At 32.6% G+C, this 57,671-nt stretch carries 54 protein-coding genes (1 of these 54 cut by a window edge); 14 read left to right on the top strand and 40 right to left on the bottom strand.

The annotated features are described in order from the left end of the window. Positions 1-125 precede the first annotated feature (125 nt). Entirely contained in the window at positions 126-692 is a 567-nt protein-coding gene (locus Q0845_RS18160) for a hypothetical protein (RefSeq protein ID WP_298516250.1), read from the top strand. 144 nt (positions 693-836) lie between these two features. On the opposite strand, the gene Q0845_RS18155 is transcribed toward Q0845_RS18160, so the two are convergent. From Q0845_RS18155 to Q0845_RS18120, 8 genes are all read right to left on the bottom strand, one after another. Then, positions 837-2,714 (bottom strand): sensor histidine kinase, encoded by a 1,878-nt coding sequence (locus Q0845_RS18155; protein WP_298516248.1) that lies wholly within the window; start codon positions 2,712-2,714, stop codon positions 837-839. Between the two features lie 333 nt (positions 2,715-3,047). Further along, on the bottom strand, positions 3,048-4,697 hold the full coding sequence (locus Q0845_RS18150) for a tetratricopeptide repeat protein (RefSeq protein WP_298516246.1): 1,650 nt from the start codon (positions 4,695-4,697) through the stop codon (positions 3,048-3,050). A gap of 125 nt (positions 4,698-4,822) precedes the next feature. Next, on the bottom strand, positions 4,823-6,535 hold the full coding sequence (locus Q0845_RS18145; RefSeq protein ID WP_298516244.1) for a hypothetical protein: 1,713 nt from the start codon (positions 6,533-6,535) through the stop codon (positions 4,823-4,825). Further along, positions 6,535-6,777 carry a hypothetical protein gene (locus Q0845_RS18140; protein ID WP_298516242.1) on the bottom strand — a complete coding sequence of 81 codons (243 nt, stop codon included), beginning with the start codon at positions 6,775-6,777 and terminating at the stop codon, positions 6,535-6,537. The genes Q0845_RS18145 and Q0845_RS18140 overlap by 1 nt, the downstream gene beginning before the upstream one ends. Positions 6,778-6,783: 6 nt before the next feature. Then, positions 6,784-7,140, bottom strand: a complete 357-nt coding sequence (locus Q0845_RS18135; RefSeq protein ID WP_298516240.1) for a hypothetical protein — start codon at positions 7,138-7,140, stop codon at positions 6,784-6,786. 10 nt (positions 7,141-7,150) lie between these two features. Then, a complete protein-coding gene (locus Q0845_RS18130) occupies positions 7,151-7,405 on the bottom strand; it encodes a hypothetical protein (RefSeq protein ID WP_298516238.1) in 255 nt (84 codons plus the stop codon). Between the two features lie 271 nt (positions 7,406-7,676). Next, the gene (locus tag Q0845_RS18125) at positions 7,677-8,903 is read right to left on the bottom strand and encodes a serine hydrolase (protein WP_298516236.1); all 1,227 of its coding nucleotides are present in this window, start codon (positions 8,901-8,903) and stop codon (positions 7,677-7,679) included. 260 nt (positions 8,904-9,163) lie between these two features. Continuing rightward, positions 9,164-10,993: a serine hydrolase gene (locus Q0845_RS18120; RefSeq protein ID WP_298516234.1), complete on the bottom strand. Its 1,830-nt coding sequence runs from the start codon at positions 10,991-10,993 to the stop codon at positions 9,164-9,166. 184 nt (positions 10,994-11,177) lie between these two features. On the opposite strand from Q0845_RS18120, the gene Q0845_RS18115 reads away from it, so the two are divergent. After that, positions 11,178-12,860, top strand: coding sequence for a histidine kinase (locus Q0845_RS18115; RefSeq protein WP_298516232.1), 1,683 nt, complete (start codon positions 11,178-11,180; stop codon positions 12,858-12,860). Between the two features lie 4 nt (positions 12,861-12,864). After that, on the top strand, positions 12,865-13,563 hold the full coding sequence (locus tag Q0845_RS18110) for a LytTR family DNA-binding domain-containing protein (protein ID WP_298516230.1): 699 nt from the start codon (positions 12,865-12,867) through the stop codon (positions 13,561-13,563). A gap of 75 nt (positions 13,564-13,638) precedes the next feature. On the opposite strand, the gene Q0845_RS18105 is transcribed toward Q0845_RS18110, so the two are convergent. Genes Q0845_RS18105 through Q0845_RS18095 form a run of 3 tightly spaced genes read right to left on the bottom strand, consistent with a single transcriptional unit; the run spans position 13,639 to position 18,595 of the window. Further along, positions 13,639-15,024: a hypothetical protein gene (locus Q0845_RS18105; protein ID WP_298516228.1), complete on the bottom strand. Its 1,386-nt coding sequence runs from the start codon at positions 15,022-15,024 to the stop codon at positions 13,639-13,641. A gap of 3 nt (positions 15,025-15,027) precedes the next feature. After that, a complete protein-coding gene (locus Q0845_RS18100; RefSeq protein WP_298516226.1) occupies positions 15,028-17,376 on the bottom strand; it encodes an ATP-binding protein in 2,349 nt (782 codons plus the stop codon). Continuing rightward, complete coding sequence (locus Q0845_RS18095) at positions 17,366-18,595, bottom strand: DNA cytosine methyltransferase (protein ID WP_298516224.1); 1,230 nt, start codon at positions 18,593-18,595, stop codon at positions 17,366-17,368. Before Q0845_RS18095 ends, Q0845_RS18100 begins: the two co-directional genes overlap by 11 nt. 308 nt (positions 18,596-18,903) lie before the next feature. Here Q0845_RS18095 and Q0845_RS18090 point away from each other — a divergent pair, with 308 nt between their 5' ends. Continuing rightward, positions 18,904-19,464 carry a DUF4494 domain-containing protein gene (locus Q0845_RS18090; protein WP_298516222.1) on the top strand — a complete coding sequence of 187 codons (561 nt, stop codon included), beginning with the start codon at positions 18,904-18,906 and terminating at the stop codon, positions 19,462-19,464. Positions 19,465-19,526: 62 nt separating this feature from the next. On the opposite strand, the gene Q0845_RS18085 is transcribed toward Q0845_RS18090, so the two are convergent. The 3 genes from Q0845_RS18085 to Q0845_RS18075 are packed head-to-tail and all read right to left on the bottom strand — an operon-like array spanning position 19,527 to position 22,232. Continuing rightward, positions 19,527-20,420 carry a hypothetical protein gene (locus tag Q0845_RS18085; RefSeq protein WP_298516220.1) on the bottom strand — a complete coding sequence of 298 codons (894 nt, stop codon included), beginning with the start codon at positions 20,418-20,420 and terminating at the stop codon, positions 19,527-19,529. Between the two features lie 28 nt (positions 20,421-20,448). Beyond that, the gene (locus tag Q0845_RS18080) at positions 20,449-21,336 is read right to left on the bottom strand and encodes a hypothetical protein (protein ID WP_298516218.1); all 888 of its coding nucleotides are present in this window, start codon (positions 21,334-21,336) and stop codon (positions 20,449-20,451) included. After that, positions 21,333-22,232, bottom strand: a complete 900-nt coding sequence (locus Q0845_RS18075) for a DUF5050 domain-containing protein (protein WP_298516216.1) — start codon at positions 22,230-22,232, stop codon at positions 21,333-21,335. Before Q0845_RS18075 ends, Q0845_RS18080 begins: the two co-directional genes overlap by 4 nt. Before the next feature lie 209 nt (positions 22,233-22,441). Between Q0845_RS18075 and Q0845_RS18070 the strand changes: the two genes are divergently transcribed. Together Q0845_RS18070 and Q0845_RS18065 are read left to right on the top strand one after the other, a co-directional pair. Further along, positions 22,442-23,518, top strand: coding sequence for a sensor histidine kinase (locus tag Q0845_RS18070; protein WP_298516214.1), 1,077 nt, complete (start codon positions 22,442-22,444; stop codon positions 23,516-23,518). 1 nt (position 23,519) lies between these two features. Next, the gene (locus Q0845_RS18065; protein ID WP_298516212.1) at positions 23,520-24,230 is read left to right on the top strand and encodes a LytTR family DNA-binding domain-containing protein; all 711 of its coding nucleotides are present in this window, start codon (positions 23,520-23,522) and stop codon (positions 24,228-24,230) included. A gap of 18 nt (positions 24,231-24,248) precedes the next feature. On the opposite strand, the gene Q0845_RS18060 is transcribed toward Q0845_RS18065, so the two are convergent. The 4 genes from Q0845_RS18060 to Q0845_RS18045 form a co-directional block, all read right to left on the bottom strand. Next, positions 24,249-26,651, bottom strand: a complete 2,403-nt coding sequence (locus Q0845_RS18060) for a hypothetical protein (protein ID WP_298516210.1) — start codon at positions 26,649-26,651, stop codon at positions 24,249-24,251. Between the two features lie 4 nt (positions 26,652-26,655). Continuing rightward, complete coding sequence (locus tag Q0845_RS18055; protein ID WP_298516208.1) at positions 26,656-27,414, bottom strand: hypothetical protein; 759 nt, start codon at positions 27,412-27,414, stop codon at positions 26,656-26,658. 326 nt (positions 27,415-27,740) lie between these two features. Further along, complete coding sequence (locus Q0845_RS18050) at positions 27,741-28,118, bottom strand: aegerolysin family protein (RefSeq protein WP_298516206.1); 378 nt, start codon at positions 28,116-28,118, stop codon at positions 27,741-27,743. An 18-nt stretch (positions 28,119-28,136) separates the two neighbouring features. Then, complete coding sequence (locus Q0845_RS18045) at positions 28,137-29,249, bottom strand: MAC/perforin domain-containing protein (protein WP_298516204.1); 1,113 nt, start codon at positions 29,247-29,249, stop codon at positions 28,137-28,139. Positions 29,250-29,654: 405 nt separating this feature from the next. Between Q0845_RS18045 and Q0845_RS18040 the strand changes: the two genes are divergently transcribed. Beyond that, positions 29,655-29,942 carry a hypothetical protein gene (locus tag Q0845_RS18040; protein WP_298516202.1) on the top strand — a complete coding sequence of 96 codons (288 nt, stop codon included), beginning with the start codon at positions 29,655-29,657 and terminating at the stop codon, positions 29,940-29,942. A 22-nt stretch (positions 29,943-29,964) separates the two neighbouring features. Here Q0845_RS18040 and Q0845_RS18035 read toward each other — a convergent pair whose 3' ends face one another. The 6 genes from Q0845_RS18035 to Q0845_RS18010 all read right to left on the bottom strand — a co-directional run bounded on the left by Q0845_RS18035 (position 29,965) and on the right by Q0845_RS18010 (position 34,714). After that, positions 29,965-30,852, bottom strand: coding sequence for an EamA family transporter (locus Q0845_RS18035; RefSeq protein ID WP_298516200.1), 888 nt, complete (start codon positions 30,850-30,852; stop codon positions 29,965-29,967). 122 nt (positions 30,853-30,974) lie between these two features. After that, positions 30,975-31,991 (bottom strand): hypothetical protein, encoded by a 1,017-nt coding sequence (locus Q0845_RS18030; RefSeq protein WP_298516198.1) that lies wholly within the window; start codon positions 31,989-31,991, stop codon positions 30,975-30,977. A 74-nt stretch (positions 31,992-32,065) separates the two neighbouring features. Continuing rightward, positions 32,066-32,590 carry a hypothetical protein gene (locus Q0845_RS18025; RefSeq protein WP_298516197.1) on the bottom strand — a complete coding sequence of 175 codons (525 nt, stop codon included), beginning with the start codon at positions 32,588-32,590 and terminating at the stop codon, positions 32,066-32,068. A gap of 86 nt (positions 32,591-32,676) precedes the next feature. Next, positions 32,677-33,843, bottom strand: a complete 1,167-nt coding sequence (locus Q0845_RS18020) for a MalY/PatB family protein (protein WP_298516195.1) — start codon at positions 33,841-33,843, stop codon at positions 32,677-32,679. 46 nt (positions 33,844-33,889) lie between these two features. Next, positions 33,890-34,432: a sigma-70 family RNA polymerase sigma factor gene (locus tag Q0845_RS18015; protein ID WP_298516193.1), complete on the bottom strand. Its 543-nt coding sequence runs from the start codon at positions 34,430-34,432 to the stop codon at positions 33,890-33,892. A 132-nt stretch (positions 34,433-34,564) separates the two neighbouring features. After that, on the bottom strand, positions 34,565-34,714 hold the full coding sequence (locus Q0845_RS18010; RefSeq protein WP_298516190.1) for a hypothetical protein: 150 nt from the start codon (positions 34,712-34,714) through the stop codon (positions 34,565-34,567). 175 nt (positions 34,715-34,889) lie between these two features. Here Q0845_RS18010 and Q0845_RS18005 point away from each other — a divergent pair, with 175 nt between their 5' ends. Next, complete coding sequence (locus Q0845_RS18005; RefSeq protein ID WP_298516189.1) at positions 34,890-35,705, top strand: hypothetical protein; 816 nt, start codon at positions 34,890-34,892, stop codon at positions 35,703-35,705. A 14-nt stretch (positions 35,706-35,719) separates the two neighbouring features. On the opposite strand, the gene Q0845_RS18000 is transcribed toward Q0845_RS18005, so the two are convergent. The 11 genes from Q0845_RS18000 to Q0845_RS17950 form a co-directional block, all read right to left on the bottom strand. Then, the gene (locus Q0845_RS18000; protein WP_298516187.1) at positions 35,720-36,874 is read right to left on the bottom strand and encodes an endonuclease/exonuclease/phosphatase family protein; all 1,155 of its coding nucleotides are present in this window, start codon (positions 36,872-36,874) and stop codon (positions 35,720-35,722) included. 230 nt (positions 36,875-37,104) lie between these two features. Next, positions 37,105-38,283 carry a hypothetical protein gene (locus Q0845_RS17995; protein ID WP_298516185.1) on the bottom strand — a complete coding sequence of 393 codons (1,179 nt, stop codon included), beginning with the start codon at positions 38,281-38,283 and terminating at the stop codon, positions 37,105-37,107. A 126-nt stretch (positions 38,284-38,409) separates the two neighbouring features. Further along, positions 38,410-40,569 (bottom strand): DUF5916 domain-containing protein, encoded by a 2,160-nt coding sequence (locus tag Q0845_RS17990; RefSeq protein WP_298516183.1) that lies wholly within the window; start codon positions 40,567-40,569, stop codon positions 38,410-38,412. A 38-nt stretch (positions 40,570-40,607) separates the two neighbouring features. Continuing rightward, a complete protein-coding gene (locus Q0845_RS17985; protein WP_298516181.1) occupies positions 40,608-41,042 on the bottom strand; it encodes a nuclear transport factor 2 family protein in 435 nt (144 codons plus the stop codon). Between the two features lie 105 nt (positions 41,043-41,147). Beyond that, positions 41,148-42,191 (bottom strand): AraC family transcriptional regulator, encoded by a 1,044-nt coding sequence (locus Q0845_RS17980; RefSeq protein WP_298516179.1) that lies wholly within the window; start codon positions 42,189-42,191, stop codon positions 41,148-41,150. Positions 42,192-42,270: 79 nt separating this feature from the next. Beyond that, a complete protein-coding gene (locus Q0845_RS17975) occupies positions 42,271-43,551 on the bottom strand; it encodes a hypothetical protein (RefSeq protein ID WP_298516177.1) in 1,281 nt (426 codons plus the stop codon). A gap of 178 nt (positions 43,552-43,729) precedes the next feature. Continuing rightward, positions 43,730-44,533, bottom strand: a complete 804-nt coding sequence (locus Q0845_RS17970; RefSeq protein ID WP_298516175.1) for an SDR family NAD(P)-dependent oxidoreductase — start codon at positions 44,531-44,533, stop codon at positions 43,730-43,732. Next, entirely contained in the window at positions 44,530-45,513 is a 984-nt protein-coding gene (locus tag Q0845_RS17965; protein WP_298516173.1) for an LLM class oxidoreductase, read from the bottom strand. Before Q0845_RS17965 ends, Q0845_RS17970 begins: the two co-directional genes overlap by 4 nt. A gap of 42 nt (positions 45,514-45,555) precedes the next feature. Beyond that, the gene (locus tag Q0845_RS17960) at positions 45,556-46,566 is read right to left on the bottom strand and encodes a zinc-binding alcohol dehydrogenase family protein (RefSeq protein ID WP_298516171.1); all 1,011 of its coding nucleotides are present in this window, start codon (positions 46,564-46,566) and stop codon (positions 45,556-45,558) included. A 19-nt stretch (positions 46,567-46,585) separates the two neighbouring features. Then, positions 46,586-47,449 carry a DUF4437 domain-containing protein gene (locus Q0845_RS17955; protein WP_298516169.1) on the bottom strand — a complete coding sequence of 288 codons (864 nt, stop codon included), beginning with the start codon at positions 47,447-47,449 and terminating at the stop codon, positions 46,586-46,588. Between the two features lie 13 nt (positions 47,450-47,462). Then, positions 47,463-47,753, bottom strand: coding sequence for a putative quinol monooxygenase (locus Q0845_RS17950; RefSeq protein ID WP_298516167.1), 291 nt, complete (start codon positions 47,751-47,753; stop codon positions 47,463-47,465). Positions 47,754-47,919: 166 nt separating this feature from the next. Here Q0845_RS17950 and Q0845_RS17945 point away from each other — a divergent pair, with 166 nt between their 5' ends. After that, positions 47,920-48,804, top strand: coding sequence for an AraC family transcriptional regulator (locus tag Q0845_RS17945; protein WP_298516165.1), 885 nt, complete (start codon positions 47,920-47,922; stop codon positions 48,802-48,804). A gap of 6 nt (positions 48,805-48,810) precedes the next feature. On the opposite strand, the gene Q0845_RS17940 is transcribed toward Q0845_RS17945, so the two are convergent. Genes Q0845_RS17940 through Q0845_RS17930 form a run of 3 tightly spaced genes read right to left on the bottom strand, consistent with a single transcriptional unit; the run spans position 48,811 to position 50,919 of the window. After that, on the bottom strand, positions 48,811-49,326 hold the full coding sequence (locus tag Q0845_RS17940) for a hypothetical protein (protein ID WP_298516163.1): 516 nt from the start codon (positions 49,324-49,326) through the stop codon (positions 48,811-48,813). A 41-nt stretch (positions 49,327-49,367) separates the two neighbouring features. Then, positions 49,368-50,471 carry an alkene reductase gene (locus tag Q0845_RS17935; RefSeq protein ID WP_298516161.1) on the bottom strand — a complete coding sequence of 368 codons (1,104 nt, stop codon included), beginning with the start codon at positions 50,469-50,471 and terminating at the stop codon, positions 49,368-49,370. A gap of 52 nt (positions 50,472-50,523) precedes the next feature. Next, entirely contained in the window at positions 50,524-50,919 is a 396-nt protein-coding gene (locus tag Q0845_RS17930; protein WP_298516159.1) for a DUF3574 domain-containing protein, read from the bottom strand. A 105-nt stretch (positions 50,920-51,024) separates the two neighbouring features. On the opposite strand from Q0845_RS17930, the gene Q0845_RS17925 reads away from it, so the two are divergent. After that, on the top strand, positions 51,025-52,692 hold the full coding sequence (locus Q0845_RS17925; protein WP_298516157.1) for an FAD-dependent oxidoreductase: 1,668 nt from the start codon (positions 51,025-51,027) through the stop codon (positions 52,690-52,692). Between the two features lie 78 nt (positions 52,693-52,770). Here Q0845_RS17925 and Q0845_RS17920 read toward each other — a convergent pair whose 3' ends face one another. Together Q0845_RS17920 and Q0845_RS17915 are read right to left on the bottom strand one after the other, a co-directional pair. Further along, positions 52,771-53,343 (bottom strand): hypothetical protein, encoded by a 573-nt coding sequence (locus Q0845_RS17920; RefSeq protein ID WP_298516155.1) that lies wholly within the window; start codon positions 53,341-53,343, stop codon positions 52,771-52,773. Between the two features lie 53 nt (positions 53,344-53,396). After that, positions 53,397-53,846, bottom strand: a complete 450-nt coding sequence (locus Q0845_RS17915) for a nuclear transport factor 2 family protein (protein ID WP_298516152.1) — start codon at positions 53,844-53,846, stop codon at positions 53,397-53,399. A 134-nt stretch (positions 53,847-53,980) separates the two neighbouring features. Between Q0845_RS17915 and Q0845_RS17910 the strand changes: the two genes are divergently transcribed. The 4 genes from Q0845_RS17910 to Q0845_RS17895 form a co-directional block, all read left to right on the top strand. Continuing rightward, on the top strand, positions 53,981-55,183 hold the full coding sequence (locus Q0845_RS17910) for a tetratricopeptide repeat protein (RefSeq protein ID WP_298516150.1): 1,203 nt from the start codon (positions 53,981-53,983) through the stop codon (positions 55,181-55,183). 141 nt (positions 55,184-55,324) lie between these two features. Continuing rightward, a complete protein-coding gene (locus Q0845_RS17905; protein ID WP_298516148.1) occupies positions 55,325-55,708 on the top strand; it encodes a BlaI/MecI/CopY family transcriptional regulator in 384 nt (127 codons plus the stop codon). After that, the gene (locus Q0845_RS17900) at positions 55,701-57,032 is read left to right on the top strand and encodes a M23/M56 family metallopeptidase (protein WP_298516146.1); all 1,332 of its coding nucleotides are present in this window, start codon (positions 55,701-55,703) and stop codon (positions 57,030-57,032) included. Before Q0845_RS17905 ends, Q0845_RS17900 begins: the two co-directional genes overlap by 8 nt. A 96-nt stretch (positions 57,033-57,128) precedes the next feature. Next, positions 57,129-57,671, top strand: partial view of a M23 family metallopeptidase gene (locus Q0845_RS17895; RefSeq protein WP_298516144.1) — the 5' portion only. Its footprint extends 396 nt past the window's final position; only the first 543 of its 939 coding nucleotides appear in the window; the start codon lies at positions 57,129-57,131; its stop codon lies beyond the right edge, outside the window.

Below are 57,671 nucleotides of genomic sequence, written 5' to 3'. Positions count from 1 at the left end.
CGTATTTCTGGGTATTGTAGATATAAAACTGCCATCATAATTTTGGGTTAATCAAAGTATTCTTTTGAGTAATAAATTGATTTTCAACACAAAAGAATACACTTAACTTTTAAAACCAACATATTATGTCTACAAATTCTGAAACAACAGCAAGTCAAAATTTAAGCAGTTACGCTATGGAGTCCACAGGAGACAACAGAACTGATGCCCAAAGTATTCAAGGAATTATGAATACTCAACTTGATAATATTGTTATTGATGAACTACTGCATGTGGCTATTTGTGCAGATATTTCTGGAACGATTTGGAACGCAGCTGTAACCTATAAAGAAGGAAATGATAATTCAGACTCTTCATCTACTAAAACTGAATATGAAGTCGCTGTTGCTATTGATACAAACACCAGCGATGTTTGCAACACACTTAATAGTTTGATTCGTACTGAACAAGACGACGATAACTTAGTACCTGTATTGATTAATTGGAGTTATTCTTCAACAGGAGTTGTATTAGCCATGGTCGGACTTGCTCCTACGAGTGACGATTCTGGTACTTACGAAGTACTGGTTACTACAAATTTTGAGCAAAGTGTGCAACAGATTGAAAGCGATGGTGGTACAATTATCGATAGCTGTGTATATGCATATGGAATGCAGATAGATACGCTTATTTTATACAAAAGTGGTTCCTAAGGATGCGCAATATACATGAACAGATAGTTGCAAGTCGATAAACATATTTTGCAACTATCTGTGTTTGTAGTAAATTATTTATGTAATAAAAGCTTTATTGTTTTAATCGTTGCTTCGAATCCTAATTTGTGTACTCGTCTCTCTTTACTCCACTAACATTCGAGCTTCTGTATCTTTAAAACTAATTTTAAATGAACAACCGTTTTCGTTAGAATACATCGTTTTTCCATGCAATTGTTTTGATAATTGTCTTACGAGACGTAATCCTAAGCTTTTTGCCTTTTCGAAATTAAATCCTTCCGGTAAACCTACTCCATTATCTTTTACTTCCAACACATACTCTTCCTTATTTACTTTATTTATGGAAACATTTAATAACTGCTCGTTGCTTGCAAAACCATACTTATAAGCATTCGTTATCAATTCATTTATAATTAATCCTAAAGGAATAGCTGTATCTATATCAAACTTATAATTAGGTACGTTATACGTTACTTTGGTAGTTGCATCTTTGCCATAGGTTTTTGAGATATCTTCAACTAGCATTCGTATATAATCGTCTAATTCTATTAATAAGTCTTCATTTTGATACAAACGCTGGTGTATTAACGCCATAGATTTTACTCTGTTTTTCCCTTCTTTCGCCAATTCTAAGGCTTTTTCATCTTCAATACCTTTGCTCTGTAATTCTAATAAACTGGCAATTATTTGAAAATTATTTTTTACTCTATGATGTATTTCTTTTAATAGTAATTGCTTTTCATCAAGTTGCTGGTTGATAATTTTGTTTTTTTCTTCAAGTTTTTTGGCTTGTTTCTTTTTTCTTGCGTAAGAGAAGATCAAGAACCCTGAAATAGCTATGATTCCAAACAGCCCAAAAATCAACCAATTTCGCGCTTCTTTTTCTTCAGCTATATCTTTTTGATGTGCAAGTTCAGTTTCAAATTTTTCTTTTTCGTATTGATTATTTAATTCGATTTCCTTAAACTTTTCAATCTTATCTTTATCGTTGATACTGTCGTTAGCTTTGTGAAACTCTTTATAATAATACAAAGCTTCTTCTGGGTTATTCGCTTTCTCTAAAGAAGTTGATAAGATAAAAGAGATGTCTCTAATCTTTTGTAAATGGTTTGCTTTTTTATAAAAGTCGTATGTCTCTTTATAAAAAGCATTCGCCTTTTGATAGGCTCCTTTTTTAAAAGAAAGAGCGCCTCTTGTTTCGTTTACATTCGCTAAAAAACCGAGTTCATTTATTTCTGGTAATTCTTTATCAATAATGGCTAAATAGTAAGCGCTACTATCTAAGTCTTTAGATACCTCTATATGATAATCTGCTAGTTGTTTCAAAATATTCGCTTTCATGTATTTTTCATGTGGCACGTATTCTGAAAATTTTAAATTTTTATCGAGTTGTTGTTTTCGTTTAGACTGCAAATTCATCTGATCATATAAGTCAGATAAATTTCCCATCGATTGTAATGCAAATGAAGAATCTCGTTTTGTTTTTTGGAGCAGCTGAAAATCAATACTCTGCTTATAATGTATTGCTGATTTTTCATAGTTACCATTATAAGAATATACCGCAGCTAGTCGTTTTATTGCAGCGATAGAATCTGTTGGTCTTACAGCAAATTCTTGTGCATTAAAAATATTTTGTAGTGCACGATCGTAATTACCTAAAGCAATATTTGCACGAGATTTTGTAAAATAACCCTCAAATGTAGCATAGTCATACTTCACTTTTTTTGAAGCTATGACGGCAGAATCACTAAATACCAACGCTTTTGTATTTTCTTCCTGTATGGCTAAAAATGCCGCATATCGAGCATATAAAATACTTAACAACATATCTTCATTACTTTTTTTTGCAAACAGCAATGCTTTTTCATAACAAAGTTTGGTTGTATCAACCTCTATTTTTAATCGATACAGAAGAAAACCTTTAACGAAATAGGTATATGCACACAACTCATAATTGTTCGTTGCTCTACCTTCTTTGATTTTACGATTATAAAAGTCCATTTTTTCTGGTGTTGATAAGGTATCTACAACTTTATAGGCTTTTATCTTTGATACTAATTCTTTACTGCTTTGTTGCGCGTTTGACAAATTAAAAACAAAACAACTTATAAGAATAAGTATATATCTAGTAGATTTGGCAAGTATATTCATCTGCTAAAAATAAGTAAATAATCTAATTATTTATATGATATTGTTAGTTATGGATTTAAAAAAATAAAGAATGTCACTAGAAACAATTGATCCGCCCGAAACTAGGTTTATGAGTTTTAAATAAATTACATCAAACCAGTGAAGCTAACTTCGCTGGTTTTTTGTTATGGATAGAATTAGGTGTTATTTCTTAATATTTAAAAGCATTTCTTTAGCACTTCTCCCTATATCACCATCTGCATCCAATGTGATAGTCTTATGAAACAATTCTTTGGCTTTTTGAGAATCTCCTAGTTTCAAATATGCTTCTCCTAAATTTTTATAGGTCATTGCTGAATTCGGAAATAACTGTGAAATCATAGAAAATACTTGAACTGAAGCGTGAATTTGTTCTTTACGACCTGTTTGCAATAAAATGTTTCCTAGTTTGTTGAGTTCTGTTTCAAAATCGCAAAAAGCATAGCGTGGATCTTGTACCATTTTAGGAATTTCTGTTGCCATTTTTTGTGTCTGTCCAGTGGTATATAATTCAACAATATATTGTATCGGATTTGGCTTAAAACCTTCTGCATTGAACGCTAATGCCGCTTCTAACACAGTATCTTTATTATTTACATATTCATCAAAAGTCATTGTCACAGGAATGCTTGGCGCTGTCCAATCGGCATTTTCTAGAGCAGGCATGTCTTGCCACCATATATATGATAAGTATGCATTGATTTTGCTGTTTGGCAAGCTTACGGCTCGCGCATCTCCATAAAAATTGATGTTTTCAGAAGTCGGCTCACCTACCAAAATAGCTTCTGTGTATCTTGTAATTTCATTAGTCAAATTTTGACAGGCAGAAAAGGTTTCACGACCAATGATAAAGTAAAAACTTCCTTTTTTGTTAATGTTTGGTCTTGCCATGATTCCTTTTATTAATGGAAGATTGTTGTAATTATTTCCGCCACCATTCAAACGGACATCATAGACTAATTTTTCTACAGCATGTGTATCTATAAATTCAAACAGTCGCTTGTAAAATTGCTTTAAGGTTTCATTGGCGTCATTAAACACAGAACTTTGTCGAACATAAAGTACTTTTTTGTCTTCTAAATATTCAAAATAATACAACTTATCATTAAAATGTTTTAAATACAAAGGCGTCTTTTCTGTATTGCGTACCGTCAACCATTCTTCTGTCGGCATAGTAAAATTAAACACTTTTGGCTTTTCTTTTAAATCAATGGTTTTAAATACATGCTCAAATACTTTTCCATCTTTTTCTAGCGTAAGCGTAACGGTTTCTGAAAGTTCTGGAATTACACCTTGTGCATGTAATACTTCTGGCGATGCTAAAAAACGTAAACCAAAGGCTTTAAAATATTGTTCATTTTCTACAGGAACGACTGGGTAAATCAACTCTATCGCTTTTTCAATAGACGTCTCTCCTATTTTTAGAACTTTTGCTCCTAATGCTTTTTTATAATCTTTTTGAACACCTTCAACATAAATTCCATCTGGAAACTGATACAAATTAATAGGTAAAATTCCGCTCTTTGCCGTTGTACTATGCGGAATTTGTGTATGTCCATATTTAAATTGAGATACAATACGTTGTAATCCCACTCGGATTTCATGTTCTTGTAAGTTTGGAATGTCGTTATAGAGTGTTTCTACTTCAGTGTCAAAGTTTTCTTTGGTTGTTTTTATAAAAAGAAACGAATAGTCTTTATGTATTGTTTTTTGTAAAAAACGAAGATCTTCTTGCCATTGCGTAACACTGAGCTTGGTTTGTGCTGCTATTTGAAAGCATACCAATAGACTTAAAATAAATACTGTTTTTTTCATGATGTGATTGTTTATATACACCACAAATATTGAGGTATTTTTTCATAGGAAATAGCCCGTTTTGTTGAAATATCGCTTTTACTACTTGAATTGTGATTCGAAAAATGGTTTTATGACATTAACCATCAAGCAAGCCGTATTTTTACTTCCTTGTTTAACATTTCCCTAAATAGCTTTGCGATGCCAACAAGTATTTTTACCCAACCAATTGGACCTGTTGCAAAGCGTATGCCCCAAGTGATTACGATACGAACAAAATTTAAGGTTGGATATAACGCTGAAGCATATTTTTTGATCTCCGTTGTATGTGTTTGAAGTTCTTCAGTAGTTGGTTTTGTGTGAATTCTTGTGATACCATCAAAATCAAAGTCGTAATCTGTAGTAATGGCAGTAGTTGGATTGATGATACGCTTGCCAAATAAAAATTTTATACCATAACGGAAGTTTTGAAAGGCTTCTTTGATTTCTGAATAAATGATTTTAATCGATTTTTTAATGACATTAAATAGCTTTTTGAAGAGCTCTAGTATTTTTTTAACTACATTTTTTATAAAGCGGAATAGCCTGGAGAAAAATTTTAAAATCCCTTTTTTTGCTTTGTATTGGCGTATATTGATTCGAGTTCCTTTATTTATAGTATCAGATTCGGCTCGTAAATCAACTTCTAATATTTTTTTAAGCTTCTGACTTTCTTGTTCTATTTGTCTTTTTTGTTTTTGTTTTGCGATCCTGATATGCGGTTTTTTATCTTCAAGTACAAAATCGTAAATTTGAGAGACTGAAGAGTGACTTTCATGAATTGAAGATTGTTCTACAGGAATGAAATGTTCTGTTAATAGCCGATGAATATTGATAGCACATTGATAATCTCCTAAATTGAAAAGAATACGACCTAACTCTCTTTTGTTATCCGTAATTGTTTGTATGTATTCTACCAATGCTTCTGTTGATAACGGACCAAAATCGTGGTCCAATTTCTGCTGATATAGTCCTACTGTCCAGAGTTTTACTTGAAGCACTCTTCGCATAAATTTATTAGGAATTTGTTCAATATGTACATGAACTTGTGCAATTTTTGCGTCGCTATTTTTGTGATCAGCAAGATCACGAATATGCGTCCTTGCTTCTTTTGAGTCTATATTACGCGCAAAAAGCCCTTTTGAGTCAATATCCGGATCCAATTTCTGGATCAGCTTTTTTCCCTCTTCAGATAATAATTCTATAAAAATACAGTGACCGAAAATATGTTTAGACAATACTTCAGATTCTAAACAGAATACCGATAAGGCTTCTTGGTCAGCCAAGAGATTTCCAAGTGCCAGCCAGCCTTGTGTGAATCCAATTTCTGCGGCAGATGCTTGTAATTTATTAATAACTGCATCCGTGACGCGTTGATTGGGAACAATATTTTTATGAAGGTCATAAATGCGATATCGGTATAAAATAACTCTTGATAGCAATGTACACGCATCAATTTCTACTCTATGAATGATCAATTCGTTATCCAAACCAACAATTTCCCTAATCACAAATTGCTCTCTCCTAGTAAGTTTTTCAGAAGTCAACAACTCCGATTCAATAGCTTCAGAAGCTTTCCTGATGTCATTAATATTACTAGCTTCAGGCAATGCTAATGCTTTTTGATATTCTTTACGAAATAGAGCAATGGCGTCGGCCAATTCTTTTTCGTCTACAAAATTATCATCAAAAGCCTTAAATGGCAGGTATTTTAAATCTGATAAAAGTTGAATTAACTCAATATGATCAAGTTTATCAAAAGCTTCAGAAAATTCTTTTCGGACTTCGGTATTTTCTATGACGTTAAAGGCTTCAATCATTACGATCGTTGTTTAAACCATGTAAATGCATTTTTTAAATAGATATATCCTTTGTACAACTTAGTTGCCAAGGATAGCTGAGCTTCATTTCCTTCAATAGCGCCACTTTTAGGAATTTCATACGTAGTTACTGGTTCAATAGAAGCATTGGATACTTCTGTTTTGAACCAGCTATACATTTTATGAACTTTGGATGGTGGTTTTGATGTTGGACGAAATTGATATATACGGATTTGTGGCATGTATTCTTATCCGTTAATTACGTTTAGTACAAAATCAAAGAAATCTTTTCTTGATTTTTGAGCTCCTTCCACCATACTGTTATGTGCGTCTATAAGATATTTCTTCCCTTCTCCAAGATCTGAATTGGTATAGTTCATTGCATCTCCTTCTATTTCAAATCGTGAATATCCTACAAGCGTAGAAGTAGTCAATGCGCCTCGTATGGTTTCAAATACTTTTTTATGTTTTTGATCGTCGTCTGCATCGCCTGTATTTAAATCAATTTCAGGTCCCGTAAACGAAGCTACTTCTAGGGTAGCTAAATCTTCTACTATTGCTTTAATGTCTTCTTTTAATTTTGCTAATCCTTTTTTTTCACTCATGTTTTTTTGATTATGTTAAACATTCTATTATAAATCTGGTAATGCTATTTCTAGCTTCAATAGAAGCCATAAAAGCATCATTAAAAAGTGCTAATTGTTCTTCATCAATTGGATTGTCACTTACATACGATATACTATCTCCATCAGTTTCTTGAAAGCGATATACACAACCATTATCATCTTCAATAATCATTGCGTGTTCAACAGTCCTTAAGTCGATTATTGCGTCTTCCAGTTTTTCTTTGATTTCTTTAAAAAATGCCATTTAATAGTTTTTATAAAGCATATAACCGTGCTTTTTTATTTTCAGTATCGTTTAAAAAAAACGTATTTGTTGTAAATTTTGACAAGAAACTTAATGTCAATTTATGAGGGGATTTCAATATACAAAAAATAACGAACTGATCTTGGAAACTAAATAAATTTAACCACATTTTATAAAGCATGTTTCTGAGATAGAAATCTAATAGAATTACTCTTTTTATACATCAAAAATTAGTTATCAGTGTCATGAATTAGTTTTATGTTAGGATATATTAGTCTATAAAAGCGGGCAAAACACGTGCTGCTACTAGTTGTAAAACACTAATTTCCAATCGATGAACCGTAGTTACTATGATAAGATCAAGCTCATTAATTAGAATGATGGTTTGACCACTGCCACCTTGCGCTGAAGTACTGAAATACTTTTTATTGCCAACTTTCATGTCTGCTTGCCACCAAAAATACCCGTAACCTACATTGGAAATATCACCAACATCTATAAAATTTTCATCGTCACTATGGCGGACAATTCTGTGAATGGCTTTGTCGATATAAGCAGCTGGAATTAATTGTTCACCCTTCCATTTTCCTTTGTTTTTGGCTAGAATTCCCCACTTAATCATATCACGTGATGTCATACTTGTGCGATTTCCTGATCTTGGTAAACCGCTAATGTCAGTTCCCCAGTTATAATTAGTGATTCCCAATTTGTCTAGCAATTCATTTTTTATAAATTCTTTGGCGGATGTAGGCACGACAGCATCCAAAACTTGCATGACCAACATAGGATCGTTTTGATATTTAAAATTTGGCATATTTGAAGTAATAGGTTTCGTCTGTTCAAAATACGTTTGAACTTCCTTTTGCCCTTTTAACTGACTTGGTTTTTTTTCGAATGCATCTCGTTGTTTTTCACTAATACGAATACCAGAACGCATCGTCAATGCTTGATTTAGTGTAATTTTATCAGCGCCTTTTACAAATTTTGTTGGATCTAAATCTTTGAGAAAACTGGCAATCGGTTTGTCCAAATCGTCCATAGTTAAATATCCCAATTGAATGGCACGACCAAGCGCCATACTCGTATACACTTTAGTTGCTGAGGCTTGCGGGTGCGATAAATTGATTCGCCCTTTAGAATAATACGATTCAAAAACAAGTTTCCCTTTATGAGCAATTAGGAAGCTATCAAAATTCCCGTGTTTATGATTCGCTATCTCTTGTGCTAGCTTTAAAATTAGTTCTTTATTATCACCATCGACACCTAATTCTCCTACAGGAATACCATCTTTTTTATTGGTTGGAGTTGTATCCATAAAGGCTTCTTTGAGTTCAGGAATATCTCTGAACGATAGTTTGGCTTCAACAGCTGTGGCTTCTGGTGCTTGACGCTGTTTTTGTTGGGAAAAGCTATTATTTATTCCTAGAAGAAATAGTAAAAATAGTAGACTTGTTGTGCATTTCATATTTTTTGTTTGTTTCGAATTATTAGTTTTCATGTAATGCTGTTTTTTTTTGATATGTTTATTTAACGTGAGTTCGATATAACTTTATTTCTTTATAGTTGATTTTAAATATTTTATTAAGAATGTCAAATCGAGCATTATTGAAATTAAAATATATTTTGATTGAAAATACCTAGCGTAGCTATCGAGATTCAATTGAAATGTATATTTTTCTAGTGTTCTCGACTGCGCTCGAACTGACAAATAGTTAATATTGAATGTTTTATATTAATAATTCTTACGTCAATCTCTCGTTATTTACTTTCTCGTAATTGTCTAAGTTTCTGTTTGGCACGATTATTTTGAGGGTTTAATTCAAGTGATTTTGTGTAGTTTAAAATTGCTAGATCAACGTCTCCATTTTTTTCACACGCTTCCGCATAACTATAATACACTCTAAAATTATCTGGATAAAGTATCATATTTATTTTGAAAGTGGCTATTGATAATTTCATTCTATTATCATGGAAAAAATCATACCCTATGTCATTTATATATTCTTCCGTAACTGTCAAATAATTAGCGTCCTGTTCTTTTTTGATTTTATATGCAGCAAGTGCTTTTTCAAAATCACCTTCCAGAGGAAATTCCACAGGCTCTTTTGTATCTGTATTCACCTTCACAAAAGTTGAAATTATTGTTCCATCATTTTTATTAATATAACTCAAGTTGAGTCTTCCATCTTCAGAGTTGGGTTTGAATTGTATAATTCGACTAGAGTTTCTTCTAACAAAACTACTATCTGAGATTTTGATAAGTTCTTCCGCTTCTAGATCAAGGATGTTTTTATGGAAAAGTTGATTGTTCTTTTGAAAAACTTCTACAATCCTACCACTTTCCATATATCGACCAGAAATTTTATTGATTGTAGATTGTTCAAGGTCTATTTTTTTATGTATTGGAAGAAAATTATCCCAATTATATGCTAGTGCAACCGAACGCATCACTTCGGCATTAAACTCTGGAAAAGTAGAATTAGTCATCACTACCACACCATACCCTTTGTCTCTATGCGCCATTATTTCAGCATAAAAACCTCTATTCCATCCGTGATGTCTTAGGTAAATATCATTGTTTTTATTTAAAAGCTGAAACCCTAAACCCAATGTAAATGTCCAACTAGTATTGCTCACGCCATAAGGTGTCCCCATTAATTTCGTTAAATTTTGCGATAATCCTTTCGTATGATTTCCTTTTAGAGTTTGCTGTACGTTGGTTATAAATTTTGCATAGTCCTCGGCAGTTGTCCATAAGCCATTTGAAGCCATTGATGGATAAATACTTCTTCCACCATTTGCCATCGAGCCATCTGTTAAATACCCTGTTGCTACCATTTTTAATTGCGCTGCTGTAAGCGATTGGTCAAACGTACTATTGTTCATTTCCAAAGGTTCTAACACGAGTTCATGCATGATTTCTGGGAATGTTTTCTTATCAACATCAATCATCAATTGTTGAATTGGCACATAACTAGTATACGCAAAACGAACACTTTCATCAGGCACTTTGTTTATGGTAACTGGTTCGTTTGCAGCTGGATAATCTCCGTTTAAGATTTCTACAAGTGTAGGAATCTTTTCTCCGATCTTATAGCGTCCAGTTCCACGAGGATGTATTCCTGCAGAGTGATTCAACAAATTTTTTATGGTAACTTTCTTTTCTTTGTTAAATTCATTTTCCGGTACTTTCCAGGATTTTAAATAACTGTTCACATTTTTATCTAAGTTTAATTTATGTTCTTCTACAAGACGTAATGCACCATAGGCTGTTACTGGCATACTCGTTGCCGCTGCTTGGAAAAGAGTTTCTGTTGTTACTGGAGTTTGACTTTCCTTATCCGTGACACCATAGCCTTTTGCCCATGCAATTTCACCATTATGTATGATGGCAATACTAGCACCTGGAATGCCATAATGTTTCATACGTTCTTCTATCGACCATGTTGAGTCACCTAGTATATGTGTACGAGTTGTGAGGCCAGTTTCTACTTGTTTAATTATATCTGTTGTAGTATTAGGATTTGATGTTTCCGTACATGAGTAAAAAAGAAGTAGGATGAATAGAATTGAGATACTATTTTTCATTTTAATACATTTATAATTGAAGAATATTTCTATAGTTTGCATCACTTTTTGTGATGAACTATACAAAGAATGTTTTTTTATCTCATGTATTGAATCAAAATTATGTCAACTGCTCTATGTGTTTATGAACGACTCTAAGCGAACAATTATAATGTTTATCTTGCGTCAGTAATCTTCATTAAAAATGAACTTAAAATCTTTAGCGTATATTCTTTTAATAGGTACGATGTTACTTGTAACTTCTTGTTCTCAAAACCCTGTTTATAAGCAATATGAAACTGTATTTCAACTTGGAGATCAACAAGAATGGGCAGCCAAAGATTTGAATGCTGAACACTGGACAAAGCATATCAAACCAATTCCTGATGGTCAAGTTTTTTGGTCCAGAACTACGATTGAGATTCTAAAAACTCCAAAAGCACTACATCCGTATGGTTTGATGCTACAACTTTACGGAGAATATGAAGTGTTTTGGGACGGCGTTTTGATTGGAGAAAACGGGAATCCTGGACAAGAAGCAACTCGTGATCCTGAAGGTAAAATGTGGGCTACTTTTAGCATTCCCACAGATCTTACAGAAGCTGGCGAACATGTTTTAGCTTTGCGTTCAAGTTTGTATCATTTCCCAGATCATATAGGAATTGAAGAAATGAAGATTGATGAGTATAATGAGCTACAAACGCAGCGACTTATTGAAGCTTCCTATATGCATTTGTTAGCGGGTGCATTTTTGATTGCCACTTTCTATTTTCTATTTCTCTTTGTGAGTGATAAAAAGGAGTTTGCGACACTCATATTTAGCATTAGTTGTTTTCTTTTATTCGCGTTGATATTGGCAGAATTCAGTAAAGTTTATATCGCTATTCATTATAGTTTGCATGTGATACGCTTAAAGATTATAGGTGCATTGATGTTGGGGATTTCGTTTTTGATTCCTTACTATTTTTCTAGACGATTTCCATTTCCCAAACGGAAATTACTACTAACGATTTACGCAGGTATTTTGTTGTACTTTTTCCTATCCAAACATGTTTTTGAATTGAAAGCTAATAATATGATTTTGAGCATGTGGATATTTTCAATTGCAGTAGTTGTGTTTGGAGTTTATAAGAAAATAAAAGGTGCACGTCTTGTACTACTATCTCTCCTACTCTCTGTGTCTATTGGTTTTTTTACTCCTTTTGACAAAAGTTTGTTTGTAGGTTTCTGTTTGATTCTTTTGGGAATGTTTTATTTGCTTTCCTTACGAATTAAAGAACAACGATTGGCGTATGAAACTTCTTTGCTTCAATCTACACGATTACGATTGGAATTACTCAAAAAGAATATTCAACCTCATTTTCTGATGAATACTTTAACTTCATTAATCGATTGGATCGAAGAATCTCCCAAGAAAGGCGTGTTGTTTATCGAAGCATTGGCGAAAGAATTTGATCTTTTGAATCAGATAGAAAATAAAACATTAATCCCAATCGAGCAAGAAATAGCACTTTGTCGTACACATTTGGAAATTATGGAATACCGAAAAGAAATTAAGTATTCTTGGCAAGATGAAGGCATTGATGGTTCGCAAAAAATACCGCCAGGAATTTTTCATACTTTATTAGAAAACGGAATTACACACAGTTTGCCGCTAAACGATAATAGCATTCAATTTAAGCTCATTTTTGAAGAGAATAGCAAGTATACGTGTTATACATTTTTAACCTTTGCAAAGCGCGCAAGTCAGGCTATAACTGCGAAAGAAGATGGTACCGGAATAAAATATATCAAAGCGCGACTCACAGAGAGCTTTCAGGAACAATGGGCGTTTACTTCAAGGCCCGTAAGTCACGGTTGGAAAAACACTATAAAAATCTATTTTTAAGCAGATGCATATTTTAATCGTTGAAGATGAATCAAGAATTGCCAAAAGAATTGAACGCATGACGCGTGATATTTTGGGAGATACGTTACACTCGTTAAAGTATATCAATACACTGCATGAAGCATTGTTATTTATTGAAAATAATCCTTTAGACCTTGTGTTATTAGATTTGAATCTTAACGGAGACAATGGTTTTGATTTGTTAGCGACTGCAGTTTCTAAATCGTTTCATACCATCGTGATTTCGGCGTATAAAGATCAGGCAATTACTGCGTTTGAATATGGAGTGTTGGATTTTGTTTCGAAACCTTTTAATAGAGAAAGATTAGAACAAGCTTTGCTTCGAAGCATTTCAAATGAAAAGATAGAAACCCATGAGATTAAGTTTTTAGCTATTAAAAAAAGGCAGCGAATACAATTAATTCCTATTGAAGATATCTTGTATATCAAAGGAGCTGGCACATATACGGAACTCTTTCTAAGAAATGGAAACAAAGAACTGCACGATAAATCCCTTGAAAAGCTAGCACAACTATTATCACATACTTTTGAACGTTTTCATAAATCATATTTAGTCAAGATGTCGGAAGTACAAGAAATTATCGTGCAATCTGGCAGTAAATATTTAGCCGAGCTAAAAAATGGAAAACGTATTCCTATTGGGCGGACTAGGTATAAGGATATTCGGGCGAAGTGGGTTTGAGTGGTTTTGTTGAATGTAATTAAATATAATTTTTATAACAAAAAGGCTTATTAGCAATTATTACTTTACAAAAAATCAGAAACTTGTTATACCTATTCGTGAAATATGATTTGCATATCTGTTACCAATCATGTCCATTATTTCTTTTTTAAATATAAATAATGGTTTGTTTAGGCATTTACTAATCTTAAATTCACTGATAATGTAGTTAAAATTTACAATTAAACTAACATCACTTCCATCAATACTAAAAATAGGAAAATCTTTATAATATAAAAATTCAGCCATTTTAGAATCATTGATTTCTTTAATTGCATAACTAGGTATCAGAACACCAAGTAAAAATTTTTGATTTCTTTTTTTATTTTGAGAATAATCACATGAAGCAGATATTTCTATTGCTATAAATTTAGAATTAGTTCTAATTTTATCTTTTAATCGATCTGACGTATCCTTTTTAAACGTTAAGAATTTAGTGTAATTTTTTTTCGTTTCTTCTTGTAGAATAGAAAAATATGGTGAAAGACTCATTAATATTTTTTGAATGTAGTTTATTTCAAAATTATATTCAAATACTGCTCCTCTTATATTACTTGTTACATCTGAAATGTTGTCAATATGGAATATTGAATTTAACACACCCTGTTTAAATTCTTTTGGATATTTTATTTTACCATCTTTTATAGAAGTTAAAAAATTATCCCATTTTTTTTGAGAAATAGAATCATTAGATATTTTAAAATTCATTATTGGCAATAAGGCTTCAGTAATAGCATAATCGACATTGTTTTTTGCATGTTCAACTCCCAAAGATTTAGCTGCAATAGAAGAAAAGATCATTTCAAAGTTTTCATCAAAATCATTATTTTCACCCCAAACATTTTGTAGGTCTGATGTTTTTTTTGGAATTATTTTGAATATCTCATTTACTGTTTCAATTGAAGCTTTACTACAACTATTCTCAAACTCAAATAAAAGTTTTATTGGTTTATCATTAAATAAAGCATCAAATTTTTCTATAAATTCATCTGTTGACTTCCCCATGAATTCAGCTTTATCAATTGAATCAATAAATATTGGAGAAGGTAAGTCAGGATACCTTTCCATAACGTAATTCTTAAAGTTAGGTATAACCTTTGTGTTTTTTGACCAAAATACAAGTGCATATGGACCATTATCTGAGTGAATACATTCTTGAATAGCAAAGGCTAAGTCATTGAATACAGCACTTAAAGATCTATCTTCTTTATAATCAAAAGTATCTTGATTCAAATCAAAAGATTTTCCAGATATTTTTATATCAAAAAAGGCTACCCTTACTCCTTTTAAAGGATCTGAATATCCTCCCTCATAAAGAATTGTACGACAACCAATGCCACTTTCTAAAAAAACTTTAGATAAGATAGATAATTCATCGTCTTCATCATCTACAATAATAATTTTATTACTAGTATCAAACATATATTATTTATTAGGAAAGACTAATGCTACACAAGCTCCATCATATACTTTTGGAATATTTAAGTCTAAAGAGTCTGGAAAAATTAGTTTACCACCAATCATATTCATTACTAAATCTGTGAAATACAAGCCAAGTCCCATACCACCTTCTCTTTTTGTTTTGAATGGTTGTGTTAAAAACTCTGGCTCAATTGAAAACCCATTGCCATTATCTGCAACTATTATCGCAGGACCATCAAAACTATTTAAATCTGAACCAATAAAGATACCAGGCTTGAATTCTTCTCCTTCTAAATCTCTTTTTGACGTTGTCCAGTATATTGAATTATCTATTAGGTTTGAAATTGCACTAATCAATAAACTTGTTGGAGCTTTAAAATTAAAATTTGGATTTTCTTCAGTAATTAGAGGAGAAGAAAAAATTGCATTATGATATCCAAATCTATTTTTATTAATATTTCTAGCTTTCTCTACAATAAATTTAGCACTTGTTTGCCTGTTCTTATTTTGACGTAAAATTGGAGATAAATTTTCAAGTATCTGGATAAGGTTATTAACTCTAATTTTAACATCTTCAATATCAATATCAGACTGTTTCAAATCATTATTAATATAATTCATTTCTCTTTCAACCTCATGGAAGGCTACACCTAAATTTAGTCCTGTCATACCAGAATTAACCATTATATCTCTCATTTCAGTATAGTCTTTGTCGACACGTTTTAAAAGAGGTGATAATTCTTTTTCTAAATCTTTTTCTTTAATTTTTGATTGTAATTCTTTAATTGTATCACCAAATCCAACTTTTTTAATTGGTTTTGTACTATCAATATACTCATCAATTTTTTCTTTATCAACTAGAGCTTCACTTTCAAAAAATCTAAAAACTTCTCTTATTAAAACTCTAAATTTTTTATAATAAATATTATCAATAAAACCTTCTCTATTTGTCTTTTCAATTAAACCATCTATACTTTCATCTAAATCCAATTCTACAGCTCCAATAGAAACTTTTTTTCCAAAATGATCTCCCATTCTTTGTATTTTATCTAAGTCTAAACCTAACCAATCGTCAAATGGTTCTCCATAATTATAAACTCTGATGTCATCTCTGTATACTTTAACACCACAATTATTTCTTATATAACTTTTTATGGCATTAATTTGCCCTCCAAACCTCATTTTTAGCAATGAACTATTCTGGTTATATACAAAAAATTTACCCTTAATTTTACCAATATTTGATAAGTCTTTATTTCTCAAATATTTATTATAAGTATCTGAACCTTCAATTTCTTCAAAAATTTTACCAATATGAAAGTTATTTTCGATGAATTTTGAGTCATTCTGGGGTATTCTATTTGGTCGTAGTTTAGTTTGAACAGGTGGGTTGAAAAAATAAGACCATTTAATAACCGCAAAATCATTATCTAAATAACTATTAGTATTATCGTCTAAATGTTTGCTTATTTCAAATTCAAATTGATAAAGACTATCATCTAAATTATCTTCCGCAGAAGTCACTTCATCAATCCATTGTTGATGAAAATCATTACACTCAATTAACACTTCGAAATCAGGGAATTCTGCAAATGGATTTTTAATGTTTTCAATTTTTCTTGCTAAATCTTTTAGTGATTTTTTTGTCCAGCTTTTTGAAGTTAATTCTGATAATATTATTCGAGTACCATGTCCTTTCTCGAAAAGGGAACCATTTATTTTATTAATTTCAACTTCTAATTCTTGTATATAATCTTTTGATTCGATTAACTTTTGCCAATCGATTGTTAGTTTATGAGAGTGTTTTTCACCAACATACTGTGTTTCTAAAGATGCAATTTTTGCCAATTTATGAACAGCTAACCTACCTACGCCTTTATTACCAAATGAAACTCTTTCAAAAACATCACTAACTTTTCTATTTCTACCTCTTTTAAAATCAGTTCCAATAGTTAGCCAAATATTTTTAATTTTATCATAATTCATTCCTTGACCATCATCTTCAATTATGATTTTTTGATTGTTTGTATTTAAATCTATAAAACTAATCTTAACTTTTTCAGCATCTGCATCATACGAATTTTTAACCAATTCGAAAATTGCTAAACTATCACTTCCAATTAATTCATCTCCAAGTAAACTTAAAATATGGCTCTTTGCTTTAAAAGAAGTTGTTTTTAATTTCCTATTAACCTCTTTTAAAAGATTAATCCTATCAATTTGACCATTGAAATCTGGATGTTGCAAAACAAAGTCTAATTCAGATTCTATATTTTGAGCATTAATTTCATCATTTGGCAGAAGACTCAATATTGTTTTAACAGCCCTATTTTCTATATTTTTAAATGCCATTATATTTTTTTCTTATTTTATTAGCTATCTCTTTAGCCATCAACGGAGGAACTGCATTTCCTATTTGTCTAAAAGCGGCACTTCTTCCTCCTTCAAAGAAAAAATCATCTGGAAATGATTGTATTCTTGCTGCTTCTCTTACGGAAAGTGAACGTACTTGTTTCATATCTGGATAAATATAATGATGTCCATCTTTTGCGATATGTGCTACCATCGTATGCGAATATCCTTTTGGGTCAACAACTTTATATCTATCTACAAATGACTTTTGGTTTTTGTGCGTTTTTAAATTCTCAGGCAAATCAGGATATTTCAAACGTTCTTCATATTTCAACCATTTTTTAATTGCAATTTTATAAATAGCCAAATCTCTTTCATTATGAGGTCTTGCAATATGCTGTGTTACAAAGTCTACTCCATTTCTAAGTTCAAACTTTTCTAAATACTCAGTACTATCTGTTTTATACTTAGTCAAGTTATTTTGTTCTCCGGGCTTGAGTCTTTTTAAATCTGTAAGAATATCATTAACTTTAAATTGATGTTCAATTTTATCAAAAATTGGATAACTAAAATCAATATCTTTTCGCCAACCAATTAATATTATACGTTTCCGTTTTTGTAAAACTCCAAAATCATTCGAATGTTGAACATCATAATCTAAGTGATATCCTATTCTTTTAAAATAGGCTCTCATATTTTTAAAATAACGACCTTCATCTGCTGTAATTAAACCCAATACATTTTCAAAAACAAAAGCTTTTGGTCTATATTGTTTTAAAAACTTAGCATATTCTTTGTATAGAAAATTTCTTGGATCATCTTTCATTCCCTTTGCATCTCGAGACCTTCCAACTAAGGAATAAGCTTGACATGGTGGTCCACCAATAATTAAATCAACTTCTCTATTTCCTACTAATTGATCTATTTTATCAAAGATAATTTTATTGTTTTTCCCTCCAATTCCTATATTTAAAACGGAATCTGATAAAAATTCATCACCAAATTTTGAAATAAACACATCACGCTCAACATTTTCATTCAAATAATCATAGTAATGATCTAATTTATTTTCATTTTTAAGTTTATGGTAAACAAGTCTGGTTTCTAAAGTATTACAAGCATGAGAATCTATTTCCACATGTGCAATTGGATTAAATCCAGCCTTAATGAATCCCTCAGAGAGTCCACCAGCGCCAGAGAATAAATCTATAAAATTCATCAGTTTTTCACTTTCGTATAATTAAGTAAATTAAACAAATTTTGAGAGTTAATCAAAGAAAATTCTGTATTACTACATTTAAAAGCAATATTTTCAAAGAACTTTCAATTCAAAACAAACCTAAAATTTTAGAATGAAAAGATTTTACGGAAAACCACATTTATACATGAAATCATAAAAAAACATCATAACTCCTTCATTCTAAAACCACTATACTTTTTCCCTGAAAATTGTGAATATCTATTCTTATTTTTTAGGTTTTGAGCTGAAAGGAAATTCTATATTTGATGCCCTAAAAATATAAAGATATGAGTGCAACTTGGTACGAATGCAAGATAAAATATAGAAAGTTAGAAGAAGAAACTGGCGAGTATAAACTAAAAACAGAACCTTTTTTAGTAGATGCGATTTCTTATACGGAAGCAGAAAGTAGAATTACACAAGAAATGGCTGCGTATTTGAGAGAAGGCGAAGAGATTAAGATTACAAATATTAAAGTCGCAAATTATGCTGAAATCCATCCGTTTGAGAACTCTGATCGATGGTTTAAATGCAAAGTATCTATGATTGCTTTTGACGAAGAAAGCGGTAAAGAACGTAAAACGAATCAGTATTTGTTAATTCAAGGAAATGATGTCAAAGAAGCCTATGAAAATACAATGACCGCAATGAAAGATACGATGGCAGAATATACGATTCCTGCAGTTTCTGAATCTCCAATTATGGACGTATTCCCGTATTTTTCAGGTGAAGAAAGTGAATTGAAAAAGTTAGAAAATTTTATGGCTTTGAAAGATGCTGTTCCTGCTAAGAATGATATCAACGAAGAAGCAGCGTTGGCTGATAGTTTTGCTACAGAAACAGAATAATATTTATAAAAAAGGAAACTATGTTTTTATAAGTATAGTTTCCTTTTTTATCACACCTACTTTTATTCTTTAGGTCTTAGCGTTTCAATAATTTGAGCATCTACCCAAAAAATGTCTATATTATCATAATTGCTTGGAGTTGTATTTCTATTGAAAAAAAGATATTTTCCATCTGGAGTTACGCTTGCTCCTGCTTCCCAACCATCTGTATTGATTGTATTTCCAAAATTAATAGCTTCTCCCCACGAACCATCTTGCTGTCGGAAACTGATATAAATATCGGAGCTTCCAAATCCGCCATCTCTTCGTCCATCCCAAATCAAATACGATTCATCTGGAGCAATAAAAGGATGCGCATTCATTCTTCCCGTATTAATTTCTTTACCAAATGACTTTGGTTTTTCACGTTTTCCATCTATATATCGAGAATACCGAATGATACCATCTCCATCAGGCATGCCTACTTCATCAAAAACATAGGTTCCTTTTGCCGAAGCAGTAAGTCGCATAATCTGTATGTCAAGAAAAGAGGAATCTAGCTTTTTTAGTGCTGACCAATCTCCCGTTTCGGTTCGTTCTTTATACCTTCTGCCTAAATGCATTGTATTCCCATCAGGAGAAATAAAAGGTTGTCCTACTCTAGGCGAAATAACGGTTTCCTGCCATTCTTTATTATTATATTGGAATACGACAAATTCCATTTTTTTCTGGTTCACTTCGTCCTTAACTTCTCTAATGAAATAAAACTCTTTTAGATCTGGTGTAAACGTGCCGCCATATTCCCAAGCATTTGTAGTCACAATTCCAGGCGCAAAAGGTTCAGGCGTAAGACTCGGTGGTTTTTGCCCTAAATAAGGATTTGCTATCGCGGCTGCTTTATTTTCTTTTGTAGTTGTACAAGCTTCTAGATATAGGATTCCTATAGAAACTACTAATAGAAAGAACATTTTTCTCATGATATGTAAGATTTGAATGGGAAAAGCTTTATTGTTTTGATCTTAGGTTTTCTATGACTTGTGCATCGACCCAAAAAATATTGGCGTGACTTTTGGCAAAGCTTTCGCTACTTATGTATACTGTATGATAGAAGAAATATTTTCCGTCTGGAGTAACACTTCCAAAAGCATCTTCAAATTCGGTATTGATCTCTGGTCCCATATTGATAGCGCTTCCCCATGAACCATCTTTTTGACGAAAACTAATGTATAAGTCCGAATTGCCATATCCGCCTTCTCGTTCACTGTCCCAAATAATATAACTTTCATCGGGCGCAATAAAAGGATGTCCTGTCCATTTCCCTGTATTGATTACTTCGCTGAATGCTTTGGGCGTTTCATGTTTTCCATTGATCAATCGGGAATACCTAATTGTGCCAATTGTATCGCGTTCGTCAAAAACATAAGTCTCTGTGTTAGATGCCGTAAGTCGCATGATTGGATACTTTTTGAATTGTGAACCCAAACTTTTCTGTGCAGACCATCCAGATTCTGTTCGTTTCTTATATTCATTTCCTAAATACATCGTATTACCATCTGTAGAAATAGAAACTTCGCCTGTTCGTGGTTCTTCAGCAATCGTTTGCCATTCTTTATTTTTATATTGAATGATATGTGTTTTTGGCACTTCTCCTTGTACTTGTCTGGTAAAGTAGAATTCCTTCATATTTGGCGCAAAAACACCTTCGATTTCCAAATGTTTTCCTGTAGAAACAATATCTGGCGCAAAGAGTTTCGGTTGTAATCCTGGCGGTTTTTGACCTAGATACGGATTTTCTATACTTGTTGAATCATCAGTATTTGACTGCTTTTTAGTATGACAAGCACTTAAAATTATGGTTGTAATTAGTAAGAAGATAAAAGACGTGTTTTTCATTGTTTATATATTTTTAGCCAAGCTTGTCCGCCAGCATTACTTATAAATTTTTTCACGGAAGAACCGTTGGAATTCATGATGTAAATATGACTCTTTCCTTCTTTGTCCTGCGATGTATACATTATTTGAGAACCATCTGGCGACCACGTTGGTGTAGAATCACGAGTGTTGTTATACGTCAATCGCTTTTGATTAGAGCCATCGATATGCATTGTATAAATTTCATGATTTCCATCTCTATTCGACATAAAAACGATATGCTCGCCATCTAAAGAAACTTCTGGATGCCAATCTTCTGTAGTATTGTTGGTAAGTTTGGTGATATTGCTTCCGTCTATATTTGATATGCAAATTTCGCTCGTATTAGTTTTAGAATGAAAAACAATCCTTCCGTCTGGAGTAAAGCACGCTCCTCCTCCATTGAGTGATTTTATTTGCGTTTGATTGCTACCATCGGAATTCATAATCCAAATTTCTTCTTGCCAAACTCCATCTGTATCGTTATAAGCTCTGCCAAATACAATTTTTTCTCCATCTGGAGACCACGCAGGTGCACTATCCCATTTATTTTTTGCATGCGTTAATCGTTTTCTGTTGGTTCCATTGTTGTTCATCGTGTGAATGGACCAAGTTTTCCTTCCATCATGATAGGCATAAGCAGCAATATGTTTTCCATCTGGAGACCAAGCCGCATATCCGTCATTTTCTGGATGATCCGTAATCTTTATTTTCGACGTGCCTTCTTCATTTGTAACATAAATATCACCATTTCCAGCTTCTTTTGATGAATATGCAATCGTATAGTTTATAGCTGTTTCTTTTTGATCGTCTTGACTGTACATATGTTGGGTAAAGAAGAACGTTAGCACAACATACATCGCTTTTATATACTTCATATTTTGGTATTTAATATCCTTTACACAAACCTATGGATTCGCTTCAAAGAGAAATTGCAAAATAGACCAATGCTAATTTCTAACAGATATAAACCTGTTAGCTACAGAAGCTTTTTTTTATCCGCAAGAAGTACAATTTGGGCAATCGATGATGAAGATTCGTCTTTTTTAAAGCATCGCTGTATTCATATTTTATATATTTATATCGTATGATCAAAAGAAAAAATTTCATCGATTGGATTCTTCAGCATAGAGTCGCTTCACACATACTTTTCTGGTTTGTGATGTTTATCAGTTTACCGATTTTAGCAGCCTTAAATGATGGAAGTGTCAAAAAAACGTTGATCAGTTCTTTTGCGTATTTACCAGGACAATTAGCAGCCAGTTATTTTTTAGTTTATTATCAAGTTCCTAAGCTTTTATTTAAAAAGAAATATCTCAAGTTTGGACTTTCCTTTTTGATATCAGCCTATGTATTTTTAGTACTTACCAAGCTTTTTAGTATGAATTTGACGGAAATTTTTGTTCCTAAATATTACCATTACAAAAGTTTGGCAGACATCATAACAGATCCTTTTCATTTGGCAGTCGTATATTTTCCGCCAGTATATGTGTTTGTATTTTTATTATTTATGATTAAAGCATTCAAAGATCGTTTTGAGGAACGTCATCAATTAGAAGTATTACAGAAAGAAAAAGTAAATACTGAACTTAAGTTTTTAAAAGCACAGATAAATCCGCATTTTTTGTTTAACACCTTAAATAATCTGTATTCGTTAACATTAGAAGCTTCTGATAAAGCGCCTGAAGTTGTTTTAAAACTGTCAGATATGTTAGATTATATGCTGTATCAGTGTAAAGATCCTAAAGTAGAATTGAAAAAAGAAATTACCTTTATACAGGATTATATTGATTTGGAATCGTTACGTTATGGTAATAAGTTGACATTGGATTTTAAGTATCATCTTCATGATGCTAAAGTAATGATTGCTCCTTTGATTTTGATCTCATTTGTAGAGAATGCTTTTAAACATGGTGCGAGTAATAATTTGAACAATTCCATAATTAAAATTGACTTAACGACCAATGAGGAGCGACTTTGTTTTAAGGTTTTTAATACGCTTCCGCCAAGCACACAAGGTGATAACGAAAATGAACCGCATTCTGGAATTGGTTTTTCTAATTCGAAAAGACAGTTAGAATTAAATTATAAAAACAGTTATGATCTGAAAAGCACGAAAACTGATACTGATTTTCAGATCGTATTAAATATCAATTTAAAGTAATATGAGTATAAAATGTATGGTTGTTGATGATGAACCGCTGGCTATTAAAGTGCTGGAGAATCATATTATGAAAGTACCCGATCTTGAACTTGTAGCAACATTTGACAACTCAATTTCCGCTGGACATTTCCTTGAAAATTCTAGTGTGGATCTTTTATTCTTAGACATTCAAATGCCGGTCGTTACTGGAATTGAGTTTATAAAAAACACAGCGATTCAACCAAAAGTAATATTGACCACAGCTTACAGAGAATATGCGTTGGAAGGCTATGAATTGGACATTATTGATTATTTGTTGAAGCCTATATCTTTTATCCGATTTTATAAATCGATCAACAAATACAAAGCATTACAGACGGTTTCTCAACAAAACGCTGGCTTACCATCAGAAACATCAGAAACCGTAGATTATATCTTTGTGAATTCAAACAAAAGAATGATTAGAATAGCGTTTGCGGACATGCTGTTTATTGACAGTATTAAAGATTATGTCAGAATTCATACGGAAAATGACACAATTATTACAAAAGATAAAATAAGTTCTTTTGTTCAAAAGTTACCGTCCATTTTTTTGAGAGTGCATCGTTCGTACATTATTAATTCACAAAAAATAACTTCATTAACATCTAAAGATGTCGTATTAATTGGTGGTATGGAAATTCCGATTGGTGCTTCCTATAAGGAAAACATTGAGTTCCTTAAGAATCGATAGGGCTTTCGGAAGTTATTGTCATTTCTTGGTCACTTTTGCAATTCCTATAACAAACATCGTAAGAAATATGGTACTGATAATTTTGTGCCAAAGGTTAAATGTTTCTGTACTTACAAATAATATATCTTTTCCATTCGGAGAAAAGTTAGTTTCAGAAAAGCTAACAGGCATCATATTATTAAATGTATAAATGTTTGGGCTGAATTCTATTTCATAAGAGGTATCATTAGCCGTAAATCCACCTTGTGTATGAGCATGATTATTATAGATACTTCCAGAAATAAAAATTAAGATTAATACAAAAAAGGATTTCCACGCAGGAATACCAATTTTAGAAAGCGCAATTAAAATAAAAAACAATGCATATTCTAAAGGATTTTTATACGTTTTTAATCTTCCTCTAATTATGACTTCTTTTGCTTTACTATCATCTCCAGAATTATTAATTGCTTTGGCTAATTGCTCATAAGGTTGTCTGTAATTTGAATCCTCACGATTGAATTCGAACCATTTTAATGAAGATAACACATCTTTATTCTTTTTATTCCAATGAATAGATTCATATTGAAAACCCGTTAAATACCATTTAGTATCTGCATATCTACCACGAACTGGATTTACAAAAAGTTGTGTAGTGTTTGCCATGTGTAAATCAACTTCACCAATAGTTCTAAAATAATAGTCTTTATTTTTTATTGTTAAATCATTCAAAAATAGGGTTCCATCAACTTTTAAATATCTTAAGTTGATGGCTTTCATATTGTTTTCATCATTAATTGGACAATAAAACAATGATCCTGCAAAATCAACTTGTCCAGATATTTGTGTACTTGACATTGTCACTTCGCCTACAAATAGGTTTTGAGCCTCATGGTCATAATCTACATCATTTTCTTTTAAAGCTTTAGGAAGTCCTACATTCATGATGTCATCGTGTACTAGTTCCTCGATTTCCTTTACTAATTTTAGTGCTTCTATTTCTTGTGGATTGATTAAATATGATGCGAGCCCTTTTGATTCCTGAGAAGTCTGACTTTTTCCTGTAAAATCTTCTCCTTTATAAATTTTAGAAACTTCTTCTAAAGAAGCTATGATAGCATCATAGTTGTATTGGTTTTGTTCTTTTGCTTTTACGGTCTCTTTTTTATTAATAAAATTAATTGATTTATTAATAATTGCATTGCTCAAATCTAGTGCGATACCATATTTTTTGGCACTATTATAATTTACCAATTTTGACCTATTCACAAAAACACTTGAGATTTCTGATTCACTTATATCAATTTCGCCTAAATTAATCAAGTTTTTACTAAAGCTTAGATCAGAAATTTTTGCTCCTCGTAAAGACATTGTATGATCAATATTAGATTGTGGATCAATGGCAGTTGGAGCTATTAAAATGGACTCCGTAAATGTAATTGCTTTGTGTATGCTAATATGATCAAGACTTATGACTCCAATGTTAAAACAGTCTGTTCTAAAATTAAAATAATCGGCTTCCAAACCTTGACCTTCAATGGTAACAATATCATCCTCTTCAGTCATTTTTTCTAAATCACAAATAAATTTGGAGTTATGAAAATATACATTGTTAAAACGTCCATATAAAAGACTAATAGTAGCTTTTAAACATATAATATCATGTACTGAGAAAATTTTGCATTTACTAAATGATAATGTTAAGTTATGACTCAATATTATTTCATAAACTTTGAAAATTCCAGCAACCTCAATATGAGGAAGATAAATAGTTCCGTGTATATTTGATTCTTTATTGTTAAGTCCGTAGTTATAAAAGTTTTGAGAATCGGAAATATGAAGGTTTCCAGTTATTTTAGTCAAACAGCCATAAATACTAGATTTTATAGTAAGATTGCTGTAAAAAAAGTCTTCTTTATCACTTCCAACTCCAATAACACAAGAATCTATGGTCATGCTTTTTAATGTTGCATTACTGATATCAATACCTCCATGAAAATAACAGTTATTAAAAGATAAATCGACTGTAATAACTCTATTAGACACATCTAATGCAAAATCACGACGAATAACTTTTGAAATATCTTTTAAATCATAATCATTTTTTAAATAATGGAAGTGGTTGACCATACTTATGATATGGGCATTACTAATAGTAAGTTTGCCAATTTTAAACTTATCTAGATAATTTTCGGGCAGTCTCAAAAACCAGTTTAAAATTTCTGATCTTATGATGTTGTCAGTATTGTGATTACAAATTACGATTCCTGTTGAAACCCCATTTTTTAGCAATAAACATTCTGCATTGGTCAATTCAAGTTCTTGAATATGTTTTTCACCTAATTGCAATTCATTATGTTCAAGTTTTCTAGCTAATTTTTCGCTAGAATGACTCTTAAAAAACGAGATTTCATCTAAAAAATTAATAAATGTGTTTTTCATCTTTTCATACGGAATAAAATTCAACTACTAACTTTTCATTTTTCAAGGATACAACCCCATCTTTTCTGTTAATCGTAGCATCAGCTTTAAATAAAGAACCTTTAAAAACCATATATAAATTTTCAATCGCTATTTCATCTTGTTCATAATTAGTTAAACCCTTACATTTTATTTTAAAATCATTCTGATCTTTATTCTTACTATAATCTTCTAATTGTTTCTCTTCCTTCTTTACATCTCTCTTGATATCTAGATTCCCTTTTTTAATAGAAATTTCCATAAGAGGAATGACTTCTTCTGGACTATTTAAAACGTAAAATTTACCATGTCTGCCAGCAACATTATAAAAGAAAAACCGTAGGTATATCATAATGTCATTTTCATCTCTCAGTATTGGAATATGTATCTTTGAAGCACCATAAATAGGCTTGTTTGTATCGTCTAATACATAACTTACTTGATTCATGAGATACTCTTTATAATTATTAGGCAAAAGCACTAATTTGAGTTGGTTTTCATCAGAAATCCTATATAATTTTAAGTGTTGGTAACAGCTTACTTTTGTAGATCTTTCAATTTTTAAATTTTTGAGTATTACTTTTCTTTTCTTTTTATCCCAACTAGTAGTACCTATCCCAAAAAATAAATCCTCACTGACACCAAAACCATTATTTAAAATAATTACTTGTTCAGAACTTAAGGAAATTTCGTTTTTTTCTAAAACAAGTTCTTCCCAATCGTACCATGTATCAATAGTGTTCATAATCATAGGTTTTGTCAAAAGAGTTAAACAATTAATAATCACACTAATTTAAACTATTCATTATTTAAAATACTACGGGAATCCATATTTCCCTAGTTTTTAATTATTTAATTCGCAATCATTACTTATTTGTTAGGGTAAATGTCTTTTGAGTTGTTATATATGTAATTAAGTTGATTTTTTGACTTAGTTAGTTGAATATCGCCCAAGCCTTCTAACGAAGGCTTTTTTTATTTTTCAATAGTATTTACTGCTGAATCAATCCTAACCATAAAAAAGCAGGAACTTGTCTTAATTCCTGCTCATTCCATCGTTAATTTTAAATGCTACAATAAAGGTATATCATCATAGATAATAACTTCAACGACTTTACGTAATACATCATCGCCTCTCCAAGATGTTTGTTCTAATTTGATATCACCAAAAGCTTGTACATCTAGTTTATCATCTCCAAATCCCCAAGGAATATCCCATTTAAAAGTAATAGATGCTGTACCATCTTCACTCGTATAGGTTAATGTTCCTTCAGTTCCTGCTGCTGCATCTCTATCACCTCTTGCGTAAAATACAGTGGATGTAGCTGTTCTTTTTTTAATGGTGTTTTTTCTATAAACACCTCCGTATTCCATTTTTTCTTCTCCTGGAAGAAAATTCATTGATGTGTGATTTTTTACTGCGATTGTAAAGTTTTGTGCTTCTGCCATTTTAATTTGATTTTAAGATTAAATAATATTTTGATATTCGTTTTTAAATGCTGTTTCCCATTCGTCTATTAATACGGATGCTCTGGAATTTTCTCCTATTGCTTCCAATAAATCTGATGAAGGATTCGCAAGTTCTTTTGGAGTAATCTCTTTTATTTTTCCAATTTCATCAACTAGCTTTTCAATGTATTTGCGATTCACTTTTTTTAAGTATTTGCCTTTCGTATCTGCAATATGATTGTATGAAGAAATTTTTGTGCGTGCTCTTTCAAGGTCTCTATACTCTAAACATATATTTTCAATTAAGCCATAATCAAAAGTAGAAATCAATGGTTTTGCTTTGTCGTTCAAAACAGCTTGTACTTCTTCCAATAATGTGTATGGATAACATATCGTTAGTATTCTTGTCTCACTGGTTTCTGCGTTTTCAGAGAATTCACCAAACTTTTCACTTACTTCTTCTATGCTACTGATATTCATAGTTCCCGTAATGCCCGTTGCTGTGAATTGTCCTCTAATTTCAGTTTTATTGTAGACTTCTTCTAGTTCTAGACTATGACTCGCTTTTCCTGAAACAGATTTTTTTGCTTTATTAAATCCAGCTTTCAACTTTGATTTGATTTTCAATATATCTGTAGAAGAATCAAATTTAAAAGCGATGTATGAGTCAAAAGTGGCTCCCATAATATATCCGCCAATAAAATGTGTGCCATAGGTTTCAACAAATCGATCGATATTAGTTTGCAATAAATTCAGTGCTTCGGTAGATAATTTAAGTTTCGTTGCATCAAAAATTTCTTCTCCTGAGGGCATGTCTCCAATACTTGTTGCAATGACTATTCGCTCTGTAATTGATTGATTTAGCATTAATTTGAATCCAGCGGAAACTTTCATTGAATATTTGGAAGCTTTGATATCTAAACTTGCTTCTTGTACTGATTTGTATTCAGATTCAGATTCGACTAATTCATGAAGCTGCTGTAATTCTCCCGGACTCATCCGTTTGAGAAGTTCAAATGTATCTACTTCTATTGCAAATCTTCCTTTGGGTTGCCCTGTGAGTAAATTGATTCCTTCACCATTCAAATGCTCTCTTTGGTATGGAATTTTAAATGTTTGTAATTCAGCCATATTTGGTTAGTTTTTAATTATTTATAACGATTTAATTAAACTCTAAATGAGAATTCTCAGAATTAATATGTGACAAATATTGCTGTTGTGAAATGCAATTAGAAAAAAAATGATTGGGCAGCCTTTTTTCTTTAGTGAATGGAATTATTTATTTAGTAAAGTGTTTTATACTAGATTATTACAACTTATTTTGCAAGAGATATTTTAAAGTGAAAGCAAGTGTATATTTAGATGTTAACTAAACAATCTAAAAATAAAGAGTTTGATTGAAGACATTAGAAAGTGAATAAAACTTGAAAATGAGTAGTCTAATGGATAGCTTTATGTAGCATGCTAATTATACCTATGGTTAGGTATAATTTATTTGTAATTTGTATCTTACTTTTATTTAAAAATCAGCACATCATGAAAACTATACCTAACGCACTACTTACAGGAATTATTTTTGCTTTTGTTGTTTCTGTTATTATTTATACAGCACTTGCAGGAATGTATGCTTGGGATTGGGCAATTGATATATCTCGATCGTTTGGTTTACTCATTATACGAGCCATTGTGGTTATATTTCTGACCATACCAAGTTTATTTATGATTCCTTTTCAAGATGGTATTGAAATCATTTCTGTGATTAAAATTCCGGCGCTTATAGCTTTTGGTATTGGTTTTTTATATGGTCTCTCAATAAAAAAGTGAAAACACTAAAATTTGTTTTCGATTACTTTTTTGACGTAATAAAATACACGCCAACCAACAAAATACTTGCTGCAATCAATGATTGTGTGGTTAATGCTTCATCCAAAATCCACCAACCAAGAAATAAAGCTACCACTGGATTTACATAGGATGAAGTAGCTACTTTTTCCGTAGAAACTTGTTTTAAAAGGTAATTAAACGCAGTAAATGCTACTAAACTCCCTAAAATGATGAGTAAGAACATAGACCATTGTACTTCGGAACTCCATGCGAACGGCGATGTCCATTGTTCTCCTAAAGAAAAACTCACGATGGTTAGCATGAAAAATGCTATTCCCATCTGATATCCAGTACTTACCAAATGGTTTTTAGGTAAATCTGCTTTGGAAACAAATACACTAGCATAACTCCAACCAATAACACATAAGAAAATAAGTAGAATTCCTTTCAGTGTATCTTCATCGGTAACCAATTCTTGTTGACTGACCAATAAGTACATTCCTAAGATTCCAAAAACAACTCCGATAATCGATTTGAGTTTCATCTTTTTATTATCAATCAAACGCATCAATAATAATACAAATAATGGTTGTGTAGATGCCAATAATGCAGCAAAACCACTGTCTACATATTTCAATGCCCAAACAAAAAGTCCGTTTCCAGAAACCATAAATAGAAACGCTACAAATATTGAATTTTTGAGTTGTCTTTTGGTGATTCCTATTTTTTTACCAGAAATCAAAGCAATCGCAAATATTAAGACACTTGCGCACAAAAAACGGACAGAAGCTAGGAAAAATGCTGGTAATTCCGTCACAGCAATTTTATTCCATAAATACGTGCTTCCCCAAATGATGTAAATGGCAAAAAATGCCAAAATGATGAGTACTTTTGATGAGATTGGTTTCATGTACAATTTCTAAAAGGCAAAAGTACAATCTTGTTTTCATTTCTTAGAGATTATTTTTCCCCACTTCTCTTCTATTTTGATTTTATCACAAATCCATTTGAATTGTATTAATATTTAAAAAATTAACTTTTTACGCCAATCACAATGCGTTCTATAATCTTCTTTGCTGTAGTTAAGGAACTTACATCTGAATATATGATTCCATTTTGTCCAGAATGGTGTCCATGACCTATTAAATCCATTAAATAGTAGCTTTTTTCATCATTCATATCAATACGTGCTTCAAATATAATTGATGGTTGTCCCAATTGTCCTGTACCATTGTGAAACGTTTCATCATCCGGAAAGTCGTATGCCGAATAGGATTCATTATCGTCAAAAGCGACATTGATTTCTATTTTTAAAATAAATTCTGAACGCTCTTTTGTAGAAGTAATGAGTTGAAAATTATCTGTAAAAGTTTCCCCACTTATTGCGTCTGGCAATGGATTATTGCTCGGTGGCACATACAATCCATCTGCATATTTTACATTTCGTTTGTGTGACCAAACAGGCAAGGCATTTACACGTCTGTAATCGCCCGAAGCATCTTTCTTTTCGTCAAAATCTTTAAAATTATCCTTACTTCGTCCACCAAAAAACAATCCTTTTGCCGTTGCTTTTGAGACAAACAAGGTTTCTACATAGTTGCCATTTTTATCTTCAATCCAAATGGCCATTTGTGGATGCCAATAGTGCTCAGAACGTAATACATCAATAGAAAGTTTTAAATCATGTATAGTATTCATTTCTAACACTTCATACATAGAACGATTCAATTCCTTCTTGGTAGTCGCTTTTTGTGTTGCTCCATAATCCATTAATATGTTGAACGGAACAATTTGATAATACACAGCAAGAAAAAAGGCGAATCCTATACAGACAATGAAGACTAAAATTTTACTTTTTAAATATATTTTTAAGGATCTAAAATTATTTTTTAAATGCCATAGAATTCCTATTGAAAATAAAATTCCAAAAACGGTATGCAAAGTTGCGGTACTTCTAGAATATACCTGAAAGTATGAGAGTATGCCTGTGATTAATAGTATTACAAAGCTAAATCCTATGGAAAGACTTACTATTTTTCGAAAGTTCATATGGAAATGATGAATTGTAAATTGAGTACGAAAAAAAGACTTCTCGTACTCAATGAATTATGTAGGGAAATGAATTATAAGAATTTTGTAAGTGTCGATACACGTTTTTGTAGATACTGAACTTGTTTTGCTTTGCTTTCAGGAATTGTCAAAACAGTTGGTTCAAAACTTGTTTTAAGCGCAAATTCTTTTTCCATCAGCTGTAATTCTCTGATAAGAATTGCTAAGCTTTCTGCATCCGAATTGCCAACAATATCATGAATATCATACGAACGTGCTGCAAATTTTGGTGTTGTCGATTGCTCCATTTTTGCTTTAAGTGCTATCATATTGCTACGTAAATTTGAAATTACTTTGGCTTCTCCGAATTTGGTTTTTGCACCACGACAACTGGAAGGCAAACAACCAGAAGTTGCTTCTGCGCTTACATTTTTGGTATCACAAGACGCTTTTTCACCATCTTTATGTGCTGTTGTACACGCAGTTTTGTCTTTTTTGTCATTTCCACAACATGAAGTTTGCGCAATGGCCGTTGTACTAAATATTAATCCTAGAATTAATACGAAAGCGCTTGCGAGTGATTTCTTTTTAAAGTTCATTTTTGTCAGGTTTTAATATTAAACATTTGTTTCTACCTGATAAGACGAAGATTCAAAAAAATGATGCAGTTTTTTAGTTTTTATGTTTAATCTATCACCGTTTTAAGTTGCTGAAAAGCATCTTTTATGACAGACAATGGCGAAGCAATGTTCATGCGCATATACTGTGAATGATTTGCATCAAACCAAGAACCTGGCGTAAAAGCTAGTTTTGCTTTGTGAAAAAACAACTCTTTGAGCGCTTCTTCCGAAAGATTCAATCCACTTACATCCAACCATATTTGATAGGTTCCTTCTGGAGTAAACAACTGTATTTGTGGAAGTTCTGTTTGCAGAAAATCGTGAATCCAATCAATGGTCTTTTGTAAATACACTAGCAATTCATCCAACCATTCTTGTCCATTGGTATACGCAGCAATAGTTGCATAAGCAGACAATGCATTTCCATGATCGAGATATAAAGAAGTGACTGCTTTTTTGATTTTCTGATGGACTTCTTCGTTTTTAATGTACAAATATCCATTAGCAATACCTTGCATTCCAAATGTTTTTGCTGGTGAACCAATGATGGTAATATGCTTTGCTTGATCTAAGGAAGCAATGCTTGTAAATGTAGCAGCATCAAACACAATATCTGCATGTATTTCATCACTAATGATTGTTACATTGTATTCATTGGCCAAAGCAACAAGTTTTTGCAATTCTTCTTTGCTCCAAACACGTCCAACTGGATTGTGCGGATTGCAAAGCAATATGATTTTTACATGTTCAGATTTTATTTTTTCTTCTACATCTTTGAAATCCATTTGGTACTTTCCATTGACAATTTTTAATGGATTGTTCACTACCTTTCGGTTAGAGGTTTTTATGATATTAGCAAACTGATGATATACAGGTGTTTGAATCATAATTCCATCACCTTCATTGGTTAACTCTCTAATAAGTACCGCAATTCCTGTAAGTACGCCCGTTACTTGAATGAATGCTTTTTTATCTAGTTGCAATGCATGCCTTTTTAAAAACCAATCGGAAATTGCAGCAAAGACTTTATGTGTAGGAAATTCGTATGCATATATTTCTCGATCTACTATTTTTTGCAATGCTTCCGTAATTGCTGGTGCTACTTTAAAATCCATATCTGCGATCCAGAAAGGAGTTACATCAGCAGTGCCAAACATAGCTTTTAAAAATCCTGCATTGTATTTTATAAAATTGTGCTCGTAATTATTGTGAAGTGTGTCAAATGAACTCATATATTTTTTTACTTAGGTAGACGCATTTTGTTATGAATGATGCAATTTATGAACATGAAGTTTTCTTTTCGCAAGCTGATTTTGAATGATAACCTAAAATACTTCCTTTTCCGCCTTGCAATATCGTACAACAGCCTTCAAGTAAAGCTTTGAGCTTTTTACGACCTCGTTGTACTTTGGAACGTACTGTAACGTAATTCATATCCAATTGTGTGGCAATTTCTTTTTGTGGAATTTCTTTTATTTCAGATAAGATCATGAGTTCTCTATATTCCTCTGGCAATTGATTGATAAAGGAATGCACACACTTTCCTAATTCTATTGTAGCATCTTCTGTAGGTTCATCATCTAAAAAAACATCTTCTTCTATGCTATTGGTTTGTAATTGCTTTTTGCGATAGTAATCGGTTATCGTATTCTTTGCAATGGTATAAATCCAACTTTTTAAGTTGTCGACACCATTATTATTTGATTTCGATAGTTTTAAAAATACGTCTTGCGTTAAATCTTCTGCATCTTCGATATTACGAACATGCTTTTTAACATACCCTAACAGCGGATTATATAGTTGAGCGACTTGACTTTGCATTTTTTTATAAAATTGATAGCGAATTGATTTCTATGCTATACAAAGATAGCTATAGATTTTGTATAGTTTGTAAAGCACGAAAAGCTTCTCAAAAATGAGAAGCTTGTATTGTATATTTTGGAAGCTCTTTTGCTAGCAGCATGCACTGATTTCTAAGGTTTCTTCCTGTCCTTGTGTTGATCCGCAGCAGGAATTTTCTACAGGAGTTGTTTCTTTAGGAACTGATCCACAGCATCCAATATTTTCATGTGTCGTTTCTATAAAAATTCTTCTAGTTTTCATACATATTAATTTTAGCGTTATTGTATATTGTATTTGGTATTTACACTTCTTAAGACGCATGACTTAAAAAATGATGCAGTTATTTTATTTTTCATGTAAAGTTTTTTCAAAAAGTAACGACCAATAAACGCAACCATTTGTATTATTTCACATCTATCTTATAAAAAACATTGCTATGAAAAAGATTTTCCTCCTCTCAATAGTTACTTCTATCTTATTTAGTTGTGCTACAGATGATCTAGATCAGCAAATTTTACCCGTCATTGTTTTTAATGGAAATATTATTTTAAAAACACAGGCAGATGTTGATGCTGTTGGAGCGCAAGGCTATAATGTGATTAATGGTTATTTGAATATTGGCGATCGTTCTACAGAAACAAATGTGCCTGAACCTTCTGATATTACAGATTTGTCACCTTTGAGTTCTATAACTAGTGTCGTAAGACAAGTTGAAATACAAAGTAATCCGATGTTGACTTCTTTAGACGGTTTGTCAAACTTAGCAGTTGCTTCAGGATTGATTATTAACGATAATGAAAATTTAACTTCGTTAGATGGATTGACAAATTTGAAAAGAATTGAATCCAATCAAATTTTAACGGGACAATCTATTTTTAGCGGCGGCGTCATTTCTTTATTAGATAATCCGGCTTTGACTTCTATAGAAGCGTTAAATTCGATCACACCACAAGTAATCAGTCGTGTTTCCATCAAAAATACAGGATTGGCTTCGCTTCAAGGTTTAGAGAACATTTCAAGCGTTGCGACTTTATTGGTCATTGACAATGATAATTTAGCTTCATTAGCTGCTTTACAAGGTTTATCGACCATTGGAAATACTGTCTTTATTTTTAGAAATGATATTTTGACCGATTATTGCATCTTACAAACACCTTTACAAAATAATTCTCAGTTGATGATTTATAATGTTTCTGAAAATCAATTCAATCCGACACAACAGAATATTATTGATGGAGATTGTAGTGAATAATTGATGTAGCAATTTTAAAACTTTTTTAGCGTATTGTGTAAAAAAGGAACACTACTATTTGTTTTTATTTCTAACCAAACAGGCAAATGATCGCTCATTTGATCACGTTTCCAATAGCGATTAAAGTAAGATGTAAATTTTGCATGACTTGTTAGTGTGCTTGGTTTTTTCTTGTGTTTCAACATTAATGTGTGATATTTTTCGATTTCTGCAGGTTCATTTTTATACACATAATCAAAAAGGTGAAATACATCTCCTACTTGATTTCCTTCTGCATTCGTGCCAATCTTAAAGTAGTCTTCTACATTTAGAAAAATACGATCGTAAATTTCACTTTGACTTGTATTGGTAAACTTTCCTTTCAATCCGTCGCTTTCAACGAAACCTATATCTTCAATCAATTCTACAATATCGTCATCGTCTTGATAAAGATTTGTATCACCAAGAATAATCATGTTGCGATCTTCAAAAGACATTTTACGTAGTTTCTTTTTCATGATTTCCATCAATAACCTCACTTCTTCTTTTCGAATCTCTTTATCTGTTGGACCATCTCCATTGGTTCCTTCTCCTGGATGCAAATGCAGACTTACTATTGAAAATTTCTGCCAACCACTTTCAAATCCTGTAAACGTTGGTGTACGTTTTAATTGGCGAATGATAGGATTGTCGTTCATCATTTCCGGAGAAATCACCAATTCACCAGACAAACCAGAATGTGTAACGCGCCTAGAATCGTACATAAAACCAAATCGTTCACTATTTCCCGAATTCCCTTCCGTAACATCACTCAAGGTATGTTTCCAATGACTTCCCAATAATTTGAGGACTTTTTTAAAATCAGAGATATTTGTGTTTACTTCTTGTAATGATACAATATCAAAAGCATTGATAATTTCAGCGATATAATACAATGATTCCGCTGTTCTGTGTTTTATCTTTCCAAAATTCTTAATATTCCACGAGCAGAGTAATAAATTGTCATCTACTTTTTTAGCAGGCACTTTTTCGACCAAAGCTTCTTTTAATCGAATGAGATTTTCAACAGTTCGTTTTTTATCTTCATCTGTCATCAAACGTTTGAAGTTATTTTTCCTCGAATCAAGCATGATTAAGGAATAACGATCGTTTTCTAAGTCTATATCCGGACGTATGTCATTATACCACATTGCTAAAAGTTTTGATTTATAAAAAATTACCTACATAAGTTAGTGTTTTTTTTGATGTCTGCATTGCGGATAACCGTAAATATTTAAATACTAACCATTTACGAAAGTATTTTACAAACTAAAAATCAAACCGTTTATTCACTTTAAAAGCTATTCCACAGTTTTTCTGTTGAAGTTTTGTGTGAAATTGCCTAAAATGACAAAACAATTCTAATGTTGTGGTTTTCGTTTTATTTAATGCGGACTAATTGAGATTTATCTGTTGTAGTTTTATAATTAAGACGTACGTTTCCATTAATGCGAATGCGCCATTCATGAGTGCTATAAGTTCCTTGTACATAAGCTTCTCCTGGAGAAAGCGTTTTATATAGTATCTCTTTCCCATTATTAAGCCAATAAATGATAGCTTTAGACTTCGTTTGATTTAAAAAGGTAATATCAACATTTTTAAGAGCTGTACTTGGTGTTGGCGTTATTTTTTTAGTTGTTAAAGGTCCTAAATTTAGTTTTGCCCATTTACCATTTGCATTCCAAGATTCAGAAATAGATGCAGAAGTTCCCGATGAAGTATGATCAAATTCAAGTTTCAATATATGTTTTCCACCTAATTCAAAACGAAATCGAACACGATTGTCATTCATCATTTTTGCACCTTTATAAACTGGCGGATATGAATATCCATGCTTTTTAAAAAATCCAACTACCGTAGTACCGCGCCTATCTATAGTAAAGTTATATTCTCGCCCTTTGTGAATATATTTCCATGAGCCCGGAATGTTTACAAGGATATAATTAGACATTCCTTTTTTCTCAAAACATTGTTTAAATTGGCTTTTAAGTCGTGCAATTCTATCTTTTACTAAATCTCCAATGGTAGGATTCGTTACTTTTTTTGGAAAATTTACACTATACGCTTTATCAGTAGGAACAGCTACTTTACTTCTTATATGTTTTCTTAGTTTTACAATCGCTCTTTTTACAGTATTGCAATCATTCGGTTTTATAGATTTATACTGCGCGTAAATATTTTGAACTTCATTATATAAAGCCAAGGATTTAGGGCTTGTATTGTTCGTTTGAAAGCACTTTTTAAATTGACTTTTAATTCTTGCAATTCTATCTTTGGCTAAATCTCCAATAGTAGGATTCGTTACTTTTTTTGGAAAATTTACACTATACGCTTTGGCAGCAGGAACTGCTGCTCTATAACCTGTATACCTTTGTAATTCTGTTACTATTTTTTTTGCAGCACTACAGTTATTAGATCCCACAGAGGAATATTTTGTGTAAATATTTTGAACTGAATTGTATAGTTGATTGCCATTTTGTGCATTTACATCTATAGAAAACATAAAAAGAATAGCAAATAGCGTACAGAAATTTTTGTACTTTAAAATAAAAGTCATCATTCGAGAAAGTTTTAATTAATACGGGATATACAGTTGATCTTGCTCTAATTTTCATAAGAGACACCTATCAAATATAGCTAATAATAATTAATCGTATATGTTTCAGCAGTATATGACCTGTAAAAATCAAAAATCAAAACGTTTGTTCATTTTAAAAGCGATTCCCCAATTTTTTCGGGTGAGATTTTGTGTGAAATTATCCGAAACCACAAAGTAGAGATACGATAAAGGCTTGTATTCCCATTGCAAGCGACTGTTGATATTAAAGTTGTCTCGCTGTGTATTGTATTGCACATATGTGGTCCAATTTAAACGATTTGAAAAGAAAATTTCACTTGTCAATCGCGCTAAATGAAAGGTTTCTTCGCCCAATTCATTCAAATCAATATGATTGACATCATACGTAAGTTCTAAATTGGCAAATGGTAAGAGTTGATAATTCAAATAGGCGCCTGCGGTAGTGCGTTTTCCGCTGTAATATGTTCCTTTTTGCACATTGACACGATATCGAAATTTTTGATTGTTCGCAGAATTGTATCCTACTTTCAAAAGTCCAAAACGATAGCGATCAGGTTGTAAAGAGTTTCCATTTCCAAGCGGATCAAAACCATATCTTAAATCGATATCATCATAAAAAAACACATAGTATACTGCGGATAAGTCTTTGAAAAATACCGCCGAATTCAAAAAGTGAGAAGATTGATTGAATTTCCCCGTTTCATCAAAATACGTATTGTTGCTATAGTTTAGGTAACGAACTGAGTTTAGTTTGTTGGAATTCTCATAAAATTTTTGATATTCTACACCTGCATTTGCTTGCGTATATCCTTCACGAACCACAACATCATTGATGGCATCGTAATTAAACAATCGTGGTGTAAAACCAACATCTGTCAAGTAATTTCGTTCTACTTTTCGAATGCCTGCATTCCATTCCAACCCGCGTTGGTTGTACCAAATTCCTAAGTTATAGAAGTTATTTTTATTGGTAATTCCCTCATTAAAGCTTTTACCAACATTTGCAATTCCAATCCATTTGTTGTTGTCAGACTTGTAATTGAGATTGATTCCTGTGACACGATTGTAATCATCTACAAATTCAAAATCATCAGTTTCTTGACGATTGATGAGATAGGCCGTCGTTGTAAAGTTTTTAGAAACTTGCTGCTCACCAACGAGCGCCGTAAAATTCTGTGAAGCAACCTCGTTTTCTCGATCTGTTTGAACATTCAATACGCCAATTCGTGTTTTGGGTGCAATATTTCCAGAAAGTTTCAATCCAAATTGAATATCACTCTCTGCTCCTATTCTTCTGGAATAAAAAGGATTGACGCCATTCACACCTAAATTTGAAAACAAATCAGCATTCTCTAAGAAAAAGTTTCTTCGCTCCGGAAAAAAGATCGCAAAACGTGTCAAATTCGTCACTTGCTGATCAACATCAATCTGAGAAAAATCTGGGTTGATGGTTGCATCCAATTTCAATGAAGACGTCAAATTGTATTGTACATCAACACTAGGCACAAACGTCGTTTCATCCGTTTCATTGACAAGATCTTCTTGATAATTTGCCGTAACAGATGGTGTTACCGTAAAACGTGATGTAGCAATATCAGGAAGGTTTTCTACCGTAAATTTCTCTGTAAAGCGTAAATCAAGATTGGCAAAATTTCGTTTTACATTTTTAAAAATAGTCCATGAATTATTCTTGATATCTCGCACATAAAACTGCATTCCAAAAACTGGATTTTCTTTGTTGAAATTCAACGCTTTTAACGGAATTGCCAATTCATATTGCTTTTTCTTTCCGTTTAAAACAGCTTGTGATTGCCAAATTGCGTTCCAACTAAAATTAAGATTGTAACCATCATTCACACGTCCGACCAAACCATCGGTCTGATTTCCCAAGGAATTGATGGCAAATAAATATCCGTTCTGTTCCTGATTTTGAGTATCAATCACAATGATAAACGCATCACTAAATGCTATTGAAACATCTCTTTTTAAAGTGTTTACGCGCGTTTCTTCTGTAGAATCATTGTAGATTGCTTGCACATATAAATATTCGCCATTGTGAAATAATTTTACTTCGGTTTGATTTTCCGCCAACCCAATATCTGTTGGTAAATAATTATAAAAACTGGTATACGTGGGTAATTGTTCCCAAACGGTTTCATTAAACTGTCCGTCAACAATAATTTTGGTATCTTTAAAAGGAATGTTTGTGTTTTGTGCCGCACTCTTTAAGAAACCACACAAGCACAAGAATGTAAGGATGTATTTCATCTGTTGTTTTTGATTGTTTTTAAATTTGTCAGAGGGAATTATTTCTTAGGATTGTCGGTTCGTGTAGCTGTTTTACTAATAATTTTCCATTCGTTATCTATTTTCTTTAATAGAAACAAATCGATATACACCCAACTGCGTTCTGGTCCTGCAATTTCTACTTTTGCCCAAGCAATATCGTTTACGATTTCTATAGCTAAGACTTTTCCATCACGGCCATTGAATTTGCCTTTTTCGCCATTTTTAAAAAAGCCAGCATATTCGTTTGGAGTATATCTTTTGAATGATTTATCTCTTCCAGTTAGATACAATGTGGCGTTTTCTGTAAATGCACTTTTAAGTTGTTCTAGCTCATTATAAGAACTCCCATGGATATAATTTTGAAGTGTTTTTTCTACAGAAGCATGTTCCGATTGCGCATTTGAAAGTTGTATCGCGAAAAGCGTAATAAAGATAAAAATGTACTGTTTCATTATTGTTTGATTTTTTGATTTGATCAAACTTCTAAAAACAGCTTATAATTTGAGTGATTGATTATAATTGAAGTGTCCAGAATTATAAAATTGGACAAATTTGGGCTAAGAAAATTGTTTTTTAAACTCCGCAGGTGTTTTACCAATGAGTTTTTTAAAGGTAGCGTAAAACGTTGATTTCGAACTAAAACCAGCTTCAAAACCAATAGATTCTAAAGTGAATTGATTGTTTTCTTGTAATAATTTCTTTGCTTCTTCTACTCGATACTCATTAATAAATAATGCAAAGTTTTTTCCGAGATTATCATTCAATAATTGCGATAATTTGTGTGAAGAAATGTGTAAAACTTTGGCAATATCGTTCAATTTCACATTTGTGTTTTTATGAAATTGATGTGTTTCCATCGCCTCTTTTAAAGCAGCAATTAATTGTTCCTCTTCTGTTTTGTCAATCTTTTTTGCTTGATACTTTTCAGGAATATCTTGAAAAATAGTATCGCGATTCTTTTTCGATAAGAGAAAAATCAATAAGGCATAAAAAACGACTGAAAATGTAATGGTTCCCACAAAGTATAGATAGAAATATCCAATCATATACGCTGCAAAAATGAGCACATTTGCCAATACTAAAATCAGCAACCAGACTTCCGAAGTTGTACAGCGAATGTTCTTTTGAAAATACTTTTTAATGATGTCTTTCAATATATAAATGGAAAGCGCTAAGTACATTCCCCAAACGGCATAGATAAATTGCACCACAAAATTTGTCCATAATTCTTTGAAATATGGATATGGTTTTACTATTCCAATTACTGTAATTATGAGTAAAAGCAATCCACCGTGAATTTTCCATGAGGTTGGAATGCTTTTTTTATTCTCAATAGAAGCTTTTACATAGAAAAAAGTAGCGGCGCCAATTAAAAAACAAGCCGATAAACCTATTTGTAAAATCCATAGATTGCGTTCTTCTCGTGGTGTAAAAATTGTGTAGACTGATTTTCCAATTCGAATACATAATACCAACAATAACAAGCCAAAAAAGAAATTTTGCACACGTTTTTGTTTGCTAAAGAATAGAAAATAAATACTTGCTAGAAATCCATTAAATACGCCAATAGAGCATAAAAAGAATAGCAAAGGAATGTCCATGTGTTTTGTAATTGATGCGATTCAAATATATAAATATTTTCAATTTACATGATCACTTAAATAGAATTCTATTGATTTTTTAATTATCATCAAAAAGCAATTTTCCTTTGTAATACATAATATTATAATCATTTACATATTTAGCCCATGAAGTGATATGAATTGTATCTCCTTCATAAATACCATCAAAAGTGTACGTTCGCTTTTTCGTTTTTGTATATGTAAATTCACTCCATTCTTTGGTTTCGTCAGATAATAAACGAAAACGTATGGTTTTTGCTGTAGAATCAATTTCAAACTTAAATCGTTCTGTTTTGTTATTTTCTTTGATAATTTTGAATGTTTCAGGTTGATATGAAACTCCATTGAATATCATTTGTTTCCATGCTTCAGGTTTTTTTACCGTTGTTTTTGATGCTAATGTGTCACCATTCACCACAAACTTTTGAACAGTTTGCATATTTGTAAACCATGTATATCTGTTGATTGTTTCAGACTCAATTCGCTCAATATGTTCTTGCGCATAGAAATATGTTACTACTGACAATAATATTACTTTAAAAATAATTCGAACTTTTTTACTTTTTACTAAAGGCTCATATGTTTCTGGTTTTGTTGTTTCGTTTAATACTAGATATGTATATAAACTTTTTAGCTGTGTACTCAATAAAATGATAAGCATAAATGATAAAAAACACGCATATAATATGACAGTAACATCGAAACTAATATCCATTAATACTACATTTGCCATGATAACAAAAAGTAGCATTACACCTAAAAAAGTTGTTTTTCTGAAGAATAATAAAACTCCTCCTATAACCTCTATCCAACCAGGAAACATGACTATTAATTTTGAAAAACTCATAAATTTCCACATTAATCCCATGCTTGTAAGATCGCCAACTTTTGTTTCCATAGTATCAAGTCCCATAGTTCCAAACTGTAACATGAATACTTTAGAAAGTCCATAGCCAATTATTACCAATCCTAACTGATATCTAATAATTGTTTGTAGTGTAATTTTAAGTTTGTTTGTGTATGACTTTTTTAAGTATACATCTACTAAAAGCCATATAGTTGTTCCAATAATGGAAACCAATAAGACAAATATATATCTGCTAAATTCAAATCGTGAATCATATCCTCTATGCAATTGATCTGGAGTAAATTCCCATTCATAAAAAAAATCTCCAATCCAGATAATTGGTTGATCCCAAATAGTAAGTTCATAAAATATTTCCGTCACAGGATACCCTAAGTCAGTAGGAACTATATAGAAAAAGATAAATAGAAATGAAAATCTCCAAAATATGTTTTTTGATATGTTTTGAAATGAGTTGCTAAGAATTATATTCATTGAATAGTAAGGTTGACATATTTGAATTCTTTTTTGGAGGAAATCAAATATACAATTTTGAACTACTTATGCGGTTGGGTTCAATGCTATTCCAAAAAATGTAACTCGGCTTTTATAAATTACGATATGTTTTTATTTTAAATGACTGGTTTTTAAGAATAATGAAGAAAAAATGATGCTATAAAACTCCTATGATATTCTCAGTTTTGTTAATTAACTTTTGAATTTTCTCCTTATCATACGCATCTGGATGTGCATTTCCATAACTTCCTTTATCATTGTCAAAGTATTTTCCTGTAATTCCTTTGTGTTCTTCAGAAACTGTCAAATCATATAAAATATCTGCACCTTTGTCCGCAGAAGACCAATGGGTTCCAAAGGCTTCTTTGACCATGTTTGTGTTTAATAATGATCCTGGATTTACAGCAATCACTTGAATGTTTGAATGTTGTTTGGCCAAATAGAAACTCCACATTGTCAATGCCAATTTACTTTGTGCATACGAAACTTGTTCTGTAACAGTCACGTTTCCTGCTAACGCATCCAAAGAAACAGGCGCTTGTGCAGCTGAACTTAAATTAACGATTCTGGCATTTTCTGATGTTTCCAAAAGTGGTAATAATTCGTTTGTCAAAATATATGGTGCTATATAATTGACTGCAAATCGCAGGTCTAAACCGTCAGTACTTTTTGCAATTCGACTATTGTAAACACCTGCATTATTGATCAATACGTCAATTTTTGGAACGGTTGCTTTCATCTTTTCTGCTAACTGCTGCACAGCTGCCATTGTTGACAAATCTGCTGCAAATCCTTTGATATTGGAATTGTTTGATGCCGCTTGTATTTCTGAAATGACTTTTGCGAGTTTTTCGCTATTTCTTCCGTGAATATATACTTCGTGTCCTTCTTTCGCGAGTTTTATGGCCGTAAGTTTCCCGATGCCATCGGTACTTCCTGTAATAATGATTGTCTTTTTCATGCTGTTTTAGTTTGTTTTTTTGTGGTGTTTGAATGAAATTCGGGTAAAATAGTTGTTGCCAAACGTTCTAACGTTGCTTCAATCGGGTTTGAATTGAAACGTAAATTTAATGCAATATGATTTACACCAATGTCTTGTAAATGCTGCAAATAACCCAATAAATACTTTGCTCCTATTCGAAAACCTAAATGAATTGGCTGTGGTTTAAAATCATCATTTTCATGCAAGTCTATGTATAAAGGCTGCAAAAACGGTTTGTCATATGCGTGCTTTTCTGCTATCAACGAGCGCCATTCTGCAATGCGATATTTTTGTTGTGTTGGATCTCTTGGATAATACATCCAACCATCGGCATATTCAGCATTCCATTGCAATGATTGTTGACTAAAACCCGTGACTAACATTGGAATTTTATGATTTTTTGCTTTTGGTAAAACATCAATATTTCCTTGTAAACTACCAAATGCTTTTGAGGTGAAACTTGGAAAATTATCTTGTGCATTTCGAATGTACTGAAACGCTTCTCTAAAGAGTTCGCCACGATTTTCATAGTCAATTCCCATCGCAGGATATTCTTCATAACGATCGCCAGAAGCAATTCCTAGAATCAGTCTTCCATCAGACAATTGATCAATCGTAGCAGCAGATTTCGCAATATGCACAGGGTGATGCAATGGCAAAGCAATGCTTGCGACACCAAGTGCAATATCCGAAGTTTTAGCGGCTAAATATCCTAAATATGTAAACGGATCAAAGGTTTGTCCTGCATCGCCAAAAGTTGGCACATGAAAAGGAACATCGCGTAACCAAAGTGCTTTAAAACCCAATTGTTCTGCCAATTGCACACGTGCCACATGATCGTTCATCGTTGGAACGGGACTTTGCGCATAGTTTTCAATAGGAACTACCAATCCAATACTGAGCTGGTTATGTTTGAAAACACTGTTATATCCGCGATTTATTTGTTCGAATGTGTTCATTCTTATACATTAATTAAAAAAAGTGAATCTTCAGGAAAAAGCTTAAAAGTTTTCTAATACTATTTTCCCTTTCGCTTTGCCCGATTCTAATAGCGCATGTGCTTTGCGAATGTTTTCGGCATTGATGTTTCCGAAATGTTCACCAACTGTCGTTTTGATGGTACCAGCATCAATAAGTTTAGAAACCTCATTAAGAATGTTGTGCTGTGCTGTGATATCTTCTGTTTGAAACATAGAACGTGTAAACATAAACTCGATATGTGTAGAAACCGCTTTGAGTTTGAATGGCATTACGTCAAATCCACCTTTGGGATCGTCAATAAAACCAAATCTCCCTTGTGGTTTGATAATTTTTACAATCTCGTCTTTATGTTGTTGCGTAGCATTTAAACTCACAATATAATCGGGTTGTGGAAGATTGTAGGTTGCGAATTCTTCACTCAATTTATTTCTATGATTGATGACATGATCTGCGCCCAATTCTTTCAACCAATTCGTAGTTTCTTCGCGAGAAGCAGTACCAATAATTGTCAATTTTGTCAATTGTTTCAATAATTGTGTCATGATTGATCCTACGCCACCAGCGGCACCAATGACTAAAATACTTTTGTTTGGATTGTCTTTAGCAACCTGCATTCTGTCAAACAACAATTCCCAAGCAGTAAGTGACGTTAGTGGCAACGCAGCTGCATCACCAAAAGATAAATTTGCTGGTTTTCTTCCCACAATACGTTCGTCTACGAGTTGATACTGCGCATTACTTCCAGAACGTGTTAAATCGCCTGCATAATACACTTCATCTCCAACCTTAAACAAACTTGTCTCCTCGCCTACTGCGGTTACAATTCCTGCCGCGTCCCAACCAATCACTTTCCAATCATCATTTTCTGGCGCTACATTTTGCCTTATTTTATAATCTACCGGATTTACTGAGATTGCTTTGACTTCTACCAGCAAATCTTTTCCCGTAGCTTTTGGTGTTTCCAGTTCAATATCTTGTAATGAATTTTCATTATCTATTGGCAATGATTCTTTATATCCTATTGCTTTCATGTCTTTTTTGTCTAATTTTTTATTCGCTTAATTTAATAGTGTCATTGGTTCGAATGTAAAGAATTACGTCTTCTTCTTCATTAAAAATTTCATGTATTGCCTTCGCTTTTGCTGTGAAGTAACTTCCTGCATCCAACCTTTTTATTTCTTTGGTTGTTGGTAATTCGTATAACAAATTTCCTTTAATGATTACGGCATGAAAAACAGTGCCATTGCTTTGTAATGTTCCCATGAAACCTTTGGGGATTTTTACAAATAAACCTTGTAAATCCTTGTTTTTCCACAGAAAACTGATACTGGCATTGCTATTGTCGATCCAATTAGTGGTAGTGTTATTCAGCCAAACAATGTTTGAAGCATCAATATTTACAGGTTTTTCACCACTATCAAAAGCTTCACTTGTTGGTTTTACCAAATATGGTCCGTGATCAATTTCTACATAGGCAATATTTTCTTCGCCTTTGGCAGCTGTTATATGTGATTCGCCTTTGGGTTGCGTCCAGAAACTTCCGGGTTGCATCCACATGTTTTTTGCGTTTTCATCATCATTATGAATCAGTCCTTTTATAACAACAGCTCTGTAGGTTACATTGTGAATATGCGGTGGAGAAGAAAAACCGTCTACAAATTTTGCTAAAAATCCAGTTGCAACAGCACCTTTTCTATCTCCCCAAATAGTACCTGCTTGCGGACTTTGATTGCCACGAGCAGGATTTAATTTCTCCCAAACAATTTCTGAGCTTAACACTACTTTATTCGTTGGGTTTTCGATCTTTTGAACAGGTTGTGAAACTTTTGTTGTCTTTTCTCCTGTCTTGTTAGCAGGACTTTCGCAAGAAAATACTATTCCTAGTAGTAATGCACAAATCGTTATTTTCTTCATATTGATTCTATAATTATCCTATAACGGTCATTTCATTCAATTCAAAAGATTCCACGGCGCCTTCTGTTGTTTTCATATATGCTGCCAAATGATCATTTTGCATGTGTTGTTGCCATAATTCGCGATTTTCCCAGTTTTCATAAAACAAAAACAGGTTTTCATTTTCATTATCTTGGTGTAAATCGTAATTGATACATCCTTTTTCGGCACGTGTAATTTCGATTAGTTTTATTAATTCCTCTTGTATGAATGTTGATTTTCCTTCTTTGGCTAGAATTTTAGCGACGATCGTTAATTGACTCATATTTATATTTTTTTGATTTTTAAATTTCTTGATACAAAATTACCACACAACGCATGAGTTACTTAGGTATTTAAAAAGGGTATTTTGGTATTTTTAAAGGTTTTAAGATTAAAAAAGCACTTTCTAAGGCAATTTTTATATAATTTTACACAAAATTTGATCAAAAATGCAAGTATTAGAGACGTACAAACCTTTTGAAATACAAGAAATTGAGTTGTCTGAATGGAAACAACGTCCTGTAAAGAACAATTTTTTTGAGTTAGTGTTAATCAAAAAAGGAACTGGGACACAATGTATCAATTATAACGAATATACATATACAGAAGGAAGTATGTTTTTATTGCCGCCTTTAAAATGTCATTCATTTAATATTTCAGAACCTTCAAAATTTGTCTTTTTAAAATTTACAGATGCTTTTTTTAAAAGCTCTAAACGTACTTCGATTGATCGTGACGAATGGTATAAAGAAGCATCGTATATTCTTTCTAATTACAATCAATTGCCTGGTGATATTATTAAAAGTGACATTGATCGCACACATATTAACAGACTTGTTGCGATGATTTTAGAAGAATCTCGTAATTACAACGAGGCTTCTATGTATTTGATAAAGAGTCTGATGACTAGCATTTTGGAAATTTTGATTCGAAATATAAAGAAATCAAGTTTTTATGAGATTTCTAACGATTCCAACGATGATAGAATTCATAAAATGCTTACGTATATCAACGAACATATTGATCAGCCTGAAAAATTAAAAATAGAGCATTTAGCGACTGTATTTTCGATGTCTTCTACGTATGTGAGTGAATATTTTAGAAAACAGATTCATATGCCATTGCGCGAATATATTATTAAAGCCAAACTGAAACTTGTGGAAATTCGTTTATTAAACTCTGATTTTACCATTTCTGAAATCGCAGATGATTTGGGCTTTACAGATGCAAGTCACTTGTCAAAGACCTTTAAACGTTACGTAGGTTCATCTATCAGAGAATTTAAAAATAACGGTGAATATGTATTGTTGAAGCGTGTAGTTTGTAGTTCTTAAAACTATTTATAAGAATTTCAAAGAAGCGATAATTGCTTTCATAAACCGTTCTTCATCACTGTTAAATTCATTAAAACTATCTACGACAAGAATAAAACTGTCTTCTGGTTTGTCGTGAATATTTACTTCATACTTTCGGAAAGTAACAGTTCCGCCAAGTGGTGCTGGACCTCGTAAATCGTAAGTATACATTGTGTACGTATCAGTCGTTATTTTTCGTAAATTATTTTGATATTTTAAAGACCCCGATTTGTTTATAGCTGATAGAATTTCCTCTGTTATAGGTTCAAAAGTTCCCCAATTGCGTTTATAGGTTGCTGAGACTTTTAGTTTGCTAAAAAAGTCTTCCCAACCACCTTGTTTCGCAATGATTTCTTCTTCCGAAACTTTTACATCCCATTCTTTAGGAATTGAAATTTCAAAATCTTTTCCTTCGTTTTGGTAGGCTTTTAAGTTGATTGGCGGTTTTTCGCAACTGGACAACAGTACAATCAGTATCAACACTATAGGAATCTTTGACATGTAATTGAGGTATAAAAAGGATTTTTGAGTTTTCAAATATATCATTTAATTTTTGCCTTCGGATAATCCGTAAATCCTTTTTCTCCAGTAGTGTAAAAGGTTGCTGTATCCCAATCTGCCAAAGCAATTCCGTGTTCAAAACGTGTTACCAAATCCGGATTAGAAATGAAAGGCTTTCCAAAAGCTACTAAATCCGCTTCGTTAGCCTCTAGGACTGTATTTCCTTTATCAAACGTAAAATCTGTATTAATCATAAGTGTGCCTTTGTATAAAGGTCTAAAATGCTTTGCAATTTCCGTAACTGCATGCGGCACTTCTGAAACATTCGAAAAAGGTTCCGACAAATGAACATACGCCAAATCATAGTCATTTAGCTTCTTGATAATGTATTCAAACGTAGGAATCGTTTCTGCATCTATGGTAATTCCTGCCATTGCGGAATGCAACGACGGATTGAAACGGACTCCAATTTTCTGTTCAGGCATTTCTTTTTTCATCGCATCCAAGGTTTCAAAGAAAAACCGTGCATTGTTTTCAATACTTCCGCCATACTTATCTGTTCGTGTATTGGAACAGTTTGTAAAAAACTGATGAAATAAATATCCGTTGGAAGAATGCACTTCCACGCCATCAAAACCTGCTTCTATGGCGTTTTTGCCAGCATTGACAAAGTCTTGAATCGTGCTATCAATATCATCTTGTGTCATTTCCCGAGGAGTAACTGTGTCTTTAAAGCCTTCTGGTGTATAGGATTTTCGATTCGGATTGATCGCAGATGGTGCTACTGGCAATTCTCCATTATGAAAATCAGGATGCGAAATTCGTCCCACATGCCACAATTGAATAAAGATTTTTCCGCCTTTCTCATGAACGCGTTTGGTAACTTTTTTCCAACCTTCAACCTGTGCTTTTGTATAAATTCCTGGTGTATGAATATAGCCAACTGCTTCTTTGGAAACCTGTGCGCCTTCTGTAATAATCAATCCTGCGGAAGCTCTTTGCTCGTAATAAATTCCGTGTAACTCATCTGTCGGTACATTTCCTTCGTTATTAGCTCTACTGCGCGTCATTGGCGCCATAATGATACGATTTTTGAGCTGTAGATTTTTGGAAGTATAAGGTTGTAAAAGTGGTTTTTTAGTCATTTGGTACTATTTTTTGTAAAAATACATTTAGTTGTAGATTTCTTTTGTATGATTACTCAAAAATAGCTTTTACAGGTGTTTCAATTTTTAAAACTGATTCTTGATTAAATAGTTGTTTGTAATTATCAATAACATACACAATATCAAGACTGTCTTGTTGTGTGCCTTTGTTAAGATAAATAATCAATCTGGAATTTTCGGAAACGGTTTCTCCTTTCGGATTCGTCCAAAAACCTTTCGATTGTATTTCTGTATAGCCAGCAAATCGTTTGCTAATATAATCGAGTTTAAATGCATTCCATTCTTGTTCTGTAACGACTCCATTTTTCTTGGAAAGTCCAAAATACAGCTCAGTTTTGATATGATTGGTCTGAAATTTAGTTGTACTACAAGCAACAAAGAATATAGCAACTACACTAATGAGGATATATTTTAAATAGGTTTTCATGATCTTTCTGGAGATTTGGTAATTATGACGTGAATGTACTGAATTTTGCCAAGATATTTTCTTACTTTTAGAAACATTAAACTACTAACTTAACCATCATATTTCATGAATTCACCTTTTAAAGATCATGCTCCAAAAGACTTGAAAATTGTAAATTTTGGAGATCCTCTGTATCACTATGCGCGTGTTATTTCGAATACACGTTTTGGTAAAATGCCTATTTCTATAGCATATTGTAAACATGCAGAACATGTACAATACTGTGTCAATTATTGCAGAGATCATGGCGTTCCATTTAGAGTTCGTTCTGGCGGACATCAACATGAAGGAATGTGTTCTGCTGATAAGGCAATTATTATCGATTTATCAGAAATACATACACTTCCTCCTTTTGACGAAAATACAGAAAAACTCTGGATTCCCGCAGGAAAACAATTAGGGCAAGTGTATACTGAACTGGCTAAAAAAGGAAAAACAATTCCTAGTGGCGGTTGCCAATCTGTAAATGTTGGCGGACTTACTCAAGGTGGCGGTTGGGGAGTTTCGGTTAGAAAATACGGTTTAACCTGTGATTCCGTTACTAAAATTGAAATTGTATTAGCCAATGGAGATATAGTACATGCCTCGGAAGAAGAACATTCTGATCTCTTTTGGGCATTAAAAGGCGGCGGCGGCGGAAATTTTGGTGTTGTCATTCGTTTTGAATTCAAACTCGTCTCCATTCTTCCTGTAACTACTAATTTTTCATTGCAATGGGAAAAACCTGATGAAATCAAAGATGTTATTACAAAATGGGCAGAGTTACACGCCAAAAAAGACGGAATAGACGAAGCGCTTTCAGCTACCTGCAACATGCTTATTGTAAAATCGCCAGATGGAAAAAAATCTGATGTCCAAGGTCGTATGGGTGGAAAATTTTATGGTTCTAAAGTTGAATTATTAAAGTTATTGATAGACTATTTCGGAGTCTTAGTCGTAGATAAAATTACCGAAACTACTTTTAAAGAAATGCCAAAAGGATATTCTGAATCCTTACAAGAAAATAATTCTCAAGCAGACTTCTCTATATCTTCTAATGAGAATAGTTTTCAATCAAAATCTGTCATGACAACAGATAATACTTCGTTTGATTCTTATGCAGCAAATCAACGTATGTTAATTGATTTTATTAACCCAATAGGCAGTATTCAGTATGCTGAGAATACTTTAAAAGAATGCAAAAACTTAGATTTAACGGTATTACCTGATAGAGGACCTAGTTCAACGTGTGATCAACCACATCCGCATAAAGTGTCTTCTAGTTTTCCAAAAGATACTGTAAACCACAGAGCCTTGGTAGAAGCTATTTATGATTATTTAAAAGGATCTTGTTATTACGCTGATGTCAATATGTATATGAGTTTTCATTGCATGGGCGGCGCGGTAACTAGAAATGCAGACAGCAATGCTTTTGGGTATGCTCAAAAACCATATATGTTGCAAATACAAGCTTGGTGGGACGATGTTTCCAATGCTTTTACTAATGAAGGTAGAAATATTGAGTATTTGAAATGGGTTAAAACATTCAGAGAATCCATTGCAGAACACACAGAAGGTTCATTCATCAATTTTGTCGATAAAACCTTAGTTCCTGATATTGAAAAAGATGAAAATCGCTTAGAATTGCTTGAAATCTATTATACAAAGAAAAATTTGGAAAAATTGCGAAGAATCAAATCTATGTATGATCCGAATCAATTATTTAGTTTTGAAATGAGCATTTTGCCTGAATAACAACAATATATTTTATCATACAAAAAGCTATCATTCTTATTGTGAATGATGGTTTTTTGTAGTTTATACTCCAACTGATTATTCTTTCCAGCCCCAAGGAGCTTCTGGTGTTTTGATTGGTTTTGTGATATCCATCACGACTTTAAATACACGATCGGTTCCTAAACGTCTAAGATTATAGGTAAATGTTGTTTCATCAATCGTAATCCACCACACATTGGTTGCCGCCGCAGGAATCATTTTTTGAGTTTTCGCATCTGCTGGAAATACTTGAATATCAGCTTTTCCAGTATTTGCAGAAGTTCCACCATAGAAATTGATTTTGTCTTCGGAACCATCTTTGTGTCTGTGATCATGTTTTAGTGTGATGCGATCGTTTTTATAGGTTAAAATCCACGTGCGCGATTTGTCTTCTCCCACAAAAAATGGAATCTTTATTTCAGTCTCAGTACACTTACGAACATGCATTGTCAATGTTTTTCCTCCAAAGTCTTTGTCTTCTTTCGGAAGTTCTAAAGTGCCTTCGTATGCTCTTCCACAATGTTTTTGCAGTGAATTCCAGAATTTTTTGGCTGGTGTTATTTCTTGCGAAAGCGCAGAGAAAGAGATGAAACAAGTGATTATTAGGATATACTTTAGTTTGAAGGTCATGATAGAAAATGAATTTAGGATTATAAATATACTGTTATGGTTTGATTCGGTTTTTATATCGAATTCCAAATGTCTAAGTATATTTTCCAGTCATCTCCTACTCGTTTCCAAACAATTACATATTTGCCTTTCCAAGAGCTTTTGTCTCCATTGGCCTTTAATGTTGTGCCTTCATAATATCCATGATCATACGCGGTGTCATCTACAATGGTAATTTCAACGGGTGTGATTTTATGATTCATGGTTTTTACGCCTTCTGGTAAAATCCAATATTTTATGATGCTTTCTCTGCTTGCAATGATATCTCCGCGTTGTGGAAATATTTTTGCATCTTCTGTATACGCAGCGCCAATCATTTTATAATTAGATGTATTGACATGACTGGAAAAGGTCTCTATATTGTGTAAAATTTTATCAATATCTTCTTGATTGCCTGAATAGGTTTGTGCTATTCCGAATTGTATGGAAAATGCTGTAAACAGTAGTACGATGAATGTTTTCATGATTTGATGAATTATTTTATTTTCTCTAATAAATAAACGTTTAAAAAGTAAATATAGGGAGGAATTTTTGAAATTACTTCAAACAATTTATTATTCCGAAATTTACCATAACTTTACAACACCAAATAATCTACATGCCTTCAGAAGTTGCAATTATTTTTATGTTGGCTTTGCTGACATTCCGACTCCTCACAACTGTAATTCATGAGTTGGGACATGCCATTCCTGCATTGTTGTTGACCAAAGAGAAAGTCACCGTATATATGGGATCGTTGGGAAATCCGGAGAAATCTTTTCAGTTTCAATTAGGCCGCTTGGAATGCTTTTTTAAGTTCAATTTGTTTTATTGGAAAGGCGGATTGTGTGTGATGCATGCTAAAGATATTTCCATTCGTACAAGCTTTATTGTCACTATTTTTGGTCCGCTACTCTCTTTGATCGTGGCAGGAATTGGAATTGTACTCCTTTCCATCAATCAGTACGACAATATTACAGAGTTGGTCATTTTTGCCTTGGTTTTTTCCTGTTCGCTTGATTTTTTGAATAATATTTTCCCAAATAGAGATGCGGTTACTTTGCATGACGGCACTGTAGTTCATAATGATGGACAGCAATTATTACATTTATGGAAATTAAGACAAGTGTATGCTATTCCTAAGAAGGCGCTTGCATATTATGATGATGGGGAATTTTTAGTAGCTGCTAAATTATTTGAAACATGCATTCCCGCTTTTCCTGAGGATCCTGAGATATATAGACTTGCGATTTCTGGATATTTGCACGCTAAACAAGACGCAAATGCTGCAAAAATTCAAGAAATGTACTCAGAAAAGTTTAGTGATTCTTTTGATGTAGTGGATTTTATCAATCTTGGAAATGTAGCACTTTATAAAAAAGACTATCATGGAGCATTGGAAGCATTTAAAAAAGCTTATGAAATTGAACCTACAAATCCGTTTGTGCTTAATAATTACGGATTTACGCTTGGCGTTATTGGACAACATGAAGAAGCTATCTCAAAATTGAACACTGCTATCATTGAAATTGAGAAAGACAAAGATACTTCTAAAGATATTCATACTGTAAAAGCATATTCTTATTGCAATCGTGGGTTTTCAAAATTGGAGTTAGGTTTGCTTGAAGAAGGACTCAAAGATACGGAAATAGCATACGAATTAGACCCAAGTGATGCGTATGTATATCGCAATTTTGGACTGTATCATTTTTGCAGAAAAGAGCATATTAAAGCGCACGATTTTTATCAGAAAGCCATTGATTTAGATTCACAAATTCCTAGAATTCAAGAATATATCAAAAATAACAATCTTAAACTTTAAGGTTAATTAAATAAACTCAACTGGTTTTAAATCAATGATTTAAACACTTAAAATAATTCAATTAAATTTTATATATGACTACAAATATAGTTTTATGACTATTTTTATAGTTATATTAAAATATTCTTCTATATTTGCAGCATGAACGAGTTAACCAAAGCTGAAGAACAAGTCATGCAATATGTCTGGAAATTAGACAAAGCATTTCTCAAAGATATTGTAGAACAATTTCCTGAACCAAAACCCGCATATACCACAATTTCCACGGTAGTTCGTGTGTTGGTACGAAAGCAATTTTTGAATTTTGAAACCTACGGAAAGATTCGTCAGTATTCACCTGCGATTTCGAAAGAACGTTATTTTTCACAACACATCAAACAAGTCATTGGTAATTTTTTTAACGGTTCTACCAGTACGTTTGCTTCGTTTTTTGCAGAAAGTGATACGTTGAATTTGACCGAAATGGAACAAATGAAAGCTATTTTAGAAGAAAAGATTAAAACCTTAAAAGCAAACGATGAATAGCATTTTAGTATATCTTTTTCAGGTCAGTTTGGTATTTGGCAGCTTTTATTTGTTGTACAGATGGTTTTTTAGCCGATTTACGTTTCATAGATTTAACAGAACACTACTTTTAGCCTTGATTCCATTGTCATTGCTGATTCCGTTTAGCAATCTATTGTTTCCAGAAATACAGTTATTTGCTTTGGAAATTCCACTATTTGACGATTTTACAACGTATTCAGAGACTTCAGCAGTTGCAACAGCAAGTATTAGCACAAACCATCAAACTATTGATTATAGCTTCTGGATTTTTTCCGTGTATCTTGTTGGTGTCGCTTGTTTTTTAATCCGATTCATACAAACTACGTATCAAATATTCAGGCTTAAGAATCAATCAGAAAAAGTATCCTCAAACAATACAACCATATACAGCGCGAATGTTTCAGAAGTATTCTCTTATTTTCATTGGATTTTTGTTCCAACGTCAAAAGCAGCTTCGATTGATCAATGCATTCTTACACACGAAAAAGCGCATATTTCCAAATTACATTCTGTAGATGTCGTCTGTACAGAGGTTTTTATCGCACTTTGTTGGTTCAATCCACTCGCCTATTTATATAGAAAATCTTTAAAATCGATTCACGAATTTCAAGCAGATGCATTTGTGTTAGCCGAGCAAAAAGTTAAGAAGTCATCATACTTAACATTATTGCTAGGAAGTCTTGAAACACAAGATGCAAATCCTGCATATAATTATTTTTCACAACCCACACTCAAAAAACGAATAGAAATGATTACAAAATCACAATCAAAAAACAACTTAAAATTCACGTATTTGCTTTTAATTCCTGTAATTGGATTGGCTTTTATGGCGTTTAAAAGTACGGAGGAAGTCATCATTCCGGTTGAAACCTTGCCTACTGCCATTGTCAAAGAAAATGGAACTCCGACACTGTTTCCTGTACAGAACAAGACTGAAAGACATATTTCTTCTAAGTTTGGCGCAGTTCGAAAGCATCCAAAACTAAAAAGCAGCACTGCACATGGCGGAATTGATATTAAAGCTGCCACAGGAACACCGATTGTTGCTACTGCAGACGGAACTATTGTAAAAGCCAAAGACGAAGGCAATTGGGGAAATTTAATTGTCATTTCACATGCCGATGGTTTTGAAACTTGGTATGCACATTTGAAAGGATTTAATACGAAAACTGGCGCAAGCGTGAAAAAAGGAGCTATTATTGGCTATGTTGGCAACACAGGATTATCTACAGCGCCACATTTACACTATGAAGTGCGTCAGCACGGAAAACGTCTGGATCCTATGAATTATATTACAGAATAACGTCCGAAAAATAGCCTCACAATTTATCCTTCAGGAATGCGTTATTATTGCAGTTCCCTAGAAAATCTATGTTAAAAAACTAAATTAAAATTACTCATGAAATTATTGTATTTGTTCGTTTGTACCTGTCTTATTTCTATCACAGCGTACAGTCAGACAAAAGACAGTGTATCTGTTGACACTGCAGTTAAAATTGACACAAAAGCCATCAAAGTAAATCCTGCTTTTCCAGCAGTTTCTATTACTTTGCAAAGCTTACAACATATAGAAACTCCTAAAAAAGACTGGATTGCAGAAAACTGGAACACCAAAGTATTCAATCCGTATAAAAACATTAAAAAGCAATATCCGTTACAAATCAAATTTGACGATAGTACGTATGCCTCGCCTATTCCGCGAAAAAAAGTCATTACTTCTCGTTATGGCTGGCGAAATCGTAGACCACACAACGGAATTGACATTGATTTGATTACTGGCGATCGTGTAATGTCTATGTTTGATGGCGTTGTTCGATATGTAAATTACCATTCAGGACACGGAAAAACAGTTGTTGTACGCCATTTTAACGGCTTAGAGACAGTATATGCGCATTTATCCAAGCAATTGGTAAAAGTGAACGATACGGTCCAAAAAGGGCAA

The sequence above is a fragment of the uncultured Kordia sp. genome, from assembly GCF_947489565.1.
GTDB lineage: Bacteria > Bacteroidota > Bacteroidia > Flavobacteriales > Flavobacteriaceae > Kordia.
The sequence above is the reverse complement of the archived record's forward strand: the minus strand, read 5'-3'. Positions and strand labels throughout refer to the sequence as shown.

Bases quoted from the DNA above. Each gene is read 5' to 3' on its own strand.
- Q0845_RS18030 (WP_298516198.1), bottom strand. From the start codon at position 31,991: ATGAACTTTCGAAAAATAGTAAGTCTTTCCATAGGATTTAGCTTTGTA.
- Q0845_RS18070 (WP_298516214.1), top strand. From the start codon at position 22,442: ATGATCAAAAGAAAAAATTTCATCGATTGGATTCTTCAGCATAGAGTC.
- Q0845_RS17910 (WP_298516150.1), top strand. From the start codon at position 53,981: ATGCCTTCAGAAGTTGCAATTATTTTTATGTTGGCTTTGCTGACATTC.
- Q0845_RS18150 (WP_298516246.1), bottom strand. From the start codon at position 4,697: ATGAAAAAAACAGTATTTATTTTAAGTCTATTGGTATGCTTTCAAATA.
- Q0845_RS17935 (WP_298516161.1), bottom strand. From the start codon at position 50,471: ATGACTAAAAAACCACTTTTACAACCTTATACTTCCAAAAATCTACAG.
- Q0845_RS18140 (WP_298516242.1), bottom strand. From the start codon at position 6,777: ATGCCACAAATCCGTATATATCAATTTCGTCCAACATCAAAACCACCA.
- Q0845_RS17965 (WP_298516173.1), bottom strand. From the start codon at position 45,513: ATGAACACATTCGAACAAATAAATCGCGGATATAACAGTGTTTTCAAA.
- Q0845_RS18115 (WP_298516232.1), top strand. From the start codon at position 11,178: ATGAACTTAAAATCTTTAGCGTATATTCTTTTAATAGGTACGATGTTA.
- Q0845_RS18000 (WP_298516187.1), bottom strand. From the start codon at position 36,874: ATGTGGTATAATGACATACGTCCGGATATAGACTTAGAAAACGATCGT.
- Q0845_RS18055 (WP_298516208.1), bottom strand. From the start codon at position 27,414: ATGAACACTATTGATACATGGTACGATTGGGAAGAACTTGTTTTAGAA.
- Q0845_RS18095 (WP_298516224.1), bottom strand. From the start codon at position 18,595: ATGAATTTTATAGATTTATTCTCTGGCGCTGGTGGACTCTCTGAGGGA.
- Q0845_RS18010 (WP_298516190.1), bottom strand. From the start codon at position 34,714: ATGAAAACTAGAAGAATTTTTATAGAAACGACACATGAAAATATTGGA.
- Q0845_RS18135 (WP_298516240.1), bottom strand. From the start codon at position 7,140: ATGAGTGAAAAAAAAGGATTAGCAAAATTAAAAGAAGACATTAAAGCA.
- Q0845_RS18130 (WP_298516238.1), bottom strand. From the start codon at position 7,405: ATGGCATTTTTTAAAGAAATCAAAGAAAAACTGGAAGACGCAATAATC.
- Q0845_RS18020 (WP_298516195.1), bottom strand. From the start codon at position 33,843: ATGAGTTCATTTGACACACTTCACAATAATTACGAGCACAATTTTATA.
- Q0845_RS18045 (WP_298516204.1), bottom strand. From the start codon at position 29,249: ATGGCTGAATTACAAACATTTAAAATTCCATACCAAAGAGAGCATTTG.
- Q0845_RS17925 (WP_298516157.1), top strand. From the start codon at position 51,025: ATGAATTCACCTTTTAAAGATCATGCTCCAAAAGACTTGAAAATTGTA.
- Q0845_RS18015 (WP_298516193.1), bottom strand. From the start codon at position 34,432: ATGCAAAGTCAAGTCGCTCAACTATATAATCCGCTGTTAGGGTATGTT.
- Q0845_RS18040 (WP_298516202.1), top strand. From the start codon at position 29,655: ATGAAAACTATACCTAACGCACTACTTACAGGAATTATTTTTGCTTTT.
- Q0845_RS18105 (WP_298516228.1), bottom strand. From the start codon at position 15,024: ATGTTTGATACTAGTAATAAAATTATTATTGTAGATGATGAAGACGAT.
- Q0845_RS17995 (WP_298516185.1), bottom strand. From the start codon at position 38,283: ATGATGACTTTTATTTTAAAGTACAAAAATTTCTGTACGCTATTTGCT.
- Q0845_RS18110 (WP_298516230.1), top strand. From the start codon at position 12,865: ATGCATATTTTAATCGTTGAAGATGAATCAAGAATTGCCAAAAGAATT.
- Q0845_RS18065 (WP_298516212.1), top strand. From the start codon at position 23,520: ATGAGTATAAAATGTATGGTTGTTGATGATGAACCGCTGGCTATTAAA.
- Q0845_RS17990 (WP_298516183.1), bottom strand. From the start codon at position 40,569: ATGAAATACATCCTTACATTCTTGTGCTTGTGTGGTTTCTTAAAGAGT.
- Q0845_RS17950 (WP_298516167.1), bottom strand. From the start codon at position 47,753: ATGAGTCAATTAACGATCGTCGCTAAAATTCTAGCCAAAGAAGGAAAA.
- Q0845_RS17900 (WP_298516146.1), top strand. From the start codon at position 55,701: ATGAATAGCATTTTAGTATATCTTTTTCAGGTCAGTTTGGTATTTGGC.
- Q0845_RS17930 (WP_298516159.1), bottom strand. From the start codon at position 50,919: ATGAAAACCTATTTAAAATATATCCTCATTAGTGTAGTTGCTATATTC.
- Q0845_RS18100 (WP_298516226.1), bottom strand. From the start codon at position 17,376: ATGGCATTTAAAAATATAGAAAATAGGGCTGTTAAAACAATATTGAGT.
- Q0845_RS17945 (WP_298516165.1), top strand. From the start codon at position 47,920: ATGCAAGTATTAGAGACGTACAAACCTTTTGAAATACAAGAAATTGAG.
- Q0845_RS18050 (WP_298516206.1), bottom strand. From the start codon at position 28,118: ATGGCAGAAGCACAAAACTTTACAATCGCAGTAAAAAATCACACATCA.
- Q0845_RS18085 (WP_298516220.1), bottom strand. From the start codon at position 20,420: ATGAGAAAAATGTTCTTTCTATTAGTAGTTTCTATAGGAATCCTATAT.
- Q0845_RS18075 (WP_298516216.1), bottom strand. From the start codon at position 22,232: ATGAAGTATATAAAAGCGATGTATGTTGTGCTAACGTTCTTCTTTACC.
- Q0845_RS17915 (WP_298516152.1), bottom strand. From the start codon at position 53,846: ATGAAAACATTCATCGTACTACTGTTTACAGCATTTTCCATACAATTC.
- Q0845_RS18025 (WP_298516197.1), bottom strand. From the start codon at position 32,590: ATGAACTTTAAAAAGAAATCACTCGCAAGCGCTTTCGTATTAATTCTA.
- Q0845_RS18080 (WP_298516218.1), bottom strand. From the start codon at position 21,336: ATGAAAAACACGTCTTTTATCTTCTTACTAATTACAACCATAATTTTA.
- Q0845_RS17970 (WP_298516175.1), bottom strand. From the start codon at position 44,533: ATGAAAAAGACAATCATTATTACAGGAAGTACCGATGGCATCGGGAAA.
- Q0845_RS18160 (WP_298516250.1), top strand. From the start codon at position 126: ATGTCTACAAATTCTGAAACAACAGCAAGTCAAAATTTAAGCAGTTAC.
- Q0845_RS18120 (WP_298516234.1), bottom strand. From the start codon at position 10,993: ATGAAAAATAGTATCTCAATTCTATTCATCCTACTTCTTTTTTACTCA.
- Q0845_RS18060 (WP_298516210.1), bottom strand. From the start codon at position 26,651: ATGAAAAACACATTTATTAATTTTTTAGATGAAATCTCGTTTTTTAAG.
- Q0845_RS17920 (WP_298516155.1), bottom strand. From the start codon at position 53,343: ATGACCTTCAAACTAAAGTATATCCTAATAATCACTTGTTTCATCTCT.
- Q0845_RS17980 (WP_298516179.1), bottom strand. From the start codon at position 42,191: ATGGACATTCCTTTGCTATTCTTTTTATGCTCTATTGGCGTATTTAAT.
- Q0845_RS18090 (WP_298516222.1), top strand. From the start codon at position 18,904: ATGAGTGCAACTTGGTACGAATGCAAGATAAAATATAGAAAGTTAGAA.
- Q0845_RS18035 (WP_298516200.1), bottom strand. From the start codon at position 30,852: ATGAAACCAATCTCATCAAAAGTACTCATCATTTTGGCATTTTTTGCC.
- Q0845_RS17960 (WP_298516171.1), bottom strand. From the start codon at position 46,566: ATGAAAGCAATAGGATATAAAGAATCATTGCCAATAGATAATGAAAAT.
- Q0845_RS17905 (WP_298516148.1), top strand. From the start codon at position 55,325: ATGAACGAGTTAACCAAAGCTGAAGAACAAGTCATGCAATATGTCTGG.
- Q0845_RS17940 (WP_298516163.1), bottom strand. From the start codon at position 49,326: ATGTCAAAGATTCCTATAGTGTTGATACTGATTGTACTGTTGTCCAGT.
- Q0845_RS18005 (WP_298516189.1), top strand. From the start codon at position 34,890: ATGAAAAAGATTTTCCTCCTCTCAATAGTTACTTCTATCTTATTTAGT.
- Q0845_RS17975 (WP_298516177.1), bottom strand. From the start codon at position 43,551: ATGAATATAATTCTTAGCAACTCATTTCAAAACATATCAAAAAACATA.
- Q0845_RS17955 (WP_298516169.1), bottom strand. From the start codon at position 47,449: ATGAAGAAAATAACGATTTGTGCATTACTACTAGGAATAGTATTTTCT.
- Q0845_RS18155 (WP_298516248.1), bottom strand. From the start codon at position 2,714: ATGGACTTTTATAATCGTAAAATCAAAGAAGGTAGAGCAACGAACAAT.
- Q0845_RS18125 (WP_298516236.1), bottom strand. From the start codon at position 8,903: ATGAAAACTAATAATTCGAAACAAACAAAAAATATGAAATGCACAACA.
- Q0845_RS18145 (WP_298516244.1), bottom strand. From the start codon at position 6,535: ATGATTGAAGCCTTTAACGTCATAGAAAATACCGAAGTCCGAAAAGAA.
- Q0845_RS17985 (WP_298516181.1), bottom strand. From the start codon at position 41,042: ATGAAACAGTACATTTTTATCTTTATTACGCTTTTCGCGATACAACTT.